The following is a 53,808-nucleotide window of genomic DNA, read 5'->3' as shown; positions in this document are numbered from 1 at the left end:
GGCTGCGGGCGCCGGCGCGGCGGCCTGCGGCGCGGCGGCCGGCATGGCCATCTGCACCGGCGCGGCGATCACCTGCGGCGGCGCCTTGACGATGCGGACCTTGCCCTCGCCTTCGGTGACTTCGAGTTCGGAAATACCCGATTCGGCCACGAGGTCGATCAACGTCTTGAGTTTGCGCAAATCCATGAAGGAAGCTCCTTGATTCGGTGTCGACGCGGGGCAACGCCCCGCGAGGGAAGATAGGGGATGAAAGGACTACCCGCCGGCGAGGCGCCGCAGGGCAAAATCGAGTGCGTAGACGTAGCCGCGCCAGCCCAGGCCGCAGATCACGCCTTGCGCAATGTCGGAAAGGTACGAGTGATGCCGGAAGGCTTCGCGCGCATGAACGTTCGAGAGATGAACCTCGACGAACGGGATGCCGACGCCGGACAGCGCGTCGCGGATGGCCACACTGGTATGGGTGTAGGCCGCCGGGTTGATGACGATGAAGTCGATCGACTCACCGCGCGCCGCCTGAATCCGGTCAACCAGGGCACCTTCGTGATTACTCTGGAATGTCGCCACCTGCGCACCGGCCGCCTGGGCGTGAGCCTCCAGGGCCTGGTCGATGTCCACCAGCGTCGTGCGACCGTACACCTCCGGCTCGCGAGTGCCGAGCAGGTTCAGGTTGGGGCCGTGGAGCACGAGAATGCGGTGAGGCATTGGCGAATCAAATTTCCCGAAATTGGGCGCAATTAAACGCCAGTTGGTCGATTTTGTCCAGTGGGGCGAAAAACGGCCCGCGCCGGCCGGCTTCGGCAGGGGTTCCCGCAATGTCAGGCTTCGAGGGCGCCCGTTGGCCGTGCGCGGCTATGCAGATCGACGGGGTCAGATCAGCGGCCGGAGCGCCGTGCGCACCTCGTCCGGCGTGATTCGGCCGAGCTTCTCGTAGTGCAGACGGCCCTGAGCGTCCACCACGACCGTGAAGGGCAGCGCGCCGGCCTTGTTGCCCAGCGCGCGCGCCAGATCGGTGCCTGCGTAGCCGGCCACCAGCAGTGGGTAGTCGACCTTCACCTTCTGCTCGAAAGCGATCATGTTCTGCGCCGAATCGATGCCAATCCCCACAAATTGCACGTTTTTGCTGCCGTATTCCGTGGAAAGGGCCTGCAGGTCCGGCATTTCCTCCACGCACGGGCCGCACCACGGCGCCCAAAAGTTGACCACGAGCGTCTTGCCTCGCCACTGCGAGACGGCCTGTTCATTACCGCGCAGGTCCGGCAGGCGAGTCGCCAGCAACTGCGCGACGGCGGCGTCGGTCGCCCCGCTCGACTGCTGGCTTCGATGGCCGAACCAGAACCCCGCGCCCAACCCCACGAGCGCGAGGAGCAACAGAATCACAATGCGTTTTGCCATGATGGTAAAGACGGTAAAGACGGTAAAGACGGTAAAGACGGTAAAGGGCGGGTGAAAGCGTCCGAAAAGTACGATAAACGAAAAACAGCCCCCCAATGGCGGAGAAAGGAGGGCGATCCAAGCCGATCCAAGCCGATTCAAACTAATTCAGACCGATCTACACCGATCTCGCTTCGATCCGCCGACACCTCAGCCGCTATGGGCAGCCTGCCTGGCCTCGGTCTCCGCGATGAGGGTACGCAATCCTTCCGCGTCCGTGCGCACGGCCCGTCCGTTGCCGTCGGTCGCCTTGAGCGCGCCGCGCATGTCGTCGAGCGAATACAGCGACAGATGCACGCCGACCGGCTCACCCCGCTGACCCCGTATGCGCCACAGAAAGCTCAGGGTCTCGACCATGCCCCGGCCGTTGAAGTGGCGGGTCTCGGAGACTTCGTAGTCAATGCCCCGATTAAGCAGATCGATGGCCACTTCCTTCGGGTTGTCGCAAAAAGCCTGCAGATAGACGTCCGATAGCGCCGTGGCGGTGCCATTGTATACAGCGCCGGTGATATAAGGCCGGTAGCGGGCGAGTTCCGTCATGACCGCGAGCGCGACTTCGCGCAGGTGGGCTAGTTCTGCCGGTTGCGTATCAGAAAGGAATGTTTGCACGTATTCGCGCACTTCCGCCTCGATCTGATCGTTATCCGGCAGCAATTCGCCCGCAATGCGGTTCTCGCCAGTGACCTGCCTGGCCGCCTTGCGCTTGGCCATGGCGTAGTCCGCGCCCTCCTCGGCGATGAGGCGGGCCGCGGCCAGGGCGATTTCTTCGCGCAGGCGCTGGGCGTCGTTCCAGGATTTGCGTGTCATGCCGTCGATGATACCCGAAAGGCGTTGCCCGCCTCGCCGCAGGTACAATGGAGCCCTTGACTTTGCACTACCCCGATTCCGGTACGGGTTCGCCCCGTCCCTCACCGCGCTCCCCATCCATGCATATTCATATTCTTGGCATCTGCGGCACGTTCATGGGCGGTCTGGCGGTTCTGGCGCGTCAGGCCGGCCACACCGTCACGGGTTGCGATGCCAATGTCTATCCGCCGATGAGCACCCAGCTCGAGGCGCAGGGCATTCGCCTGATCGAGGGTTTCGACGCCGATCAGGTCTCGCTCAAGCCCGACCTGTTCGTCATCGGCAACGTCGTGTCGCGCGGCAATGCGCTGATGGAAGAGATCCTGAACCGCAATCTGCCGTACACGTCGGGCCCGCAATGGCTCGGCGAGCACGTGCTCTCCAGGAAGTGGGTCCTCGCGGTCGCCGGCACGCACGGCAAGACGACCACGACCTCGATGCTGGCGTGGATCCTGGAGGACGCCGGTTATCACCCCGGCTTTCTCGTCGGCGGCGTGCCGATGAACTTCGGCATCTCGGCGCGGCTTACCGACAGCGACTTCTTCGTGATCGAGGCCGACGAGTACGACACGGCGTTCTTCGACAAGCGCTCGAAGTTCGTCCACTACCACCCGCGCACGGCCATCCTGAACAATCTCGAATTCGATCATGCCGACATCTTTCCGGATCTCGGCGCGATCGAGACCCAGTTTCACCATCTGGTGCGTACCGTGCCGGGGCAGGGCCGTCTCGTCGTCAACGGGCGCGAAGGCGCGTTGGAGCGGGTGCTGGGGCGCGGCTGCTGGAGCGAAGTGGAACGCTTCGGCGTAGAAGACGGCTGGCATGTCGCGCACGCCAACGATTCGCTCGCCGGCGGGCAGGAGTCGTTCTGGGTCCACCACGGTCCGGCGGCCGCGGGAGAGGTGAAGTGGTCGCTGCAGGGCGAACACAACCGGATGAATGCGCTCGCGGCCATCGCCGCCGCCCGCCATGTCGGCGTACCGGCGGAGCAGGCGGCCGCGTCGTTGGGCAAATTCCAGAACGTCAAGCGACGCATGGAAGTGCGCGGCGTGGCGAACGGCGTGACCGTGTATGACGATTTTGCCCATCACCCGACGGCCATCCAGACCACACTGGCCGGCCTGCGGCGCCGCGCGGGCAATGCCCGCATTCTGGCCGTGCTCGAACCCCGCTCGAACACGATGAAGCTCGGCGTGATGAAGGCGCAATTGCCCGCCAGCCTCGCTGATGCCGACCTCGTCTTCGGCTACGGCGCCCCGTCCGGCAAGGACGCGCTGGGCTGGAACCTTGCCGACGCGCTGGCCCCACTCGGCGCGCGCGCGCAGGCGTTTAGCGAGATCGACGGCCTTGTGCGCGCGGTCAGTGCCGCGGCGCAGCCAGGCGACCAGATCGTGGTGATGAGCAACGGCGGATTCGGCGGCATTCATCAGAAGCTGCTCGATGCGCTCGCCGCGCATGCCTGATGGGCTTTCGTCGACGCGGGCGGGCGTGAGCGCGCCCGAGACGGGCCGAACGCCTCGACACGCCCGGACACGCCTCGAACCCCTCGCACAACATCGGCGCGGCAATCGCGCGATCCCCGTGGCCGGCGTATGCGCCGGTTGCCCCAGATTCTCCGGAGGCTCACATGATTCTCTATTTGCACGGCTTCCGTTCGTCGCCGCGTTCCTTCAAGGCCCAGTTGATGGCGGCCCGCATGCATCGATTGGGCCTTGGTCATCAGTGGGCCTGTCCGCAACTGCCGCCCTCGCCGCTGGCGGCGGTAGTCGACGCGCAACGTCTGCTCACGGGCGTGAGCGCCGACGAGCTCACCATCGTCGGCAGCTCGTTGGGCGGCTATTACGCAACGTATCTGGCCGAAAAGCTCGGCTGCCGCGCGGTGTTGCTCAATCCGGCCACGCGGCCTTACGACGATCTGGGCAAATGGCTTGGCGAGCAGCCCATGTGGCACGGTGGCGGCTCGATCGTGGTCGAGCCGAGGCATCTCGACGAGTTGCGCATGATCGACGTGGCCCAGATCTCGCGTCCCGAACGCTACTACCTTGTGGCGGCGACCGGCGACCAGACGCTCGACTACCGTGACATGGTGGCCAAGTTTGTCGGCGCCAAGCTCACGCTGATCGAGGGGAGCGACCACGGGATTTCCGATTTCGCGAACTACATGGACGACGTGTTGCGCTTCGCCGGCATCGACGTGCCGCCCGCGCCAGGCGCTGCCGCAGCGTTCGCCGGCGAATGAGGCGTTTGCCCGTTCTGCCTTAAACCGCCGCACATTGGCGGGCTACAATATCGCCTATTGCGATCGATGGCTGTTTCATGAACATTTTTTTTGAGGAATCCGGCGGCTTCAAGGCTGGCACGGTGTTGTCGCAGCAGGGTGAGTCGTATCAGGTGGAACTGCCTGGCGGGCGCCGCAGCAAGATCAAGGGACGCGACGTGCTGCTGCGCTTCGAGTCGCCCACGCCCGCCGAACTGATCGCGCAGGCACAGGCCGCAGCCCAGGAAATCGACATGAGTTTCCTGTGGGAATGCGCGCCCGCCGAAGAGTTTCCGTTTCCGGTGCTCGCTGCCGAATACTTCGGCGAGGGCGCGAGCGCGGCGCAACAGGCGGGCCTGGCGCTGGCCTTGCAGGCCTCCCCGATCTATTTCCGTCGCAAAGGCCGCGGCCAATATCAGCGTGCGCCGCAGGAGCAGTTGCAGGCGGCGCTCGCCGGGCTGGCGCGCAAGCAGCAGCAGGCCGAACTCCAGGCGAGCTACGCCGACCAGCTGATCGCGGGCACGCTGCCGGAGGCCCTGCGCGGCAAGGAACTGGCGCTGCTGTTTCGCCCCGACAAGAACGCCATCGAGTGGAAGGCGCTCGACGCCGCCGCCATCGCGATGGGCAAGACGCACGCCGAGGTGATGCTCGCCTGCGGCGGCATCGCGTCGCCGCGCGCCTATCACGAGGCGGCGTTCCTCTACGAGCACTTCCCGCGCGGGACCGGTTTCCCGGACGTGGGGCCGCCGCCGCTGCCGGCCGACGAGCTGCCGCTGGCCGAAGTGCAGGCATTCTCGATCGACGATTCGACGACCACTGAAATCGACGACGCGCTGTCGGTACAACGGCTGCCCGACGGCCTCATGCGCGTGGGCATCCACATCGCGGCGCCGGGCCTCGGCATCACGCGCGGCGACCCCATCGACGAGATTGCGCGCGCGCGGTTGTCAACCGTCTACGCGCCGGGCGAGAAGATCACGATGTTGCCCGACGCGGTGGTCGAGGCGTACACCCTCGCCGAAGGCGGGGCGCGGCCCGCGCTGTCGCTCTATGTGGTCGTCAAGACGGACACCTACGAGATCGTCGCGACCGAAACGCGCGCCGAACGCGTGCCGATTTCCGCGAACCTGCGCCACAACGAACTCGATGCGGTCATCACGGCCGAGACGCTTGCCGACGGCAGCGGCGACTATCCGCACAAGGAAGAACTGCGGCTGCTGTGGCCGTTCGCCCAGTCGCTGTACGACAAGCGCCAGGCGGCGCGCGTGGGCTACGGCCTGCGTCCGGAGGTCCAGAACAAGACGGACTTCAACTTCTACGTCGACGGCGAGCACGTCACGATCAAGCAGCGCATGCGCGGCGCGCCGCTCGATCTGATCGTGGCCGAAATGGCCATTCTCGCGAACAGTCGGTGGGGACGCCTGCTTGCCGAATGCGGCGTGCCGGGCATCTATCGCGCCCAGCGCGCTTACGGCGTCAATCGCACGCGCATGCAGACCTCGCCCGCGCCCCACGAAGGCCTGGGCGTGGAGCAGTACGCGTGGAGCACGTCACCGCTGCGCCGTTACGTGGACCTGGTGAACCAGTGGCAGCTGCTCGCCTGTGTGCGGCATGGCGTGACGGCGAAGCTCGCCGCGCCATTCAAGCCCAAGGATGCCGACCTCTACGCCACGGTCTCGAGCTTCGAGGCGGCCTATGCCGCGTATGCGGAGCATCAGAGCCGCATGGAGCGTTACTGGTGTTTGCGCTGGCTGCTCCAGGAGAACCGTTCGCAGGTGCAGGCCAGCGTGCTAAAGGGCGACACCGTGCGTCTGAACGAGATTCCGCTCACGTTGATCGTGCCGGGCCTCGGCTTGCACGCGCGCGGCACGCAGATCATGCTCGATATCCTGTCGCTCGATGTCGTCACGTTGAGCATTTCCGTGCGCGTCGCGCAGGTGCTCGGCGCAGGCCAGAGCGCGCTTGCCGACGACGATGACGAAGGCGACGGCGGCGAGGGAGAAGGCGGCGAGGGCAGTGACGGCGCCGATGGGACGGATGGAGCCGAAGGTGCCGAGGGCGCCGACGGAGCGGGCCAGAGCGGCGAGGATGACGGCGGCCATGCCGAGGGCCGCAGCGGGGCTGACGGTGGCCGCAATGCCGTCCCCGCATCTCATGCATCCGACGCCGATGCTGCGAACGCATCCCCGCTGGCGGTCGCTCTGATGGCTGCGCAGGCGCGCGACGCCTCGGCCGGCGCGGCGTGCTGAAACCCGCATTGGCCTCCGGTACGACGGCCGCGGCGCGACGCCGCGGCTGGCGGTTCATGCGCGAGCATCCGCTCGCGACCGGGCTGCTACTTTCGGCCGTCGTTCATCTGCTCGCGCTGGCCGTGCATTTTGTCGCGCCCGACCGCTTCCGTCTGCACAGCGCGGACACGCCGCTCGAAGTCGTGCTCGTCAACGCCAAGTCCGCCCGGGCCCCCGACAAGCCCACGGCGCTCGCGCAGGCCAATCTCATCGGTGGCGGCGAGCACGATGGTGAACGCGCCACGTCGCCATTGCCGTCGCGCGAGGTGCAGCGAGACGGTGCGCCGATCGCGCAGATGCAGCGCAACGTCAGCGATCTCGAGGCGATGCAGGAGAAGCTGCTCGCGCAGTTGCGCAGCCAGTACGCAGCCGCGCCGCAAGCGCAGCGCAACCGTACCGATGTCGCGCAGCGCGGACACGGCGCGGATGACGAGAACGTCGATCAGCAAATCGCGCGATTGCAGGCCGAAATCGACAAGCAGTTGCGCGCCTATCAGACCCGTCCGAAACGTGGTCAGGTCACGGCCAACACCCGCGAAGTCGCGTATGCCCGGTACTTCGACACCCTGCGCCATCGCGTCGAGCGCTACGGCACCGAGCATTTCCCGCAGGTGGGCAACGAGCGCCTTTACGGCGAGCTCATCGTCACGCTCAACGTCAATCAGCGCGGCGGCCTCGGGTATCACAAGGACGGCTGGAACGTTGCCGGCGTGGAGGTGACGCGCAGCTCCGGCAACCGGGACCTCGATCGCCGCGCGGTGGCCATCGTGCAGGCGAGTGCGCCGTTCGGGGACTTCTCCCCCGAAATGAAGCAGCGCTACGACATCCTCGAAATCGTCACGCGCATGACTTTCACGCGGCAGGGCGTGCAGGCCGAGACGCTCGCTTCGCCGACGTCGGGCGCCGCGCTCACGACATCGCCGCGATAGCGCTCGATCCGGGGCGTTGACGCCCGTTGGCCAGCGATGCGCGGCGCCCGGGCAAGGGCTGGCCGGTAAGTCTTTCCAAAAATTTCTATAATTACGGGGTTTTCCCGAACTGGAAAGTCTTCGCCATGAAATGGATCGTCCTGGCGATCATTGCCGCGTGCGCGCTGTATGTCCATCTGCGCGGCAAGGTTCGTCACAAATTTTTTCGCCAGCTGTCCGACCACTCGACGTTTCTGTCGCCGCTGAACGTTTTCATGTATGCGTTCTCGCGTGTGCCGACGACGCCGTATCTGAAGACGGAAAATTTCCCCGAACTCGAGCCGTTGCGGCAGAACTGGGAGGCGATCCGCACCGAAGCCGTGGCGCTGCTCGAGGCGAGTCGCATCAAGGCGTCCGACAAATACAACGATGTCGGCTTCAACTCGTTCTTCAAGAGCGGCTGGAAGCGTTTCTACCTGAAGTGGTATGACGACGCGCATCCGTCCGCTTACGAGCTGTGCCCGGTGACGACCGAACTCGTGAGCAAGATCCCGACGATCAAGGCCGCAATGTTCGCCGAATTGCCGCACGGCAGCCGCCTCGTGCGCCACCGCGATCCGTTCGCCGGATCGCTTCGCTATCACCTCGGCCTGGTGACGCCGAACGACGATCGCTGCTACATCGACGTCGACGGTCAGCGATACAGTTGGCGCGACGGCGAAGGCGTGGTGTTCGACGAGACGTACATCCACTACGCGGAAAACCAGAGCGGCCAGAACCGCATCATTCTGTTCTGCGACGTCGAGCGGCCGATGAAGTATCGCTGGACGCAGGCGGTGAACCATTGGGTCGGCCGTCACCTCGTGGGAGCGGCCGCCTCGCCGAACGATGCCGGCGATCGCACCGGTGGACTGAACAAGGCGTTCAAGTATATTTATTCGATCCGCATCGTCGGCAAACGCCTCAAGGCGTGGAACCGCTACGTATACTATGCGGTGAAGTGGGCGTTGTTCGGCGGCATTGCGCTGTGGATCTTCTGGTGATCGACGCCCGGGAAATACCGGCCCGGCGCGCGGGCGCCCCGAAGCGCTGCCGTCGACGCCGGACGATTTGAGACACATCCGAACGCGGCGCCTGAGCGAAAGCCAGGCGCCGCGTCTTTGACGACGATGACAAACCAAACGCCTGTCGGGAAATCGCCCGCCGATCGCTATGCCGTAATCGGCCATCCGGTCGAGCATAGCCAGTCGCCGTTCATCCATGCCGAGTTTGCGCGCGAGACGGGGCAGCATCTGACCTACGAACGACTGCTCGCACCGCTCGACGCGTTCGCCGCCACGGTGCGCGACTTCATCGCCCATGGCGCACGGGGCGCGAATGTCACCGTGCCGTTCAAGCTCGAGGCGCATGCGCTGGCCGATCGCCTGACCGAGCGTGCGCAGGCCGCCGGCGCCGTCAATACCCTGGTGTTCGACGCGCAGGGCGTGACCGGCGACAACACCGACGGTGTCGGTCTCGTGCGCGACATCGAGGGGCCGCTGGGCGTATCGCTGAGCGGTCGCCGCGTGCTGCTGCTGGGCGCGGGCGGCGCTTCACGCGGCGCGATGCTCCCCTTGATCGAGGCGCGCCCGGCGGCGCTCTTCGTCGCCAACCGCACGGCAGCGCGTGCCGACGAACTGGTCGCGCGCTTTCGCGATGCAGCGGCGCGCCAGGGCGTCTCGCTCGCGGGAGGGGGATGGGAGGCGGTGCCGGCGGAGTTCGACGTCGTCATCAACGCCACGGCGGGCAGTTTGCAGGGCGACGTGCCGCCGCTGCCGGCAGGCGTCTACGCCGCGGGGGCGCTCGCTTACGACATGATGTACGGCGCGCAGCCGACGGTCTTCATGACGCACGCCCTGTCGGCCGGCGCGGCGCGCACCGCGGACGGGCTCGGCATGCTGGTGGAGCAGGCCGCCGAAGCGTTTGCCCTGTGGCGCGGCGTGCGGCCGTCCACCGGCGCCGTGCGCGCAGCCCTGCGTGCGCGGCTTACCGGCAAAGGCTGACGCACGGCGATGGCTGCGACGCGCCGCGTTTCCCGTGCCGGCCAGACCTCGCGCACGTCTCGCAAACGCCGCTGGGGGCCGTGGCATTGGACCGCCTACGTGCTGACGCTGCTGGTCGTGGGCGTGCTCGCGACCCAGCTCTACTACTTCCTCCAGATCGGTTGGTGGGTGCGCTTCAATCCGGACTCCACGGCGTTCATGCGCGCCGCGCAAGCGCGCCTGCGCGAGTCGGACCCGGGGGCGGTGCTCAGGCACGAATGGGTGCCTTACGATCAGATTTCGCGCAACCTCAAACGCGCGATCATCGCCAGCGAGGACGCGAACTTCGTCAATCACGACGGCTACGAGATCGACGCGATGCTCGGCGCGTGGGAGAAGAATCAGAAGAGAGGGCGCATCGTCGCGGGCGGCTCCACCATCTCGCAACAACTCGCCAAGAACCTCTTTCTCTCCAGCGAGAAGAGCTATCTGCGCAAGGCCGAGGAGTTGAGCATTACCTGGATGCTCGAATTCTGGATGGACAAGCAGCGGATCTTCGAGATCTATCTGAACTCGGTCGAATGGGGCGAGGGGGTCTTTGGCGCGCAAGCTGCAGCGCGCTATTACTACGGCATTCCCGCCTCGAAGCTCTCGCCGTGGCAGGCGGCGCGTCTGGCGGTGATGCTGCCGCGTCCGCGCTACTTCGATACGCACCGCAATTCGCCCTATCTGTCGCAACGCGCGGGTGTCATCGCGCGGCGCATGGGTGCGGCCGAATTGCCGCAATAGCCGACGGGGCTGCGCATGGTGCGCGTGGCTCGCATGAGCGCGGGGACGTTCAGTGGCGCTGGGAAACGTCTGGCGCCGGCTGCGATGGCACGTGGACGACGGTGCGCGTGGGGTACGGCAACGAGCAGCCCACGCCTTCGACGGTTTCCTTCACGCTGCGCTGCAAGTCCCAGTACAGGCTCCAGTAGTTCTCCAGCAGCGACCACACGCGCACGTTCACGATCACGGCGCTGTCGCTCACCTGCTTGACCATGACTTCCGGCGCCGGCTTGTCGAGCACGCGCTTGTCGCCGCCGACGTGCGCGCGCAAGGCGTCCATGGCGGCGTCGAGATCGTCGTCGAGCGACACGCCCACGGTAATTTCCATGCGACGCGTGGCATTGCGGCTGAAGTTCGTGATCGGCTGGCCCCAGATCTGGTTGTTCGGCACGCAAACGTAGATGCCGTCGGCGTTGGTCAGCGTGGTCGTGAACAGGCCGATCTCTTCCACGGTGCCCGCCACCGACGAACCGGCCGTGATGTAGTCGCCGTTGCGAAAAGGACGCAGCACCAGCAGCATCGTGCCGGCCGCGATGTTCTGCAGCGTGCCCTGCAGCGCGAGGCCGATGGCCAGCCCGGCAGCACCCAATACGGCGATGATGCTGGCCGTTTGCACGCCGAACTGCGCGAGTACCGCAATGACCGTGATGCCGCGCACGGCCCACAGCACGACCGACTCGATCAGCGGCTTGAGCGTGGCATCGAAGTGCGGCGAGCGGCCGAGCGCCCCGCGCACCATGCGCGCCAGACGCGACGCGATCCAGAAACCGATCAACAGAATCAGCACGGCTTGCACGAACGAGAGCCCGTAGTGCACGGCATTGGCGGCGAGGAATCCCATCGCGGCGTCGAAGGACGCGAGCGGGGTCGTCACTTCTGTCATTTGAATGTCTCCCAGGGGATGGACGCCTGACGGCGGCGATAACAGAGTTGACGCAAAGCGCGTAGATTGGTTCTGCGCAACTTGCCACCGCTCGCCATCGCCCGCCATCGCCCGCCACCGCTCGCCGTCGCTCGCCGTCGATGCGCCCGAATCCGTCGAAATTGGCCATGCTCCTGCGTGACGCCAGCGTCGGTCCCACGTGAATGTCGGGCTGCCGCCGACAAACGGCGAAATGCGGCGCGGCGCGCGCCCCGTGGCGATACGATATGCCGCCATTGGCGTCACTGTGGCGCGGCTGCTACACTTGGCGTCGCCGCGTAGCTGGGAGAACCTCGTTTGATCAATGCCTTCGTCATCCATCATGGCCGCCTGCAACAGGTGACTTGCGACCAACCCAGCGACCTGACCAGCGTGTCACCGGTCTGGGTCGATTTGCACAGCGAATCGGAGGAAGAGCGACGTTGGGTCGAGGAGGCCTACGGGGTCAAACTGCCGTCGCGCGACGAAGTGACCGACATCGAGGCCTCGGCGCGCTATTACGAAGACGATAGCGGCGTGTTGCACATCCGCACGGATTTTCTGCTCGACGACGAGGAACAATCGCGCAACGTGCCGGTTGCGTTCGTGGTGCTCAAGGATCTGCTGATCTCCATTCACGACGAAGACCTGCCGGTGTTCCGCCTGGTGCGCATGCGCGCGCGTATCCGTCCGGGCTCGGTGCGCGATGCGATGGACGTGCTGCTCGATCTTTACTCGACCGATGCCGAATATTCGGCCGACGCGCTCGAGGGCGTCTACGCGGCGCTGGAGGAAGTGAGCAAGCGCGTGCTCGGCAAGAACCTCACCGACGCGGACGCCGCCAAGGCGCTCGAGAGCATTGCGGCGGAGGAGGACCTGAACGGGCGCATCCGGCGCAACGTGATGGACACGCGTCGCGCCGTGTCGTTTCTCATGCGCGCGCGCATGCTCAAGGACGAGCAGTATCAGGAAGGCAAGCAGATCCTGCGCGACATCGAGTCGCTGGACAACCACACGGCGTACCTGTTCGACAAGATCAACTTCCTGATGGACGCGACCATCGGCTTCATCAACATCAACCAGAACAAGATCATCAAGATATTCTCGGTGGCAGCCGTGGCGTTTCTGCCGCCGACGCTCATCGCGAGCATTTACGGCATGAACTTCCAGATGATGCCGGAGTTGCGCTGGGAGGCGGGCTATCCGTTCGCGATCGGGCTGATGATTCTCTCGGCCATCGCGCCGTTCCTGTATTTCCGGCATCGCGGCTGGCTCGACTGAGCGCGACGCGGCGGCTTGTTCCCGGCAGGTGTTGTCGGCGGCTGTCGGAGGGCCGCGGGGACATCGGCGCGGCATGCGCGCCGCGCCGGCGGGGCGGGCCCGCCGAGCAGGTAAAATGGCGGCCTTGCGGGATTGCACCCGCCCGAATCACGCCGCGTCGGACCACCGCCGCGCAACCCGCTGGAACACCGTCATGACATTCATCGAAGCTCTCAACGCCGCCTGGGCACACAACAACTCGCTGCTCTGCGTGGGTCTCGATCCCGAGCCGTCGCGCATTCCCGCCCATCTGCAAGGCCAGCCGGATGCGATCTTCGAGTTCTGCCGCCAGATCGTCGACGCGACCGCGCCGTATGCATGCGCGTTCAAGCCGCAGATCGCGTACTTCGCGGCACATCGCGCCGAAGCGCAGCTCGAGCGCCTGATTGCGCATATCCACGCCGACCACCCGGGGCTGCCGGTGATTCTGGACGCCAAGCGCGGCGACATCGGCAGCACGGCCGAACAATATGCGAGGGAGGCGTTCGAGCGCTATCGCGCCGACGCCGTAACGGTGAACCCGTACATGGGCTTCGATTCGCTGGAGCCGTATCTGGCCTATCCCGACAAGGGCGTGATCGTGCTGTGCCGCACGTCGAATCCCGGCGGCAGCGATCTGCAGTTTCTCGATGTCGACGGCAAGCCGCTGTACCAGACGGTCGCGCGTCTCGCCTCCGGGCCCTGGAACACCAACGGCCAGATCGGTCTCGTGGTCGGTGCGACGTTCCCCGCGGAAATTGCCGCGGTGCGCGGTATCGTCGGCGACATGCCGCTGCTGATTCCGGGCGTGGGCGCCCAGGGCGGCGACGTCGAAGCGACGGTGAAGGCCGGGCGCACCGGCAACGGCACGGGCATGATGATCAACTCGTCGCGCGCCATCATTTATGCCGGCCGCGACGAGCGGTTTGCCGCGGCCGCCGCCGCGGCGGCGCAGAACACGCGGGATAGCATCAACGCTTATCGTTGAGGCGCGGTCCCGAGACGCCGCCGCCCGTTTCGCTGGGCCGGCGCCTTGCCGACCGCTCGCCAAACCGCTCGCCGACCGCTTGCACCGACTCGCGGCGCAGCGCTTCGTCGCCTCTCAGCTTTCCGCTTTGTCCAGCAGTTCGAGAATGCCCCGCAGCGCGTGCTGCGCGGCCTGGCTGCGCACCTGTGTGCGATCGCCCTTGAAGTGCTTCGTCTCGACGATCGTGCTCAGGCGATTGCTCCATGCGAAGCACACCATTCCCACCGGCTTGTCGGCAGTCCCGCCGCCCGGCCCGGCCACGCCCGTGATCGACACCGAAATCTGCGCACGGCTGTTGAGCAGCGCCCCCTCGGCCATGGCGCGCGCGACAGGCTCGCTTACCGCGCCATGCCTGTCGATCAGCTCCGGCGGCACGCCGATCATTTCCGTCTTGGCTTGATTCGAGTACGTCACGAAGCCGCGCTCGAACCAGTTGCTGCTGCCCGAAATATCCGTGATCGCGGCGGCGACCAGGCCGCCGGTGCACGACTCGGCGCTTGCAAGCATTAACCGCTCGTCGCGCAGACGATTGCCGACCTTCACCGCGAGTTGGGCAAGGAGATTTTGTTCGGAGACCACGGGACGACGCCTTGAAAAAGATCAGATGGAGCGCCACAGCGCGATCACGAGCAACGTGCAGAACGCCGCGACGAGATCATCGAGCATGATGCCCAGCCCGCCCTTGACGGTACGGTCGAAGTAGCGGACCGGCGGCGGCTTTACGGCGTCGAAGAAGCGGAACAGCACGAACGCCACCAATTGACCGACGAAGCTCGCTGGCGTAATCAACAGCAGCACGATCCAGAAGGCGACGATCTCGTCCCAGACCACCGCACTGGGGTCTTGCGTACCGAGCTTGCGCGCGGTGTAGCCGCACATCCAGATGCCGCCGACGATGGATGCCGCGATCAGCACACCCCAGCCGGTGACGGTCAGATACAGGTTGAGCACCAGATAGGACGCCCAGCCGAAAAACGTGCCCACGGTGCCCGGGGCGAATGACGACAGACCCGTGCCGAAGCCGAGGGAAAACAGATGTGCGGGGTGCGACAGCAGGAATCGCGAGGTCGGCCGGCGCGGGCCGCTGCCTGGATTGACGGCGGCCGGTTGATCAGTGCTCATTGGAAATGGTCGAAACTTTTGAAATCGGCAGCGACGCTCGCGCCGGTATTGTCATGAAGTTGCAGTCTCTGCTGGCGGGCGTCGGGAACCGATATTGTACCGATACGCGTGATGCGCAGGCCGAGTTCATCGCCGATCGCCTCGATACGGGCGCGTTGCCCGCTGTCCGCGCAGAAGCACAGTTGGTAGTCGTCGCCTCCCGCCAGCGTGCAAAGTCGCTGGATCGCCGGCGCTTGCTTCGCGAGCAACGCCGAGCGCGGCAGGGCGTCGACATTCACTCGCGCGCTCACGTCGGAGCGCGCCAGAATGTGTCCGAGATCGCCCAGCAATCCATCCGAGATGTCGAGCGCGGCGCGCGCCACGCCGCGCAGCGCTAGGCCCAGCGTGACTTGCGGCTCCGGAAGGTCCATCGCGCGTCGCGCCCGTGCAAGATCGTCGTGCGCGAGTGACCATTCGCCTCGCATCGCGCCGAGTGCGAGCCGCGCATCGCCGAGATCGCCGGAAACCCAGATGTCGTCGCCGGGCCGCGCCGCGTCGCGCCGCAGCGCATGCTCGGCGGGCACGCTGCCGAAGACCGTCACGCAAAGGTTGCGCGGGCCGCGCGTGGTGTCGCCGCCAACGAGCGGGCACGCGTGGCGATCGGCCAACGCTGCCAGTCCTTCGGCGAATGGAGCGAGCCACGCCGGATCACTCTCGGGCAGCGCCAGCGCCAGCGTGAACCCGATCGGCTTTGCGCCCATTGCCGCCAGATCCGACAGATTGACGGCAAGCGTCTTGTGGCCCAGCGCACGCGGGTCGGCATCGGGAAAGAAATGCCGTCCTTCCACGAGCATGTCGGTGGAAATTGCGAGCTGCTCGCCGGCGCTCGGCCGCAACAGCGCACAGTCGTCGCCGATGCCGAGCGCCACGTGCTCGCCCGGCCGCGTGGCATGGGCGAAGAAGCGATCGATCAACGAGAACTCGGAGAGCGGCGAAGACGACGCGGAAGGAGACGCAGAAGGCGGCACGCAAGACATGATCATGAGCGACGGCTCGGTCGCCGGCCCGGGCGCATCGATGCACGAAACTGGTGCAACGTTGGGGCCGCCGCCGGCATGGGATGAAAGGGCTGCAGTGTCGTGCAGCGTGAAGCCCTATTCTAAGAGCCGGCAGCGCTTTGCCCAAGCGAGACGCCGCGGCGCACGGCGAAATCGGACGACGGATTAGCGGGCGCTCGGACAACACCTGAGTCGTGGACGGCCACCCGTCCGAAAAATGGCTCGATGGTGCGTTGCAGCGTTGAATTTGCGAGGCTTTTTGGCGACTATCGGCACGCAGCGGGTGCAGCCCTTATCCGTTTTTTGCATAAATGGCGTGAATAAATGGGGCTACAATTCGCACTGAAATTTTGACAATTCTGTTCGCCAAGAGCTTTCCTACATGCCCACGCCGATCGATCCGAAACTGCGCGAAGCTGCGCTCGAATATCACGAATTCCCCACGCCAGGCAAAATCGCCATCGCGCCGACGAAGCAGTTGCTCAACCAGCGCGATCTGGCGTTGGCGTATTCGCCGGGCGTCGCGGCCGCATGCGAGGAGATCGTCGTCGATCCGCTCAACGCGTCGCGCTACACGGCGCGCGGCAATCTGGTGGGCGTGATTTCGAACGGCACGGCGGTGCTGGGCCTCGGCGACATCGGTCCGCTCGCCTCGAAGCCGGTGATGGAAGGCAAGGGCGTGCTCTTCAAGAAATTCGCCAATATCGACGTGTTCGATATCGAGATCGACGAGAAAGACCCGGAGAAACTGGTCGACATCATCGCGGCGCTCGAGCCGACCTTCGGCGCGATCAACCTTGAAGACATCAAGGCGCCCGAGTGCTTCATCGTCGAGCGCAAGCTGCGCGAGCGCATGAAGATTCCGGTCTTCCATGACGATCAGCACGGCACGGCCATCGTGGTCGCCGCAGCGCTCATCAACGGTCTGAAGGTCGTGGGCAAGGATCTGCGCTCGGTGAAGCTGGTGGCGTCCGGCGCCGGCGCGGCAGCGCTCGCCTGTCTGGACCTGCTGGTGGACATGGGGCTGCCCATCGAGAACATCTGGGTGACGGACCTCGCCGGCGTAGTGTACGAAGGCCGCACCGAATTGATGGACCCGGAGAAAATCCGCTTCGCGCAAAAGACCGAAGCACGCGGCCTCGCCGAAGTGATCGGCGGCGCCGACATCTTCCTTGGTCTGTCGGCGGCCGGCGTGCTCAAGCCCGAAATGGTCAAGGCCATGGCCGACAAGCCGCTGATTTTCGCGCTGGCCAATCCGAATCCGGAAATCACGCCGGAACTGGCGAAGGAAGTCCGTCCCGATTGCGTGATGGCGACCGGCCGCACCGACTATCCGAATCAGGTCAACAACGTCCTGTGCTTTCCGTTCATTTTCCGTGGCGCGATTGACGTCGGCGCCACGACCATCACGCGCTCGATGGAAATCGCCGCCGTCAATGCACTGGCGGAGTTGGCGCGTCAGGAACAGAGCGACATCGTTGCATCGGCGTATGGCATCAAGAATCTGTCGTTCGGCCCGGAATACCTGATTCCGAAGCCGTTCGATCCGCGTCTGCTGGTCAAGGTCGCGACGGCGGTGGCCGAAGCCGCGATGGCCGCCGGCGTGGCCACGCGTCCACTTGCGGACGTCGACGCCTACTCGCAGTCGCTGCAGCAGTTCGTGTATCACAGTGGCAGCTTGATGAAGCCGCTGTTCTCGGTCGCACGCAGCGTGCCCGCCGACAAGAAACGCATTGCGTTTGCCGAGGGTGAGGAGGAGCGCGTGCTGCGCGCGGTGCAAGTGCTGGTGGACGAGCGCGTTGCCACGCCGATTCTGGTCGGCCGCCCCGCCGTCATCGAACACCGCATTCAGCAGTACGGCCTGCGTCTCACGCCGGGCGTCGACTTCACCATCGTCAACCCCGAACACGACGAGCGCTACCGTGATTACTGGGAGACGTATCACCAATTGACCAATCGCAAGGGCGTGACGGCGTCGTATGCGCGCGTGGAAATGCGCCGCCGCACGACGCTGATCGCCGCGATGCTGGTGCGCAAGGGCGAGGCGGACGGCCTGATATGCGGCACGGTCTCCACGCCGGGGCGCCACCTGCACTTCATCGATCGCGTGATCGGCAAGCGCCCGGGCGGCCACGTCTATGGTGCGATGAACGCACTGATCCTGCCGAACCGCCAGATATTCCTCGTCGATACGCACATCAACCAGGATCCCAGCGCGGAAGATCTGGCCGAGATCACCTTGATGGCAGCCGAGGAAATTCGCCGTTTCGGCATTCAGCCGAAGGTGGCGCTGCTCTCGCACTCGAATTTCGGCACGAGCGATGCGAATTGCGCACGCAAGATGCGTGAAACGCTGGCGATTCTGCAGGAGCGTGCGCCCGAACTGGAGGTCGACGGGGAAATGCACGGCGACTGCGCGCTCGATCCGGAACTGCGCGCGCGCATCATGCCGGATTCGACGCTCACCGGTGCGGCCAACCTGCTGGTAATGCCGAACATCGATGCCGCGAATATCGCCTACAACCTGCTCAAGACGGCGGCAGGCAACAACGTTGCGATTGGCCCCATCCTGCTCGGCGCGGCCAAGCCCGTGCATATCCTGACCGAGTCGGCCACGGTGCGCCGGATCATCAACATGGCGGCGCTCGTGGTGGCCGATGCGGCAGCGCAACAAGGGCTCGTCTGAGCGGGTAGCCTCCAGCGGCGGTTCGCCGCCATTCTGTGCCCGTTCATGGCATGACACTGCGGCAAAACATTGCGGCCGCGCGTTACGACAAAACGCCGCCTGGCATGGGCGGCGTTTTGTCGTTCCGGCCACGCGCATTTTGGCGCCGTATATGCCAATGTGGGTGCTTACTTTTGATAAAAACCTTGTGTTTCCAGGGATTTGCCGAGTGGTTTGGTTGCAAAATGTAAGCCGACATTGATTCTCTCGAGCAATAGCGATAACCTTACGGCTTCACCCACCAGAACGGGCCCGCAGCGCAAGATCGCCGGGCAGGCAGGCTAGCTATGACCATGGCACGTTGGCTTCACCGGGGCATCGTGGCACTGACGGCGGCGAGCGGTGTCATTCTGGCGGGCAATGTCATGGCGCGCGAAACTGCGCCGTTCGTCGCAGATTCAACGGCAACGGTTGCCGTTGCCGAATTGCCCCGCGAAGCGCAGCGGACGCTGACGCTGATTGCCCAGGGCGGGCCGTTCCCGTATGCCAAGGATGGCATCGTGTTCGGGAACTACGAAAAGCGCCTGCCCAAAATGCCGCGCGGCTATTACCATGAATACACGGTGCCGACTCCCGGTGCCCGCAACAGGGGCGCCAGGCGCATCGTCTGTGGCGGCGATCAACGCGTGGTCGATCCGTGTTACTACACCCAAGATCACTACAACAGCTTTAGACGCATAAGGGAATGACAGCAGTATGAGTGAGCCGGTTTTCGCACAGGAACGCGGGAAAGATCTTATGGCAGATCCATTCGGTGCGGGCGAGGGCAACTTGTTCAAGCAGGTGCTGGGCCTGCATGCTGTAGCGCGGGCTGGCCGCCGCCATGCCCTATCGGAAGAGGGAGATATGAGTCTTTTCAAGACCGTCAGGCCGAATATCGTGCAGTCGATCCGCGCATTCCGCGTGCCGGAGTTGGCCGCAGAGGCCGAGCGACTCGGGCAGCATTTCCTGTACGCCAATTGTTCGCAGGCGCAGAGCAAGGCCGAGGTGCTGGAGACGATCGCGACATCGTTCCTTTTCCCCAAGCATTTCGGGAAGAACTACGATGCATTGCACGACTGCCTGACCGATCTGGTCAGTCACTGCGGCCCTCAGCCGGGCTTCGTCGTGGTGCTCGAGGGATTGCCCGTGGTGACGAAGTTCGACAAGGATGGCCGCGAGACACTGTTGGATGTGTTTCGCGACGCTGCGGAATTCTGGGCTGAGCGCCGCGTCTCGTTCCGCGTCTTTTATTCATTCGCGTAAGGCGAGGTATGGGCGCACGACACCCGGCGCCCTTTCGCCTTTGATCGACGTAGTTTGACAGTGGTTGGCGGGAGAAGGCCGCGGACGCCGCATTGGTCGCATTGGTGGCATTCGGCGCATTCGCCGCGCTCACTTGGGTGCGCGCCCCTTCGGTCCGTCCCAATCAGTCCGTTCACTTCGGGCCGTCCACTTCGACTTATCCGCTGCGGGGCTTGGCTCGGCATTCCGTTACCAAGAAAAAGGTCCGCCAAGCGGACCTTTTTCCGTTTCAGGGCCGGGGTGGACGGACTTATGCGCTGGGCCGTCCGCCGAGGAAGTGCTGAGCGAGGCTCGCGAGATCGAACTGTCCCTGCGGCATGTCACCATTCGGTGTGAGGTGGTTGACGACTTCCGGCAGGAGCGACGACAACTGCTGCGCAGCCTCTTCCTGACTGACGCCGGCCGTGTTCGCCAGTTGCTGCAATTGGCCGCCCGGGCCCAGCGCCTGCGCCACCTGATCGGCCGAGACCGCCTGATTCGCGCCCGTACCGACCCAGGAGCGGACCGCGTCTCCCAAGCCCCCGCTCTCCAGCACTTGCGTCAGGCCGCCAAGACCACCGAGGGCGCCGATCAAGTCGCCGGGCGAGGTCGCCGGCGCGCCCGCACCCGCCTGCGGGGTCTGCGCGCCGCCGAGCAAGCCGCCCAGAAGGCTGCCGAGGCCGCCGGCGCCACCGCCAGCCGCGCCGCCACCCAGCATTGCGCCGAGTGCGCCGCCCAACGAGCCGAGCAGTCCGCCACCTTCGCCGTCCTGCCCCTGAGGGCTGCCCGAACGGCTGGCGATCATCGCCAGCAAGCCCATCAGCAGCAACATTTTCGTATTGCCACCGCCGCTGTTCTCGCCTGCCGGGTTGCCGACGGCGCCGCCGAGAATGGAATCGAGGATACCCATGACGATTACTCCTTTAGGCTTGTGAAGCCGTTTTCTTGAATCATCCGTGCTTACCAACCACCCCAGCGCGCGGCCAATGCAGCGAGTACCGCCATGCCGGCCGTTTCCGTCCGCAAGATACGCTCGCCCAGACGGATGGCCGTAAACCCGGCCTCCCGAGCGAAGGCCTCTTCCTGAGGCGCCAGCCCGCCCTCCGGGCCGAAGAGCAGAACGCCCGGCTGCGACGGCGCTTGCGGCGGCAGCGTATCGAAGCCGCCGTCTGCTCTAGGTGACAATAGCACACGCCATGCGTAACTCGTAATCGCATCCCGGTCGCGCAACCAGGTGGCGATGGGGCGGATCGGCAGGATGCGCGGGACACGATTTCGGCCGCATTGTTCGCACGCGGCCTGTGCCAACGCCTGCCAATGGGCCACGCGTTTCGCCGCTCTCTCGCCTTCGAGCCGGATGACCGACCGCTCCGTGGCAAGCGGTTGAATGTCGGCGACACCCAGTTCGATCGCCTTCTCGATGAGCCAGTCCATCTTGTCGCCGCCTGCGATTGCCTGCGCCAGCGTGATCCGATAAGGCGTTTCCGCCTCGCGCGGATCATGCTCGCCAAGCTGCGCCGCGGCGTGGCGTTTGTCCAGGCTCACGAGCACGGCGGGAAACTCCCCGCCCGCGCCGTTGAAGAGCGTGAGCGTGTCGCCCGCTTTCAGGCGCAGGACCTGTATGTGCCGGACGACGGCTTCGGGAAGATCGAGTAGCGCGCCCGCGTGCAGCGGCGCGTCGATGAAAAAACGTGGCATGGAAGCTTGGGAACGCTGAGCGAAAACAGTAACCGGGTCGGTGCCGGGAACAGAAGCATACCGCAGCGCGCCGCGCGAGATGCGCCGCTCACGCGCTCGCGGGCGTTCGAAAGCGCGCGGGCGTCGGTCCGCTACCGCGAGGTCGTCGGGCGTGCAAAGCCCCACCGATAGCCGTCAATGTCTTCCAACTGACAGAACCGGTCTCCCCAGAATTGATCGCTTGGCGGCATGACGCCTTTTGCACCGGCTGCCGTCGCGCGCGCGTAGAGCGCGTCGACATCCTCCGTGTAGACGTAAAAGCTCTGGGGGGCTTCCACGCCGGAGGAGCGCGGCGAGCGTGCCGTACTGCCGAACGCTCCCTCGGGAGCAAACATGAGGATCAACTGGCCTTGATAATACATTTCGACGTGCATGACGGCACCGTCGTCGTCCACCATGTCGTGGACGGTGAAGCCGAAGGCCTGTTCGTAGAACGCTGCCGCCGCTTTGGCGTCGCGCACGGTCAGGTACGGTGTCAACCACGGCACATGGGAGGGGCGGGGATCGGACATGGCTCGGCTCCGGTGGGTCCGTCAGCCCGGCGAGCCGGTCGGGCGGCTCTCAACGTCCTGCGGCGGGCGGACGTTCGCAGGCCGACGGTCATGACTTGTCCTCAATATACAAGGAACGCGTGAACGCTTCATCCGCCACGTGTCATCGTGCCTCATCGTGTGGTCTCCGGCGCGTTCCCCGTGCGCGCTTCGCCGAGAATGTCGGCCAGTTCGGGCGCGATGTCGAACAGCGCGGCGTGCCGGTGAGGGGCGTAGTGGCGTAAGTAGCGTAGATGGTGTGACTCGCGCGCGACCGGCCCGGGCGCGGACGGGGCGGTGTGGGGGGCGGCGTGGAGGGCAGTGCGCACGTCGAAGGCGTCGCTCGCGTATGCCAGCGCCCATTGCGTGCCGTAGAGCGGCACGTAGGCGGTGGCCGGGCGGACATGCCGAAACACGCCGCGAAGCGCGCCGAGTACGCGCCGCACCTGATCGCGCTGGAACCACGGCGAGCCCAGTTGCAGCGCAACGCCACCACCCGGCCCGAGCAGTTGGCGAATCCTGGCGAAGAACGGCGCCTCGTGCAGCGCGGCGGCGTTGCCGTCGGCCTCCGTGAGGTCGAAGACGACGGCGTCGAAGCGCTCTTTGCGGCAAAGCGCTGCGTCGACCAGATCGCGCGCGTCGCCGATCACGAGCGTGGTGCGCGGATCGTCGAACGCCCCGTCGGCCATGGCCGGCAGGTATTGCAGGATCGTGGCGGGGACTTGCGCATCGAGCTCGGCGACCACGACTTCGCGCACGCCGGGGTGACGCAGCGCCTCGCGGGCCGAGCCGCCGTCGCCGCCGCCCAGGATCAGCACGCGTTGCACCGCGCCGTGTGCGAGCAGCAGCGGATGCACCATGAGTTCGTGGCAGATGTGGGCGTCGGCGAGCGACGCCATGAAGCGGCCGTCGAGCCGATAGGCGCGCCCGAGCGGGCCGAGCGCCGGGAGATCGACGACTTCGATGCGCTGATGAGGCGTCGTCGTGGCGAAGACCGTGCGTCCGGCGAACGCATAGCTGGCCCAAGGTCCGAGCGGGGCGCTCAAAGGCTGCACCCCGCCCGATGGGGAGGTGCCGCAATCTTCGGGAGTGACGTCGCGTTTGGTCGGCATCGGCAAGGCAACTTCCTCTAATTTGTGGCGAACGAGCCACTTCTTCGCATGATTCCACGTTCTCGCCGGTTGGGGAAGTTCGGCGCAATCGACACGGGCGAGTGCCGCATCTGGTAAAATCTTGGTCTTTTCCTGCATTTGAATTTCGCGCGGCAGCTCGCGGCAACGGGGCACGCCCGCTCTTCCGGCTGGTCACCATGACGAACTCCTCTCCTGCAACGGCTGCGCTGATGGCCTCCGCCATTCGCGTCCTCTCCATGGACGCGGTCCAACAGGCCAACTCCGGCCACCCTGGTGCGCCGATGGGCATGGCCGATATCGCGGTCGCGCTCTGGGGCCGTCACCTCAAGCACAACCCCGTCAATCCGCACTGGTACGATCGTGATCGCTTCGTGCTCTCGAACGGTCACGGCTCGATGCTCATCTACTCGCTGCTGCATCTGACGGGCTACGATCTGCCGATCGAAGAACTCAAGCACTTCCGCCAATTGCACAGCAAGACGCCGGGGCACCCCGAAGTGGGTATCACGCCGGGCGTCGAGACGACCACGGGCCCGTTGGGCCAGGGCATCACCAACGCCGTGGGCTTCGCGCTCGCCGAAGCATTGCTTGCCAAGGAATTCAACCGTCCCGGCAACGACATCGTCGATCACTACACGTATGTGTTTCTGGGCGATGGCTGCCTGATGGAAGGCATCTCGCACGAGGCCTGCTCGCTCGCGGGCACGCTGCGTCTGAACAAGCTCATCGCGCTGTACGACGACAACGGCATCTCGATCGACGGTGACGTGGAGCACTGGTTCGCCGACGACACGCCGAAGCGCTTCGAAGCCTACGGTTGGAACGTGATCCGCGGCGTTGACGGCCATGACGTCGACGCCGTCGACGCGGCGATCGCGAAGGCCAAGACGTCCGACCGCCCGACGCTGATCTGCTGCAAGACGCTGATCGGCAAGGGGGCGCCGAACAAGCAGGGCGGCCACGACGTGCACGGCGCGCCGCTCGGCGCCGAGGAAATTGCCGCGACGCGCGCCGCGCTGGGCTGGAACCTGCCGCCGTTCGAGGTGCCGGCCGAGGCGTATGCCGCGTGGGATGCGAAGGCAGCGGGCCAGCAGGCTGAGGCCGCGTGGAGCGAGCGTTTCGCCGCGTACCGCAGCCAGTTCCCGGCCGAAGCGGCCGAGTTCGAGCGCCGCATGAAGGGCGAGCTGCCCGGCAACTTCAAAACGGCGGCGGCGGCGCTGATCGCCAAGACCCACGAGAAGGCCGAGACGGTGGCCACGCGCAAGGCGTCGCAACTGGCCATCGAGGGTCTTGCTGCCGTGCTGCCCGAGTTCCTCGGCGGTTCGGCCGACCTGACCGGCTCGAACCTCACGAACTGGAAGGCCAGCAAGGCGGTGCGCGCGAACGCCGAGGGCGTGCAGTTCGGCAACCACATCAACTACGGCGTGCGCGAGTTCGGCATGAGCGCCGTCATGAACGGCATCGCGCTGCATGGCGGCTACATCCCGTTCGGCGGCACGTTCCTGACGTTCTCCGACTACAGCCGTAACGCACTGCGCATGGCGGCGCTGATGAAGCTGCGCTCCATCTTCGTATTCACGCACGACTCGATCGGCCTGGGCGAAGACGGTCCGACGCACCAGTCGGTCGAGCATGTGTCGAGCCTGCGTCTGATCCCGCAGATGGATGTGTGGCGTCCGTGCGATACGACGGAGACGGCGGCGGCCTGGGTTGCGGCGCTCGAGCGTCACGACGGTCCGTCGAGCCTCGTGTTGAGCCGTCAGAACCTGCCGTTCGTCTCGCGCGACGAGGCGCAGATCGCCGACATTCGCCGCGGTGGTTACGTGCTGCGCGACGTTGCGAATCCGCAGATCGTGCTGATTGCGACCGGCTCCGAAATCGATCTGGCCCTCAAGGGCGCGCAGGCGCTCGCAGCCGAGGGCATTGCCGCGCGTGTCGTGTCCATGCCGTCGACCAACGTGTTCGATCGCCAGGACAAGGCCTATCGCGAGAGCGTGCTGCCGCGCGGCGTGCCGCGAGTTGCGATCGAGGCCGGTGTGACGGCGTTCTGGCACAAGTACGTCGGCCTGGAGGGCGGCGTGGTCGGCATCGATACCTTCGGCGAGTCGGCTCCGGCCGGCGTGCTGTTCAAACACTTCGGCTTCACCGTCGACCACGTGGTCGCGACGGTCAAGTCCGTGCTTGGCTGATTTCGTTAGACCTTACGGAGAAACCCCCATGACCATTCGCGTCGCTATCAACGGCTATGGCCGTATCGGCCGCAACGTTCTGCGTGCCCACTACGAAGGTGGCAAGAAGCACGACATCGAAATCGTCGCCATCAACGACCTCGGCAATGCGCAGACGAACGCTCACCTGACGCAATACGACACGGCGCACGGCAAGTTCCCGGGCACGGTGTCGGTCGACGGCGATTACATGATCGTCAACGGCGACAAGATTCGCGTGCTGGCCAACCGCAACCCGGCCGAACTGCCGTGGGGCGAACTGGGCGTGGACGTCGTGCTCGAGTGCACGGGCTTCTTCACGTCGAAGGAAAAGGCCAGCGCTCACCTGAAGGGCGGCGCCAAGAAGGTGATCATCTCGGCGCCGGGCGGCAAGGACGTGGACGCCACGGTCGTGTTCGGCGTGAACGAAGGCGTGCTCAAGTCGACCGACACGGTCATCTCGAACGCCTCGTGCACCACGAACTGCCTGGCACCGCTGGTCAAGCCGCTGCACGAGAAGATCGGCCTGGAAACGGGTCTGATGACGACCGTTCACGCCTACACGAACGACCAGGTGCTGACGGACGTCTATCACGAAGATCTGCGTCGCGCCCGTTCGGCCACGATGAGCATGATTCCGACCAAGACGGGCGCGGCTTCGGCGGTCGGTCTGGTGCTGCCGGAACTGAACGGCAAGCTCGACGGCTACGCCATTCGCGTTCCGACGATCAACGTGTCGATCGTCGATCTGTCGTTCGTCGCCAAGCGCGACACGACGGTGGACGAAGTCAACGCGATCCTGAAGGAAGCTGCCGAGGGCCCGCTCAAGGCGATCGCGACGTACAACACGGCGCCGCTGGTGTCGGTCGACTTCAACCACAACCCGGCATCGTCGAATTTCGACGGCACGCTGACCAAGGTGTCGGGGCGTCTGGTGAAGGTGAGCTCGTGGTATGACAACGAGTGGGGCTTCTCGAACCGCATGCTCGACACGACCGTCGCGCTGATGTCGGCCAAGTAAGCACCACGGCGGACGCCAGGCCGCAGGAACGAAAAAGCCGCTGTCGTGAGACAGCGGCTTTTTGTTTGGTCTTCCGCGACGAACGTAGCGTTGCCGGTTAGCGTCGAGCGTTCGCCGAACGCGTGTGGCGAAACCCGACGAGAACACCCAGGAGGGCGCCGAGAATCAGCCCGCCGGCGCCAAAGAACGACTTGCGCGGGAAGGCGGGCGTCTGCTCGACCTGAACGTCGCTGATGATCCGCGTGTTGTATGACTGATCCGGTGCCAGCATCTGGGCTGCGCGGAAGCGGCTTTCGTTCAGGGAGGCGCGCTCCGTCCGGCTGCTTTGCAGTGCGCTCAACGCCATCACCGAGTCCGAGTTCTTGGAATTCGCCAATGCCTTGCTGAGCGCTTGCTGCGCCTGGGTATTGGCTTCGATGGCGGCGTCGATGACACTGAGTTGCTGCTTGGGGAGTGCGCGGGCGCGCTCGAGAATCGCGGCGTGTTCGACCTGGCTGAGATGCGATGCCGCGTTCAGTGCCTGTTCCGCCTGTTCCGGCGACGTTCCTCGCGCCGTGATTTCGAAGTAAGCCGTTCCCTGGACCGTGCGGGCCTTGAGCGCCTTCCATACAACGCTCTTGCGCAATTCATCCACATTGCCACGCAACGGGGGCAGCACCTCGGCCGCGACCTTATCCCGGAAAGCGTTCAACTGGATCCGACCGACCGTCTGTTGCAGCGATTCGATCAGCGGCCCGTCAGGGCCCACAACCGGTGAACCCGCCGCGCGCCCGACCTGCAACGTTACTTTGCCTTCCCACTGTTTCTGGAGCGCGAAGGTGATGGCTACGCCAAGCACCGCGCCGAGCACGGCAAGCGAGATGATGATCTTCAGATGCCTTTGAAGAAACGCGAGGATATCGGCCAACGATACTTCGTAGGCATCCATCTGTACGGCGTCAGGCGATTTTTCGCTAGTCATAGGAGGGGTTGAGCCTCAATACAATCGTGCCGAGGACGGCCGTCCCCCGCTAACATACCCAGTTTGCGGACAGCATTGTAGACGAGTGAGGGCGCTTCGAGTTCCGGAAGTTGTCAGCAGGGCGGGAATTGTCCGTAATGCCCCCCGAACAGGAGGCATTACGCAAAAACGTTTTTTAATTTTTCTGCCGATGCGGGCACGGATCCTTGGTGCAACTGCCGTACATCGCAAGCGAGTGTTCCTGGAGCGCGAAGCCGCGTTCCTTGGCGATCAGCTTCTGACGGCGCTCGATCTCGGCATCGAAGAACTCCTCGACGCGGCCGCAGTCCAGGCAGACCAGATGGTCGTGATGATGGCCTTCGTTCAGTTCGAAAACGGCCTTGCCGGACTCAAAGTTGCTGCGCGACAATAGCCCGGCCTGCTCGAACTGGGTCAACACACGGTAGACCGTGGCCAGACCGATATCGAGCTTTTCATCGAGCAGATGCCGGTAAACATCTTCAGCAGTCAGATGGCGCACCTCGCTGTTCTGGAAAATCTCCAGAATCTTGAGGCGCGGAAGCGTGGCTTTCAGTCCGATATTTTTCAAATCGGCGGGATTCGGCATCGCTCTACGTCCCTAGAGTACAATACAGCCCCAATAATAATGCCTTTTTGCCTTGCCCGGGCGCAAACCGGGGCAAACGGGACGGTTTCTGCCGTCAACAGGGGCGATGTGGCGGCGCGCTGGGCGTGCCGGATCAAGTTCGATTTTTTTGAAAGCGAGTCAGATTTGCGTCGTTATCTCTCCCTTCCGCTTCCCGTCTACGCGGCCGCAGCCCTGCTGGCGCTGGCCGGTTGCTCCACTTACGACAGCGTGACCGACAAGGTGATCGGCGTGGTCACGCCGTACCGCATCAACATCGTGCAGGGTAACTTCGTCTCGAAGGAAGCTTACGACCAGCTTCAGGCCGGCATGACGCGCGACCAGGTGCGTCAGCTGCTCGGCACGCCGCTGCTCACGGACCTGTTCCACGCCAATCGCTGGGACTACGTCTTCTACTTCAAGCGCGGCAATGCGTCGGTGGTGCAGGAGCGCCATCTGAAGGTCTATTTCGATGGGGACTCGCTGGTCCGCTGGGAGGGCGGCGAAAACCTGCCGACGGAATACCAGTTGGTCCAGGAAATCGACGGCCAGAAGGGCAAAGCCGTGAAGACCGAAGCCCCGGCGCCGTCGACCGCCAGTGCGGCGGCCGCCGAGGCTGCCGCACCGTCGCCCGACGCCGCAGCGGCGGCGCCTACGGCCGCCGTGCCGGCCAATACGGGCGTCGCGACGGTTTCCACGGACGCAGCAGCCGCGAACGCCGGCGCCGCTTCGAGCGCCCCGAGCACGCCGAGCACCCAGGCCGCCTCGCAAGCACAGGCGGCTTCGCCGGCTGCCAGCGGCGGTTCCTCCGGCAGCGGCGCCCCGTCCACCGCCACGGCCACCGGCACCGGGATCGTCCCGTCGCCGCGCGTGACTTCGGGCGGCGGTCTGTTCTCGATGCCGAAGTAAGCCGTTGGAAGACGACCAAAGACTCACCATGATGAAGATCGCGATTGCAGGCGCCTCCGGCCGCATGGGCCGGATGCTGATCGAAACCGTGCTGGCCGCCGATGACGCCGAACTGGTCGGCGCGCTCGACCGTGAAGGCAGTCCGGCGCTTGGCGTCGATGCGGGCGCCTTCCTCGGCCGTGACACCGGCGTGAAAATCACCGCGGATCTGGACGCCGCCCTCGCCAACGCCGAATACCTGATCGACTTCACTCGCCCGGAGGGCACGCTCGCCCACCTGGCCGCCGCCGAAAAGCACGGCGTGAAGATGATCATCGGCACGACCGGGCTGTCGGACGATGACAAGGCGCGTCTGACCAAGGGCGCCGAACGTGTGGCGATCGTGTTCGCGCCGAACATGAGCGTGGGGGTGAACGCCACCTTCAAACTGCTCGAGGTCGCCGCGAAGATTCTGAATACCGGCTACGACATCGAAATCATCGAGGCCCATCACCGTCACAAGGTCGATGCGCCGTCGGGCACCGCCCTGCGCATGGGCGAGGTGGTGGCCGAAGCCCTGGGCCGCGATCTGAAGGAATGTGCCGTGTACGGCCGCGAGGGCGTGACTGGCGAGCGCGACCCGTCGACGATCGGCTTCGCGACCGTGCGCGGCGGCGATATCGTCGGCGACCACACGGTGCTGTTCGCCGGCATCGGCGAGCGCATCGAAATCACCCACAAGTCGTCGAGCCGTCTGTCTTACGCGCAAGGCTCGCTGCGCGCGGCGCGTTTCCTCGCGCACCACAAGACCGGTCTGTTCGACATGCAGGACGTGCTGGGCCTGCGCTGATCGCCCGAGGTGCCGCAGGCCGCGCCAGTGCAGCGCCTCGGCACCCGCAACCGCTGTCTTCTGGCGGCGTGCACGGCCGCCGTCGATGCCCACGGTTCGGCGCCGATCGCGCCTCGTCAGACGCAAGGTCAAATCCCGCTGCCGCCACGCCGAATCCGCCCCCGGCGGCGTTATAATCATCGTTTTCCCCGGATCTGCCCCGAAACTCCACGCGTGGCGCACGTTTTGCCGCACGCGTCGGGGCCGAAACCGAGCCGAATCCTATTCGCCGACCCATCATGCAAGAAAAATACGTTCCCGCCGACGTCGAAGCCTCCGCCCAGTCACACTGGCAGGCGATCGACGCCTACAAGACCACCGAGCGCGCGGACAAACAGAAATTCTATTGCGTCTCGATGCTGCCGTATCCGTCGGGCAAGCTGCATATGGGGCACGTGCGCAATTACACCATCAATGACGTGATGTACCGCCAGATGCGCATGCGCGGCTACAACGTGCTCATGCCGATGGGCTGGGACGCATTCGGCATGCCGGCGGAGAACGCCGCCATGGCCAACGGCGTGCCGCCGGCCAAGTGGACTTACGACAACATCGAGTACATGAAGAAGCAGATGCAGGCCATGGGCCTGGCGATCGACTGGTCGCGCGAAGTCGCCACCTGCAAGCCGGAGTACTACCGCTGGAACCAGTGGCTGTTCCTGAAGATGCTGGAAAAGGGCGTCGTCTATCTGAAGACGGGCACGGTGAACTGGGATCCGGTCGATCAGACCGTGCTCGCGAACGAGCAGGTGATCGACGGTCGCGGCTGGCGTTCGGGCGCATTGGTCGAAAAGCGCGAAATCCCGATGTACTACATGCGCATTACCGATTACGCCGACGAACTGCTCGGCGACCTGGACGAACTCGGCTGGCCCGAGCGCGTCAAGGTGATGCAGCAGAACTGGATCGGCAAGAGCTTCGGCGTGAACTTCGGCTTCCCATACGAACTGGACGGCGAGCAGAGGCTGCTGCGCGTGTTCACCACGCGTGCCGACACGATCATGGGCGTGACCTTCTGTGCGATCGCTGCCGAGCATCCGCTCGCCACGCGGCTTGCGGCCGACCGCCCGGATCTGCAGGCCTTCATCGCCGAATGCAAGCAAGGGGGCGTGGCCGAGGCCGACATCGCCACGATGGAAAAGAAGGGCATGCCCACGGGCTTTTTCGTCACGCATCCACTCACCGGCGACAAGGTCGAGGTGTGGATCGGCAACTACGTGCTGATGGGATACGGCGAAGGCGCCGTGATGGGCGTGCCGGCCCACGACGAGCGTGACTTTGCGTTCGCCCGCAAGTACGGCCTGCCGATCCGGCAGGTCGTGGCCGTGCCGGGCGAGACGTATTCCACCGACGCCTGGCAGGCGTGGTATGGCGACAAGGAAGCGGGCACGCTGATCAATAGCGGCAAGTACGACGGGCTGAACTTCTCGGCCGCCGTCGATGCCATTGCGGCCGACCTCAAGGCGCAGGGCGTCGGTGACAAGCAAGTCACGTTCCGCCTTCGCGACTGGGGCATTTCGCGCCAGCGCTACTGGGGCACCCCCATCCCGATCATCCACTGCGAATCGTGCGGCGCCGTGCCTGTGCCGGAGAAGGACCTGCCGGTGGTGCTGCCCGAAGATCTCGTGCCGGACGGCACCGGCAACCCGCTCGCGAAGTCGGAGGCGTTCCTCAAGTGCGACTGCCCGAAGTGCGGCAAGCCGGCGCGCCGTGAGACGGACACGATGGACACGTTCGTGGATTCGTCGTGGTACTTCTCGCGCTATGCCTGTCCGGACGCCGACAAGATGGTCGACGAGCGCACCGACTACTGGATGCCGATGGACCAATACATCGGCGGCATCGAACACGCGATCCTGCACCTGCTGTACTCGCGGTTCTGGACGAAGGTCATGCGTGACCTGGGCCTGGTGAGCTTCAAGGAGCCTGCGCAGAACCTGCTCACGCAGGGCATGGTGCTCAACGAGACGTATTTCCGTGAGGATGCCTCGGGCAAGAAGACCTGGTTCAACCCGCTCGATGTGCAGGTGCAGTTCGACGACAAGGGACGCCCGGTCGCCGCCACCGCGAAGGCCGACGGCGCGCGCGTCGCGCTCGGCGGCATCGAGAAGATGTCGAAGTCGAAGAACAACGGCGTGGATCCGCAGTCGCTGATCGATCAGTACGGCGCCGATACCGCCCGCCTGTTCGTGATGTTCGCCGCCCCGCCCGAGCAACAGCTCGAGTGGTCGGGCGCGGGCGTGGAAGGGGCGAGCCGCTTCCTGCGCCGTCTGTGGGGCTTCGGTCAGTCGCATGCGGCGTTGCTGCGTCAGGCGCACGCCGCCATCGACGCGGCAAGCCCGGCGGCCCAGGCGCTGCGCCGCGAGATTCACAGTGTGCTCAAACAGGCCAATTACGATTACCAGCGCGTGCAGTACAACACGGTGGTCTCGGCGGCGATGAAGATGCTCAACGCCATCGAGGGCGACAAGGGCGCGGCCGGGGCCGGCGCGCTGCGCGAGTGCTACGGCATTCTGCTGCGCGTGCTGTACCCGGTCGTGCCGCACATCACGCACGCGCTGTGGGTGGAGCTCGGCTACGCCTCGCAGATGGGCGACCTGCTCGACGCCGCATGGCCGCAGGTCGACGAGGCCGCCCTCGTGCAGGACGAGATCGAACTCGTGCTGCAGGTGGCCGGCAAAGTGCGCGGCGCGGTCCGCGTGGCGAAGGACGCCTCGCGCGAGGCTATCGAGCAGGCGGCGCTCGCGCACGAAATGACGGCGAAGTTCGGCGAGGGCAAACCGGTGAAGAAGGTCATCGTCGTGCCGGGCCGTCTGGTGAACGTGGTGGTCTGAAGCGGCGCCGTCCGTCGGCGGCCGATGAATGGGTAACGTTTGGAAGAGGGCACATCACGTGCAAATGACATCCGGGCAACGAGGCGTCGGCATGGCGCGCAGGATCTTCGGCTGGGTTGCGCTGTTGGGCTGCGCCCTGGCGCTGTCCGCCTGCGGCTTCCAGTTGCGAGGCGCCAGCGAGTATGCGTTCAAGCGGCTGTACATCTCGGGCGGCGGCCAGATGGCCACCGACATCTCGCGTTATATCCGCTATGGCAGCAAGGGGACGATCGTGGTCACCGAGCCGAAGGACGCGGACGCGCGTCTCGAGATCGTGAATGCCTCGTCTGCGCGCACGGCGGTGAGCCTCGATGCGAATGGACAGGCGCGCGAGTACGAGATGCGCAACACTTATACGTTCCAACTCGTCACGCCCGACGGCACGCCGATCATTCCCTTGAGCACCATCCGTCTCACCCGCAACCTGCCGTACAGCGACAACGAGTCGAGTGCACGCGATGCGGAAGCCGCGCTGCTCAGCCGCGACATGCAGAAGGACGCCGTCGACCAGATCATTCGCCGCATGGAGGCTGTGAAGGCCATGCCGGAGAAGAAGCCGGACCTGTAAGCACGCTCATGCAACTGCGTCCCGACGCGCTTGACGCGCACCTCGCCAAGACCCTCTCGCCGATCTACACGATCTACGGCGATGAGAGCCTGCTCGTGCAGGAGGCGGTCGATCGCGTGCGTGCGGCGGCGCGCGCGGGCGGTTTTACCGAGCGCGACGTGCTCAGCGTCGAGCGCAGTTTCGACTGGGGTGCGCTTGCCAACGCAGGGCAGTCGATGTCGCTGTTCGGTGACCGCAAGCTCATCGAGCTGCGCATTCCGGGCGGCAAGCCGGGCAAGGACGGCGGGGCGGCGCTCAAGGCGCATGCCGAGGCGGCCTGCGGCGACGTGCTCACCATCATCACCCTGCCGCGCCTCGATGCCACGGCGACCAAATCCGATTGGTTCGCCGCGCTCGATCGGGCGGGCGTGACCGTCAAGGTCGATCCGGTCGATCGCAACCGCCTGCCTGACTGGATCGCGCAACGTCTCGCGGCGCAAGGACAGCGCGTCGAAGCGGGCGAGCCGGGACGCCGCGTGTTGCAGTTCATTGCCGAGCGCGTGGAAGGCAACCTGCTCGCCGCGCATCAGGAAATCCAGAAGCTCGGCCTGTTGTATCCGGAGGGTGTTCTCACGTTCGACCAGGTGCAGGACGCCGTGCTCAACGTGGCGCGTTACGACGTCTTCAAGCTCAGCGAAGCGGTGTTGGCCGGCGACGCCCCGCGTCTCGTGCGCATGCTCGACGGCTTGCGCGGCGAGGGCGAAGCCGCCCCGCTCGTCCTGTGGGCGTTGACCGAAGAGGTCCGCACACTGGCCAAGATCACGCGCGGGATGGCTGCCGGCAAGCCGCTGCCAATGCTTCTGCGCGAATACCGCGTGTGGGGGCCGCGCGAGCGCCTGATGGAGCAGGCCGCGAACCGCGTCACGCCGACGCGGCTCGCACAGGCGTTGCAACTCGCCGCGCGGCTGGACCGGCAGGTCAAGGGACTGCGCGCCGATGGGCTGCCTGGCGACCCGTGGGACGGCATGCTGCAGCTCGCGCTACTGCTCGTAGGCGAGCGACCGCCGGTGGCGCGCTCCGCACGTGCAGCTCACCCAGTGCACGCGTAGAACGCGCCCACCCCGCCAATGCCGGCTCGACACCTCCCGAGGTGCGGGAGCGGCGCCAGCAAAGCTACCGCAATTGACGGACAATCTGGCGCATGACCGGCGAGACTTCGTGCAGCGTCTTTCCAGGAACCGCGGAAGGCGCCGCCATCGACAGCCAACAGCACGCCGCGCGAGTACCGAGCGATTCGCCGGCAAAAGAGACGGCCACACCGACGATATGGATATCAAAGCCTACATGCAGTCACTGGGCCAGCGCGCCCGTGACGCCTCGCGCGCGATGGCGCGTGCCGACACTGCAGCCAAGAACCGGGCCCTGTTGGCCATCGCCGACGCGATCGAGCGCGACGGCGCGAAGTTGCAGGAAGTGAATCGCCGCGACCTCGAGCGTGCTCGCACCAACGGTCAGGATGCGGCCTTCATTGACCGCCTGACCCTATCCGACAAGGCGTTGCGCACGATGGTCGAGGGCCTGCGCCAGATCGCGGGGCTGTCCGACCCCATCGGCGAGATCAGCAACGTGCGCGTGCAGCCGAGCGGTATTCAGGTCGGCCAGATGCGGGTGCCGCTGGGCGTGATCGGCATCATTTACGAATCGCGTCCGAACGTGACCATCGACGCCGCGGCGTTGTGCCTGAAATCCGGCAACGCGACCATTCTGCGCGGCGGCTCGGAGGCGATCGAAAGCAACACGGCGCTGGCCGCGCTCATTGCCGAAGCCCTGGCCGCTAGCGGGCTGCCGGGCGACGCCGTGCAGGTCGTGAACACGCCGGATCGCGCGGCGGTCGGCGAACTCATCACGATGACCGAGTATGTCGACGTGATCGTGCCGCGCGGCGGCAAGAGCCTGATCGCACGCCTGATGCAGGACGCCCGCGTGCCGATGATCAAGCACCTCGACGGTATCTGCCACGTCTACGTCGACGGCCGTGCCGATCCCGCGAAGGCGCTGGCGATCTGCGAAAACGCCAAGACCCACCGCTACGGCACGTGCAACACGATGGAGACGCTGCTCGTCGATCGGCAGGCCATCGACCAGCTGCCAGCCATTGCGCGCATGCTCCAGGGCAAGCAGGTGGAGTTGCGCGGCTGCGAGCGCACGGTGGCGGCGCTGGCCGAGGCTGGCGTGACCGGCGTCGCAGCGGCGACCGAAGAGGACTGGTCGACCGAATATCTGGCGCCTGTGCTGGCGATCAAGATCGTCGACGGTCTGGCCGCTGCCATCGAACACATCAACCGCTACGGGTCGCACCACACCGATGCGATCGTCAGCGAGGACTACAGCGCGGCGATGCGATTCCTGCGCGAAGTGGATTCGGCCAGCGTGATGATCAACGCGAGCACGCGCTTTGCGGACGGCTTCGAGTTCGGTCTGGGCGCCGAGATCGGCATTTCGAACGACAAGCTGCACGCACGCGGCCCGGTCGGCCTCGAGGGGCTGACGAGCCTGAAGTACGTCGTGTTCGGACACGGCGAAGTTCGCAAGTAAGCAGGACGTCATGAAGCATCGACTGCTCGGCCCGGCCGATTTTCTGAAGATGCCCTGGAAGAACGGCCAGGGCGTGACCACGGAGCTGGCGGTCGCGCGCCGCGCGGGCGAGGACGGCTTCGATTGGCGTATCAGCACGGCGACCGTGGCGGCGCCCGGGCCGTTCTCCGAATTCCCGGGCATCGACCGTTCGCTTGCGGTCATTCGCGGCGGTACGCTTGCGCTCGAAGTGGAAGGGCGCCCGGGCGTCACGCTCGGCACGCACACGCCGCCCTACGCCTTCGGCGGCGAGCTTGCGGTAAGCAGTACGCCGGCCCTGGACGTCGACGGCGTGCCCATCGACGACTTCAACGTCATGACGCGGCGCGACCGTTGGCAGCACACGCTGACGCAGCACCGCCTCGAGGGGCAATCGTTGTCCTGGGCCTTGCCGGCGCAAACCGAGGCCGTCGCGTTTCTCTACTGCGGGGATGGCGGGGTGGACGTGCAGTTCGGCGACGGCCATCGCGTGATGGTGCCGGCCGGCCACGGGCTGCGTATCGATCCCCAAGGCGTGCCGGTGTCGTGCGAATTGCGGGCCGGGACCGACGCGGCAGACGTTTTCCTTACGACGCTGACGCGTCGCTAAGGTTGTCACGGCGAAGGCGGCGCGTCCGGCGCCGCCTTGCCAGCGCTCAGTGGCGCTCAGTGGCGGAAGTGACGCGTGCCGGTCATCAGCATGGCGACGTTGCGCTCGTCGGCGGCGGCAATGACTTCGTCGTCGCGCATCGAGCCGCCCGGGTGAATCACGCAGGTCGCGCCGGCGTCGACCACCACGTCGAGACCGTCACGGAACGGGAAGAAGGCGTCCGACGCGACGGCGGAGCCATTCAGCGACAGGCCGGCGTTCTGCGCCTTGATGCTGGCGATGCGGGCGGAGTCGACGCGGCTCATCTGGCCCGCGCCCACGCCCAGCGTCATGCCGCCGGCGCAGAACACGATGGCGTTCGACTTCACGTACTTCGCCACGCGCCACGCGAACAGCAGATCTTCCATTTCCTTCGGCGTCGGATGGCGCTTGGTCACCACGCGCAGCTCATGCGGCGCCACGTTCTTCGCATCCGGCGACTGGACGAGCAGGCCGCCGCCCACGCGCTTGAAGTCGTACTGGTTCACGCCGTCGCCCAGCGGCACTTCGAGCAGACGCACGTTCTGCTTGGCGGCGAACACCTGCCTGGCGCCATCCGTGAACGACGGGGCGAGCAGCACCTCCACGAATTGCTTGGCAACGGCTTGTGCCGCGGCTTCGTCGACTTCGCGGTTGAACGCGATGATGCCGCCGAAGGCCGACGTCGGATCCGTCTGGAATGCCTTCGCGTAGGCTTCGGCCGGCGAGGCGGCCACGGCCACGCCGCACGGGTTCGCGTGCTTGATGATCACGCAGGCCGGCGCGTCGAACGTCTTCACGCACTCCCAGGCAGCGTCGGCATCCGCAATGTTGTTGTACGACAGTTCCTTGCCCTGGAGCTGACGATAGTTCGCGAGCGAGCCGGCCGGCGCGGTGATGTCGCGATAGAACGCGGCGCTCTGGTGCGGGTTTTCGCCGTAACGCATGTCCTGCACCTTCGTGTAGGCGAGGTTCAGCGTGGCCGGGTAGGTCGCGCGCTCGTCGTGGCGCAGCGATTCGCCCAGGCTCGTGAGGTAGTTCGTGATCGCGCCGTCGTACTGCGCGGTGTGCGCAAACACCTTCGTGGCGAGGCGGAAGTTCGTGGCGTAGCCGACCGTGTTGTTGTTCGCCTTCATCTCTTCGAGCACGACGGCGTAGTCGGCCGGATCGACGATGACCGTCACGTCGCGATGGTTCTTCGCGGCCGAGCGCAGCATCGTGGGGCCGCCGATGTCGATGTTCTCGATGGCGTCTTCCAGCGAGCAGTCGTCCCGGGCGATCGTCTGCACGAACGGATAGAGGTTCACGACCAGCAGGTCGATGGTCGGGATGCCGTGCTTGTCGAGCGCGGCCATGTGCTCGGGCAGGTCGCGGCGGGCAAGGATGCCGCCGTGCACTTTCGGATGCAGCGTCTTCACGCGCCCGTCGAGCATTTCCGGAAAGCCGGTGTAATCGGCCACTTCGGTCACCTTCAGGCCGGCGTCGGCCAGCAGCTTGGCGGTGCCGCCGGTGGAGAGGATCGACACGCCCTGCGCAGCGAGCGACTTCGCGAAGTCGACGATGCCGGTCTTGTCGGAGACGGAAATGAGAGCTTGCTTAATCATGACGGACGGTAGTGAAACGGCAAAAACGGAGCGGTTGGCGAAGGGGCGGGCGTGATCCGGAAGACGCCATGGTGACGAGATCCCGACTGCGGCGCGCCCCGCGACGGGGCTGACGGGCGACGGCGCGCGGATTGCGCGGGCCGCCCGTTCTCGCGCAACGGCTAGAGCAGACCGTGCTGCTGCAACTTCTTGCGCAGCGTATTGCGGTTGATCCCCAGATATTCAGCGGCGAGCGACTGGTTGCCGTCGGCCTTGCCGAGCACGAACTCGAGCAGCGGTTTTTCAACGACCGAAACGACCATGTCGTAGACATCGTGTGGCCGTGCGCCGTCCAGATCGCGGAAATACGAATCCAGACTGTCGCGCACGCATTGTTCTATGTTTGTTTTGCTCATGCGGCTAATAGCTCCCTCGGCGATTCTTGTTCATAGCAGAGGCGGTCCGAGTGCGCCTTCTGCTGTTCGAAAAACTCGTTGACCGCGGCCAACTGTTCCTGCGTGGTGTCGAGCGTATTCATGCGCTGGCGGAACGCGGCTGCCCCCGGCAGGCCGCGCGAATACCATGCGATATGCTTGCGCGCGGTGCGCACACCCGTGTACTCCCCGTAGAACTCGTAATGGTCCTCCAGGTGTTCGTTCATGATCTGCTGGATCTCGTCGACGCGCGGCGGCAGCGCGATCTCGCCCGTGGCGAGAAACAACTCGATGTCGCGAAACAGCCAGGGCCGGCCCTGCGCGGCGCGCCCGATCATGATCGCGTCAGCGCCGGTCACGTCCAGCACGTGCTTCGCCTTGTGCGCCGACGTGATGTCGCCGTTGGCCACCACCGGAATCCGGACGGCAGCCTTGACGGCGGCGATGGTCTCGTACTCGGCGTCGCCGTGATACAGGTCGGCGCGCGTGCGGCCGTGCACGGTGAGCATGCTGATGCCGCAGTCTTCGGCAATGCGCGCGACCGTCAACGCGTTCCTGTGTTCGCGGTCCCAGCCGGTGCGGATCTTGAGCGTGACGGGCACCACGTCGCCCACGGCACCCACCACGGCCGACACGATGCGGGCGACGAGGGGTTCGTTCTGCAGCAGGGCGGAGCCCGCGGCGACGTTGCAGACCTTCTTGGCCGGGCAGCCCATGTTGATGTCGATGATCTGAGCGCCGCGCTCGACGTTGTAGCGGGCGGCCTCGGCCATCATGACCGGATCGGCGCCGGCAATCTGCACGGCGATCGGGGCGACCTCGCCGGCGTGGTTCGCACGGCGCATCGTCTTCTCGCTTTTCCAGAGTTGCGCGTTCGACGCCACCATCTCCGAGACGGCATAGCCCGCGCCGAGTCGTTTGCACAACTGGCGGAACGGCCGATCCGTCACGCCCGCCATGGGAGCGACGAACAGGTTGTTGCGAAGTTCGTGAGGGCCAATACGCACGATGAAGGGAAAAGCCGGGAAAAAGTTTGTATTTTACTGCGAAAACCTGCCCCCGTCGCCTAAAAAATGAGCAAAAAACGCTCGGGAGCGAGAGGGGGAAACGGAGCGATGGTGCGGGAGGCGGGGAGCGGCTTCGGAGAGTGCTTGCGGGGCGGGCGAGGGGATCTGGGGAATCCGAGGCGCCCGGAAAAACCGCGGGGCCGTGACAGCACGGCGTCGTAACCGGGACTTCGGAACTCAGTGGAATTCAGTGCAGCTCAGCCGCGCTGGCCGAACATCATTTGCCGGGCGAAGGCGGTCTTGAGCGGCGGCACGAGGTCCAGGCCGGCCAGCGCCACGCCGCGCAGGAGCGCGACGGGTGTGGCGTCGATGCCGAAAACGCGGGGCAGGAGGTCCGTGATGCGGATCGTGAGGCCGCGATCGGCGCGGCGCCGGCGGGCAAAGGCGGCGAGGGCGGCAGGGCCGGGAACACCCGCGGCGCGCGTGGGTGCGGTCGCATCGATCGCGGTGCGCGCGGCAGATGGTGCCATCGCCCGTGCGTGCCGCACGAGCGTGTCGGCCAAATCGAACGCGTCGCGCAGGCCCAGGTTGAGGCCCTGCCCTGCCACGGGGTGAAGCGTCTGCGCGGCGTTGCCGATGGCGCAGACGCGGCCGTCCACGATGTTGCCGAGGGCGTTCAGGCCGAGCGGGAAGCTCGCGCGGGCGCTGATCGATGTGAAGCGTCCCATGCGATCGCCGAAGGCGGCGTGCAACTCGTCGAGGAGTGCAACGTCGCCGAGCTCGCGACGGCGCCTGGCTTGCGCGTGCGTGCAGCACCAGACCAGCGCGTAACCGTGCTCCTGCGGCAAAAGCGCGAGCGGACCCTCGGGCGTGAAGCGTTCCCACGCCCAGCCGGGGCGCGGGCGCTCGCAGGTGACGAATGCCACGAGCGCCGTCTGACCGTAGTCGCGTGCGCGCAGCCGGGTCGCCTGACTCTCGAAGAGGCCGCCCTCGGCATTGATGGCCAGTGCAGCTTGCAGCGTCTGGGCGTGATCGTCCGAGGACGTGCCGAGCGTGAGCGTGACGCCATGCGCATCCTGACGAAGGGCGATGGCGCGATACGGGCGGAAATGATGCAGGCCGGCAGGGGAGTCCGGGACCGATGCCGGCGCCGAAGGCGTGTGCTCGAAACGGGTCGTGACCCGGGCCATCGCGGCATCCAGCGCGCGCATGAGCGCGCCGTAGCGCACGACGTAACCGAGCGCCGGGACCCCGTGCTCGGCGACGTCGATCTCCGTGCTGCCGAAGCGGCGCGCCTGCGAGACGTGAATGTGGCGGATCGGCGTGCTCTCGAGCCCGTTCGCCTGCGGCCATGCGCCGGCACGCGCCAGGATCTCGCGGCTGCCGTGCGAGAGCGCCAGCGTGCGCGGGTCGTCGTATCCCGTTTGCGGGCCGCGCGCGTCCACCAGCGCGACGCGCAATTGCGGCGCGCGCTGCGCGAGCAGCAGCGCCAGGGTCGTGCCGACCGGCCCCGCGCCGACGATCGCCAGATCGAAACGGCGGCCGGGCGCGAGCGGCGCGGCGGGGGCCGCGCCGGCCTCGTCGACGCGAGGCGCAATGGAAGCGTCGGGGGGCTGCGTGCCGATCATCCGCGCATCAATGCTTCGATTTCGTCGGCATCCACCGGCACGCCGCGCGTGAGCAACGTGCAGCCCGCCGCGGTGACGACCGCGTCGTCCTCGATACGGATGCCGATGTTCCAGTAGCGTTCGTCGATGTCCGGCGCGGGGCGCACGTAAATGCCCGGCTCGATCGTCGTGACCATGTTCGCGGCCAGCGTGCGCCACGGACGCTCGCCGTTCGGGCCGTCTTCGCGGTACTCGCCGGCGTCGTGCACGTCCATGCCGATCCAGTGGCCGGTGCGGTGCATGTAGAAGCGGCTGTAAGCCTTGGCGGCAATCACGTCGTCGAGCGTGCCGACGGCGTCGCGCTTGAGCAGCCCCGTGTCGAGCATGCCCTGCGCCAGCACGCGCACCGCGGCTTCGTGCGGCGCGTCGAACGGCACGCCCGCGCGCGTCGCCTCGATGGCGGCCTGCTGCGAGGCGAGCACGATGTCGTAGAGTTCGCGCTGTGCCGGTGTGAACCTGCCGTTGACCGGGAAGGTGCGGGTGATGTCCGACGCGTACCCGTCGAGCTCGCAGGCCGCATCGATCAGACACAGGTCGCCGTCGCGCAGCTGCGCATCGCCCGCGCGGTAGTGCAGCACCGTCGCGTTAGCGCCGGTGGCGACGATCGAACCGTAGGCGGGAAACTGCGAACCGTTGCGACGGAACTCGTACAGCAGCTCCGCTTCGAGATGGTATTCGCGCAGGCCCGGGCGCGACGCCTTCATCGCACGTATGTGGGCGTCGGCCGAAATCTTGCCGGCGCGCGCCATGATGTCGAGCTCGCTTTGATCCTTCACGAGACGCATCTCGTCGAGGATCCTGCGAACGTCGTGCGCGGCCGACGGGGCCGACACGCCCGAGCGGCTCTGCGCGCGAACGGCATTGAGCCAGTGGCGCACCTGACGGTCCTGCTGGGCCGATGCCCCGAGCGCGTAGTACAGCGCCGGAGCGTCGGCGAGCAGTTGCGGCATGCGCGTATCGATCTCGTCGATGGGATAGGCGGCGTCGAAGCCGAACGCCTCGCGCGCGGCGTCCGGGCCGAAGCGATAGCCGTCCCAGATTTCGCGCTCCTCGTTCTTCGCGCGGCAGAACAGGATCGAGTGGCCCGTGCGGCTGTCGAGCACGACGACCGCTTCGGGCTCCGTGAACCCGGACAGGTAATAGAAATAGCTGTCGTGGCGATACGGATAGTCGCTGTCCCGGTTGCGCGGCACTTCCGGCGCCGTCGGGACGATGGCCACGCCACCGCCGGCCTTGCGCATCTGTTCGATGACCCGCTCTCGGCGGGCGCGGTACGGGGATTCGGACATCGCGGGCTCCATTTCTGTCGATTCGGTCGATTTCGAGTGCATTGAAGCGATTTTACTGCCGGGCGCGCCCTGATGCGCGGCTGCGCCCGCTTGCCAGGACGGCGGCGTTCAGCGCCTCGAGTTGCGCCGGTGTGCCAACGTTCTCCCAGGCGCCGTCGAAACGCTCGCCGCTCGCGCGCCCCTCGGCGATCGCGCGGCGATAGACCGGCGTGAGCGCCATGCGCGTGCCCGCGGCAATGCCGTCGAACAGACGCAGGTCGTACAGCGCGATGTTGCCGAACGTGAGTGCCGTGCTGCCCGCCGGCGCCGCGTCGGGCAGGTGCAGTCGCCCCGCGGCGTCGAGCGCGAAGTCGCCCGCCGGATGAAACGGCGGGTTCGGCACCATCACCAGATGCATGCCGGGCGACGGCTGCGCGGCCAGGCGCTCGGCGTGTGCGCGCAGCGCGCCGTAGTCGAATGCCGTGAAGATGTCGCCCGAGACGGCGAGGAAGACGTTGCCCGCCCCTTCGAGCAGCGGGCGCGCCTGGACGATGCCGCCCGCGGTCTCGAGCGCCTCGCCTTCGGCCGAGTAGGCGAGCCGCACGCCAAAGGCGGCGCCGTCGCCGAGCGCGGCTTCGATCTGAGCACCGAGCCAGGCGTGATTGATGACGATATCCGTGAAGCCGGCGCGCGCGAGCGCTTCGATCTGCCAGACCACGATAGGCTTGCCGGCGACGAGCAGCAGCGGCTTGGGGGTGAGGTCCGTGAGCGGACGCATGCGCTCGCCGCGTCCGGCCGCGAAGATCATCGCCTTCATGGCGCTCATGCGGCGCGCCTCAGAACGTATAGCCGACACTGGCCTGCTCGCCGGTCAGCGTGTCGAGCAACTGCGCGAGAGGGCGCAGCGGCGTGTAGCGGTCGGCGACCTTGCGCGCGTAGCGCAAGAAGCGCGGCGTGTCGGCCAGGTAGCGCGGCTTGCCGTCGCGGTAGTTGATGCGCGCGAAGATGCCCAGCACCTTCAGGTGGCGCTGCAGCCCCATCCATTCGGCCCGGCGATAGAACTCGCCGAAGTCCGCGTCGACCGGCAGACCGGCCTTGCGCGCGCGTTCCCAGTAGTACACGAGCCAGTCGAGCTCGCGCTCTTCGTCCCAGCTCAGGAACGCGTCGCGCACGAGCGAGATGGCGTCGTAGGTGAGCGGCCCGTAGACGGCGTCCTGAAAGTCCAGAATGCCCGGTCCCGGCGTGCCGGGCAGGCCCGGCATGAGGTTGCGCGGCATGTAGTCGCGGTGTACGAACACCTTCGGCTGCGCCAGCGCGTTGTCGATCAGCAACTGGTTGATGCGCTCGAGCGTGGCGCGCTGCTGCGCCGTGAGTTCGGTCTTCAGGTGCTTGCCCACGTACCAGTCCGGGAACAGGTCGAGCTCGCGCCTGAGCAGCGCCGCGTCGTAGGGCGGCAGCACGTCCGGGCGGGAACTCTTCTGCCAGACGACCAGCGCGTCGATGGCCTCGCGCATCAGCGTGCGGGCGTTGTCGTCATTGAGCACGTCGAGATAAGTGCGGTTACCGAGGTCGGTGAGCAGCAAAAAGCCTTGTGCGAGATCCTCGGCCAGCACCCTGGGGGCTTGCAGGCCCGCTTCGTCAAGCAATTGCGCGACGTGGACGAACGGGCGGCAATCTTCCTGGGGCGGCGGGGCGTCCATCACGATCAGGGTCGGATGTGCCGGGTCGCGGCTGCCGATGCGGAAGTAGCGCCGGAAGCTCGCGTCGCTCGAGGCCGGCGCCCACTGCGCAAGGTCGAGCGAGAACGGTTCGGCCACGCCGGCTAGCCAGTTGCCGAGGGCCTGAAGACGGGGATCGGTGGTGCCGGAGAGCGAGTGGGAAGCGCCGGAAACGCTCGCGCGAGCGGAGGGGTGTGCGGTCATGATGAGGGCCGTAAACGTCTTGCCATATAATACCCGATCATGTTTTCTCGACGCCCCGTTTCTCGACCTCGATCGACCGTCCCGAATGTCCCGGCAATGCCGTGCGGACACGCGGGATTGGCTGCCCGCAAGCGGCGCCTCGATTGTCTCGCTGTTTGCGTACATGCCGCATAAACGAGTCCATACGAATGATGTTTCATCGCTGCGGCGCCTGGTGCGCGCGCGGCGCAAGCCGCTGGCGTTGCTGCTCTCCGTGCCCGGAGTGTGGTGCTCGATCGCCGGCGCGCAGGAAGCCCCGCCGCCCGATATTGCCAAGAGCGACGGCCTCGTGCTGCGCACGGTCCCCGCGCTCGTCGACAACCCGCTCGGTGCGGGAGAAGACGTGCCGATGTACGTGCGCGGCATGCATCTCACTGGCCGGACCAATGTCGACGCGACGGTCGACGGCGATGCGGAGGCGCGCAAGTACCGCTCGTTCGTGAAGGGCGATCGCCTGACCTACGATCAGGACACGGACGAAGTCGTGGCGCACGGCAATGCCCGCCTGTCGCAGGCCGGCAATCTGTTCATCGGGCCCGAGGCCCATATGTATACAGGCGCCGGCGACGGCTACATGCTGACGCCGACCTACAGGCTCGTGTCGGGCGGCGGCGGCAAGTCGGAGCGCGGCGACATCGAGGCGAACAACCTCGTGACGCTGCAGCGCGGCACCTATTCGGCCTGCGCCTGCACCGAGGACGGCAAGACGCCGGCGTGGTACATCAAGGCGTCGGAGTTCGAATTCGACCAGGAACAGCAGGAAGGCACGGCCTATAACGGCATTCTGTTCTTCCAGGGCGTGCCGATTTTCGCGAGCCCCTACCTGTCGTTTCCGACGTCGAACGAGCGCCGCTCCGGCTTTCTGGCACCCACGTTCACGCAGTCGAGCCGCACCGGCTTCGAGCTGGCGACGCCGTACTACTTCAACATCGCGCCCAACCGCGATCTGACGCTCACGCCGCGCGTCATGACCAAGCGCGGCGTCATGCTCAACGGCGATTTCCGGTACCTCGAGCCGACCTACGCCGGGCTGTTTCACATCGAATACCTGCCGAAGGACCGCGTGACGGGGGACGCCCGCTACACGTTCACCTGGCAGCACAGCCAGTCGCTCGGCTATGGCGTGAACGCCTACGTCAACTTCACCAAGGTGTCGGATGACACCTATCCGGACGATTTTGGCGCCGGCACCAACTTCCAGACCGGCGTGCAGCGCGTGTACAACCGCGAAGCCGGCCTGACGTGGGCATACGGCAACTGGTCCTTCCTCGCCCGCGTGCTGAAGTATCAGACGCTCGCGCCGAGCACGCCCCAATACGAATCGGTGCCGGAACTGGCCGCGACCTACAGCAAGTCGGACTTCCACGGCTTCGACTTCACCATGCCGATCCGGTACAACCGCTTCCAGATCGCTTCATGGACTGGCCAGCCCAATGGCGAGCGTCTGTATGCGCAGCCGACGTTGAGCTACCCGATTCTGACGCCGGGCTACTTCGTCGTGCCGAAGGTGATCTTCAATGCGGCGTCGTACAACGTCGACTATCCGAACGGATCGACCATGCAGTCGTCGATCACGCGTACCGTGCCGACGGTCAGTCTCGATACCGGCCTGACGTTCGAGCGGCCGGTCAACCTGTTCGGGTCGGCCATGAAGCAAACGCTGGAACCGCGCCTGTTCTACGTCTACACGCCGTATCGCGATCAGAGTTCGATTCCGATTTTCGACAGCGCGGTCTCCGACTTCAACCTCGCCGAAATCTTCAGCGAGAACTCGTTCATCGGCGTAGACCGCATTCAGGACGCCAACCGCGTCACGATGGCGCTGACTTCACGCCTGATCGATGCCGAGTCGGGGATCGAGCGCGCGCGCATCTGGTACGCGCAGCGCTACAACATTCAGCAGTCGCGCGTGACGATGCCGGGCGGCACGCCGGAAAACCCCGGCGTGTCGGACTTCCTGGTCGGCGGCTCCGCATTGCTCTACAGCAACATCACGTTCAGCACGGCGGTGCAGTACAGTCCGGACACCTCCCAGTTCAAGCGCTCGGACGTCGGCGTGACGTGGCGCCCGGGCGAGCGTCGCGTGTTCAATCTGTATTACCGCTATCTGCGCAATCCGCCGGCGGTCGTGGGCCAGACCTCGCTTACGACCAGCCCGATCAACCAGATCGAACTTTCGGGCCAATGGCCGATCACACCTCGCCTCGGGGTCGTTGGCCGCCTGAACTACAGCATCACCGACAAGACGTTCATCGATGCCCTGGCGGGTTTCGAGTATGATGCCGACTGCTGGGCCTTCCGGATCGGGCTCCAGCGCTACGCGACCAACGCCACCACGACGACGTCGCGCGTCTTCGCGCAGTTGGAGCTCAAGGGCTTGACCAAGTCGGGCAACAGCGCCACGGAAGCCTTCAAGGTAGGCGTGCCGGGCTACCAGCCACCGCCGACGAACCAGATTCCTTCTCGATTCAGCAACTATGAATGACATGTTTGTGAAGCGTGCCTCGCTGCTGGCGGGCCTGTGTCTTGCCGCCGGGGTGGCGGTAGCTCAGCCGGCGCCGGTGAGCGCCCGGGCGGCCGGGGCGCCCGCGTCGTCCACGCGTTCGATCGATTCCATCGTCGCCGTGGTCAACGACAGCGTGATCACCCGCAAGGAGCTCGACGCACGCATCGAGGAGGCCAAGCACCAGCTCACGCTTGCCAAGCGCCCAATCCCGGACGCCGACATGCTGCAACGCCAGGTGCTCGAACAGATGATCGTCACGCAGGTGCAGCTCCAGCGCGCGAAGGAAGACGGTATCGTCGTGAAGGATGCCGACGTCGAGCAGGCGCTGCAGCGCATCGCCGCCGACAACCGCCTGAGCGTCGATCAATACAAGGCGCGTTTGCAGCAGGCCGGCGTGCCCTGGGATGCATTCCGCAAGGAAGTGCGTGAACAGATCATTCTGGCGCGTCTGCGCGATCGCGAAGTCGACAGCCAGATTCAGGTGAGCGAGTCGGAAATCAATACGTTCCTCGCCGCGCAGCGCGGTGCTACGGCAACGCCGTCGGAGACCGAATACCGCATCAGCGAAATTCTCGTGAAGTTTCCCGACGGCGCCACGCCGGAGCAGATCGACGCCGCCCAGAAGAAGGCGAGCGAGGCGCTGGAAAAGGCGAAGGCGGGTGGCGACTTCGCGGCGCTGGCCAAGCAATATTCGGATGCTGCCGACGCCGCCAACGGTGGCGACATGGGCTACCGCATCCCCGAGCGTATTCCCGACCTCTATCTGAACCAGGTCCAGAAGCTCCAACCGGGCACGCTCGTGCCGCAGGTGCTGCGCAGCAACAACGGCTTTCATGTCATCAAACTCGTCGAGACGCGCAAGCAGGGCGGCGATCAGGGCATGACCGTGCCGCAGATCCACGCCCGTCACATCCTGATTCGCGTGGGAGACGGCGTCTCGGAAGCGCAGGCGCGTCAGAAGCTCGCCGACTTCAAGGCGCAGATCGAGGCCGGCAAGGCCGACTTCGCCGATCTGGCCAGGAAGAATTCGGTGGACGGCTCGGCCGCACAGGGCGGGGACCTCGGCTGGATTTCGCCGGGCGAGACCGTGCCGGCGTTCGAGCGTGCGATGTCCGAGCTCAAGGACGGCCAGATCAGCGATCCGGTGCGCTCGGAGTATGGCTATCACCTGATTCAGGTGCTGGGCCATCGCGAGTCGCAGGTCTCGGGCGATCAGGAACGCAATCTCGCGATGCAGGAACTGCGCGGCCGCAAGGCGGAGCAGCAGTATCGCGACTGGTTGCAGCAACTGCGCGACAGCGCTTATGTCGACTATCGTCTTAACACCGCGCAGCAGTAAGCGCCGCGTGAGACGTTTCGCCATCCGTTTATCTTTTCAGGCATGACTTCCGACCGGCCCTTCGTCCTCGCCATCACCACGGGTGAACCGGCGGGCGTTGGGCCGGAGCTTACAGTGCAGGCGCTCGCGAAATGTCTGGCGTCGCCGCCGGAGCTCGCCGCCAACGCCCTCGCCCGTTGCCGGTTCGCCGTGCTCGGCGACGCCACGCTGCTCGCCGCGCGCGCGCAAGCGGTGGGCCTCGGCGACGCATGGCGCGATTTGCTGGCTGACGGCCGGGTACGCGTCGTGCACCATTCGCTGGCGGTCCCGGCGCAGCCCGGGCAGCTCCAGGCCGCCAACGGGCGCTACGTGCTCGCCCTGCTCGACGACGCCATCGACGGCGCACTCGCCGGGACATACGACGCGATCGTCACGGCGCCGTTGCAAAAGAGCACGATCAACGACTGCGGCGTGGCCTTTACCGGGCACACCGAATATCTCGCCGAGCGCACCGGCACGCCGCGTGTCGTGATGATGCTCGCCGGCGGCGGTCTGCGCGTGGCGCTCGCCACCACGCACCTGCCGCTCGCGCAGGTGCCCGGCGCGATTCGCCGTGACGAACTGCTCGAGACGCTCGTCATCCTGAATCACGACCTGATGCGCCACTTCGGCGTGACGCGTCCGCGCATTCTGGTGACCGGGCTGAACCCGCATGCGGGCGAGTCGGGCTATCTCGGCCGCGAGGAGATCGATGTCATCACGCCGGCGCTGCAAGACGCCTGTGCGGCGGGCATCGACGCGCGCGGGCCCTATCCGGCCGATACGCTGTTCCAGCCGCGGCATCTCGAAGGCGCCGACGCCGTACTCGCGATGTATCACGACCAGGGTTTGCCGGTGCTCAAATATGCGAGCTTTGGCGCGGGCGTGAACATCACGCTCGGTCTGCCGATCATCCGCACGTCGGTCGACCATGGCACGGCGCTCGACCTCGCCGGCACGGGCAAGGCCGAGAGCGGCAGCCTGCTCGAGGCGCTGCGCACCGCCGCGGCCATGGCCGCCAACGCCGCCACCCATGCGCAATCGATCGCCGACGCCGCGACTGCGACCACGCGCGCACCGCGTTCCTGAGGAATTTCACATGAGTAGTGCAACGAAGCGCACGGGCGTCCAACAGGGCCACGTGGCCCGCAAACGTTTCGGCCAGAATTTTCTCGTCGACATGGGCGTGATCGATGCGATCGTGAGCGCCATCTCGCCGCGCGCCGACGACCTGATGGTCGAAATCGGCCCGGGTCTGGGGGCGCTGACGACGCCGCTCACCGAGTGGATTTCGCACCTGCACGTGGTCGAGCTCGACCGCGATCTGGTCGCGCGTCTCACGCGCAGGTTCGGCGAGCGCGTGAGCGTGCACGCGGGCGACGCCCTCGACTTCGATTTCGGCTCGCTGGTCCCCGATGCGCGCCGCGACGAAGCCCCGCTGCGCATCGTCGGCAACCTGCCCTACAACATCTCCAGCCCGCTGCTGTTCCATCTGATGCGCTACGCGACGCTCGTGCGCGACCAGCACTTCATGCTGCAGAACGAAGTGGTCGAGCGCATGGTGGCGCCAGCCGGTTCGAGCAACTACAGCCGCCTGTCCGTCATGTTGCAGTACCGCTACTGGATGGACAAGGTGCTGGACGTGCCGCCCGACGCCTTCAATCCGCCGCCGAAGGTCGACTCGGCCGTGGTGCGCATGATTCCGCGCGCCGTGGCCGATTTGCCCGAGGTGGATCTGGATGTGTTCGAAGCGGTCGTGGCGCAGGCGTTTTCCCAACGTCGCAAGATGCTGCGCAATACGCTGCACAGCTATCGCGACCGGATCGATTTCGACGCGCTCGGCTTCGACCTCACGCGTCGCGCCGAAGATGTGCCGGTCGACGAATACGTGAATCTGTCGCGCGCAATCAGCGGCGCCGGTTCACAAGGCTGATACCCACGAATACCAGCACGACGGCGCAACCGAAGCGCCAGCCGACCGATTCGCGGAGAATCAGCACGCCGAACGTCACGCCGAAAAGCGGACTCAGAAACGAGAACGAGGCCAGACGCGCGGCGCTGTAACGGGTGAGCAGCCAGAACCAGATCAGATAGCTGGCGAACGCCACACCAATGGACTGGTAGACGAGGCTGATCCAGATCGTGGGTGTCATCGGCCCGATCTGCACGTTCCCCGTCGCGAGCGCCAGCGCGCACAACAGGACCGCCGAGACCGCAAGCTGGTAGAGCAGTGTCTTCGACGCGGCGGCCGTGGCCAGACGCGAGGCGCGTACGACAACGGTCGTCATCCCCCACAATGCGCCGGCGAGGATGCCCAGCAGGTCACCGGGCCACGTCTTCGCCAGGTCCGTATTGCTGCCGTCCGAGAATGCCACCACGATGCCGCAAAATGCGAGCGCCATGCCAAGCCATTGCATGGGACGCAGCCGCTCGCTGGGCACGGTCCAGTGCAGGCCGATGGCGGTGAAACAGGGGGCCGAATACAGAAAGACGGCCATGCGCGAGGCGGTCGTGTGCGTGAGGCCGACGAAGATGCACAGGAATTCCAGCGAGAACAGCGCGCCGGCGAGCAGACCGGCACCGAGGGTGCCGTCGCCGCTGATCAGGCGCTGCCGCCGCCATAGCATCCAGGCGCCGACGAGCACGGTGGCGACGACAGAGCGAAGGCCCGCTTGCAAGACGGCAGGCACGACGGGCACCGCCAGTTTGACGGCGACCTGCTGGCCGCCCCAGATCATGCACAAGCCCAACATGATGGCCAGTGCAGTGGCGTCGACCGGACGCGGGGAGGTTTTCATGAGATTGATTCGGATAGCGACGTATCGCGCACGCGCTGCGCAGTGTCGGCCATTGTCACCGATCCTGACACCGTACGCATCATACTGGTGCAGTCAGTGCGGGTAATGGCGCTGCCAGCGTGCGTTCATTGTTGCCATTGTTCCGTAATACGGCACAATCTCTCCCCGAATCGCTGATTTATTCCGCGATCGTGCGCCGATACAATGCTCCGCGAGGGGGCGGTCGCCCTTCGATCGTGCCCGTCATCACCAGCATCAACGCGTATGTACAAGAAAGGCTCTGCCGTCGAATTGCAATTTTCCCCGTCGCGGCTCAATGACGGCGCGGGCGATCCGTTCTGGATCGACCTGACCCGCGACGAAGCGCAGGCGCTTCTCGAATCCCTGCAATCGCATCTGGCCCGCTCCGCGGCCGACACCCCGGGCACCGAGTCGCCGATGATCTTCACATTGCTCGATCCGGGCGCCGTGCAAGGATCGGACGCGCAAGCGCGGACGAAGCATGTTGAGGGGAACGAGGCCGGCGAAGCGGCGACGGCGTCCGATGCCGCAGGTGCCCAGGCCGCAGCGGCGTCGCGTCAATGGGTCTGCGTCATTTGCGGGTGGATCTACGACGAAGCCACCGGCTATCCCGAAGACGGCATTGCGCCGGGCACGCGCTGGGAAGATGTTCCGACCGACTGGCGCTGCCCGCTATGCGATGTCGGCAAGGAAGATTTCGCGATGGTAGAGTTCTGACACTGCCAAGTATGTGATGCATTCCGATAAACGCCGGTCGATTGGGAGGATGCAATGGTGGACGCCAGAGATGACGAAACGCCCGACAACCCGCGAGATCCCGCGAGCGCCGAACGACGGCGCTTCTTGCTGGCGACCGGCGTCGCAACTGCATCGGGGGCATTGACGGGCACCGTCGCCCATGCGGCCCCGAGTGGCGACAATCCGCCCTCCGGCCGCAATTCCGCTTCTGCCCCCGCTTCCGCATTCGATTCGACCCCGGCTGCCCCCATCCCGGCCCAACTTCCCGCTGGCTACAACATCCTCCTGATCGTGACGGATCAGGAGCGCCACTTCGATGGCGGCTATCCGTTTCCGGTGCCGGGCAGAGAGCGTCTCATGCGTGAGGGCGTCACGTTCCTGCATCACGAGAACAATACGAACGTGTGTACTTCGTCGCGCTCGGTGATGTACACCGGCTTGCATATGCCGCAGACGGGCATGTTCGACAATCTCGGGCTGCCCTTCACACAGGGTCTGAGTCTCGACCCGAAGCTGGGCACGCTTGGCTCGATGATGCACGCCGCGGGCTACTACGCCGCCTACAAGGGCAAGTGGCACCTCAACGACAAGATCGATGCGGTGGCGCATCCGGAGGATCTCGGGCTCCAGCCGAGGCCGGAACTCCATCGCATCATGGAGCAATACGGTTTTCGGGACTATCACGGCGTGGGCGACGTGATCGGCCTGTCGCAAGGCGGTTACCTGTACGACGCCGTGACGACGGGCGAGAGCGTCAACTGGTTGCGCAGCACCGCCGAGCAACTCCGGAGTGCGGGCAAGCCGTGGTTTCTTGCGGTGAATCTCGTCAATCCGCACGACGTGATGTTCCTCGACACGGATCAGCCCGGCGCGCCGGTGCAATGGACCGGACAGGACAATGACGGCGGTGTGGGCATGGCGCCGGCGCAGCCGCCACAACATGCGTTGTATCGGGCCACATGGCCGGATGTCCCCCTTCCTGCGAGCCGTCACCAATCGTTTTCCGAGCCGGGTAGGCCCCCGGCGCATCTGGAATACCAACGGGCGCGCGCGGCGCTCGTCGGTCAGTTTCCGGACGAAGACCGTCGCTGGCGCAAACTCCAGGATTACTACTTCAATTGCATTCGCGATTGCGACACCCATGTCGCGCGATTGCTTAGCGAACTGGACGCACTCGGTATCGCCGGGCGGACCATCGTCGTCTTCACGGCCGATCACGGCGAGCTTGGCGGGCATCATCAGATGCATGGCAAAGGATCGTCGGTGTATCGCGAACAGATGCATGTGCCATTCGTTATCCGTCACCCCGCGTACCCGGGCGGGAAGACATGTTCCGCGATGACGTGCCACCTCGATCTGGCGCCGACATTGCTCGGTCTGACGGGGGCGCCCGAAGGGCTGCGTCGCCAGATCCTGGGCGAGCGCAAGGGCAAGGATGCGTCGCCGCTACTGGCGGCGCCGGATCGCGCTTCCGTGCACGCGGTGCGCGAGTCGAGCCTTTACTGCTACAGCATGATGCTGTACGCCGATGCGGACTACATCGGCCAGGTGCAGGCGATCCAGCGCGCGCGGGGCTTGTCGGCGCAGGAGAAGGCGAAGCGCACGGCGGCGCTGCACATCGATCTGAACAAGCGCTCCGCGATTCGCGCGATCAACGACGGGCGCTACAAGTTCGCCCGCTATTTTTCGCTGCGCCATCACCACGTGCCACGCACGCTCGACGAGTTGACTGCGATGAACGATCTCGAATTGTTCGATCTTCAGGCCGATCCCCATGAGATGAACAATCTGGCGCGCGATCTGACGGCACACCGGGACATCGTCATGTCGATGAACGAAAAGCTCAATCGTCTCATCGCGCAG

Annotated in this window: 49 protein-coding genes (1 of these 49 cut by a window edge); 27 read left to right on the top strand and 22 right to left on the bottom strand. The window is 65.6% G+C overall.

The window, feature by feature from the left end:
* From PNO31109_RS06770 to PNO31109_RS06755, 4 genes are all read right to left on the bottom strand, one after another.
* Positions 1-186, bottom strand: a 186-nt coding sequence (locus tag PNO31109_RS06770; RefSeq protein ID WP_503124985.1) for a DUF8684 domain-containing protein, incomplete at its 3' end; no start/stop codon positions are given.
* 69 nt (positions 187-255) lie between these two features.
* Positions 256-702 (bottom strand): type II 3-dehydroquinate dehydratase, encoded by a 447-nt coding sequence (gene aroQ, locus PNO31109_RS06765; RefSeq protein WP_150554819.1) that lies wholly within the window; start codon positions 700-702, stop codon positions 256-258.
* Positions 703-867: 165 nt separating this feature from the next.
* Positions 868-1,392: a TlpA family protein disulfide reductase gene (locus PNO31109_RS06760; protein ID WP_150554818.1), complete on the bottom strand. Its 525-nt coding sequence runs from the start codon at positions 1,390-1,392 to the stop codon at positions 868-870.
* A gap of 189 nt (positions 1,393-1,581) precedes the next feature.
* Positions 1,582-2,238 (bottom strand): UDP-N-acetylmuramate--alanine ligase, encoded by a 657-nt coding sequence (locus PNO31109_RS06755; RefSeq protein WP_150554862.1) that lies wholly within the window; start codon positions 2,236-2,238, stop codon positions 1,582-1,584.
* A 119-nt stretch (positions 2,239-2,357) separates the two neighbouring features.
* Here PNO31109_RS06755 and mpl point away from each other — a divergent pair, with 119 nt between their 5' ends.
* The 7 genes from mpl to mtgA all read left to right on the top strand — a co-directional run bounded on the left by mpl (position 2,358) and on the right by mtgA (position 10,540).
* The gene (gene mpl / locus PNO31109_RS06750; protein ID WP_150554817.1) at positions 2,358-3,740 is read left to right on the top strand and encodes a UDP-N-acetylmuramate:L-alanyl-gamma-D-glutamyl-meso-diaminopimelate ligase; all 1,383 of its coding nucleotides are present in this window, start codon (positions 2,358-2,360) and stop codon (positions 3,738-3,740) included.
* Positions 3,741-3,904: 164 nt separating this feature from the next.
* Complete coding sequence (locus PNO31109_RS06745) at positions 3,905-4,516, top strand: YqiA/YcfP family alpha/beta fold hydrolase (RefSeq protein ID WP_150554816.1); 612 nt, start codon at positions 3,905-3,907, stop codon at positions 4,514-4,516.
* Between the two features lie 77 nt (positions 4,517-4,593).
* A complete protein-coding gene (locus PNO31109_RS06740; protein ID WP_150554815.1) occupies positions 4,594-6,783 on the top strand; it encodes a ribonuclease catalytic domain-containing protein in 2,190 nt (729 codons plus the stop codon).
* 8 nt (positions 6,784-6,791) lie between these two features.
* Positions 6,792-7,751: an energy transducer TonB family protein gene (locus PNO31109_RS06735; protein WP_241013674.1), complete on the top strand. Its 960-nt coding sequence runs from the start codon at positions 6,792-6,794 to the stop codon at positions 7,749-7,751.
* 125 nt (positions 7,752-7,876) lie between these two features.
* Positions 7,877-8,773: a lipid A hydroxylase LpxO gene (gene lpxO / locus PNO31109_RS06730; RefSeq protein ID WP_150554814.1), complete on the top strand. Its 897-nt coding sequence runs from the start codon at positions 7,877-7,879 to the stop codon at positions 8,771-8,773.
* Between the two features lie 126 nt (positions 8,774-8,899).
* Positions 8,900-9,772, top strand: a complete 873-nt coding sequence (gene aroE, locus PNO31109_RS06725) for a shikimate dehydrogenase (protein WP_150554813.1) — start codon at positions 8,900-8,902, stop codon at positions 9,770-9,772.
* A gap of 9 nt (positions 9,773-9,781) precedes the next feature.
* A complete protein-coding gene (mtgA, locus tag PNO31109_RS06720) occupies positions 9,782-10,540 on the top strand; it encodes a monofunctional biosynthetic peptidoglycan transglycosylase (protein ID WP_150554812.1) in 759 nt (252 codons plus the stop codon).
* Positions 10,541-10,589: 49 nt separating this feature from the next.
* On the opposite strand, the gene PNO31109_RS06715 is transcribed toward mtgA, so the two are convergent.
* Positions 10,590-11,462 (bottom strand): mechanosensitive ion channel family protein, encoded by an 873-nt coding sequence (locus tag PNO31109_RS06715; protein WP_150554811.1) that lies wholly within the window; start codon positions 11,460-11,462, stop codon positions 10,590-10,592.
* Between the two features lie 336 nt (positions 11,463-11,798).
* On the opposite strand from PNO31109_RS06715, the gene corA reads away from it, so the two are divergent.
* Entirely contained in the window at positions 11,799-12,761 is a 963-nt protein-coding gene (gene corA, locus PNO31109_RS06710) for a magnesium/cobalt transporter CorA (RefSeq protein WP_150554810.1), read from the top strand.
* Positions 12,762-12,954: 193 nt separating this feature from the next.
* Entirely contained in the window at positions 12,955-13,767 is an 813-nt protein-coding gene (gene pyrF / locus PNO31109_RS06705; RefSeq protein WP_150554809.1) for an orotidine-5'-phosphate decarboxylase, read from the top strand.
* Between the two features lie 114 nt (positions 13,768-13,881).
* Here pyrF and PNO31109_RS06700 read toward each other — a convergent pair whose 3' ends face one another.
* Genes PNO31109_RS06700 through thiL form a run of 3 tightly spaced genes read right to left on the bottom strand, consistent with a single transcriptional unit; the run spans position 13,882 to position 15,950 of the window.
* Complete coding sequence (locus PNO31109_RS06700; protein ID WP_150554808.1) at positions 13,882-14,385, bottom strand: CinA family protein; 504 nt, start codon at positions 14,383-14,385, stop codon at positions 13,882-13,884.
* Positions 14,386-14,406: 21 nt separating this feature from the next.
* Positions 14,407-14,928: a phosphatidylglycerophosphatase A family protein gene (locus tag PNO31109_RS06695; RefSeq protein WP_150554807.1), complete on the bottom strand. Its 522-nt coding sequence runs from the start codon at positions 14,926-14,928 to the stop codon at positions 14,407-14,409.
* Positions 14,925-15,950: a thiamine-phosphate kinase gene (thiL, locus tag PNO31109_RS06690; protein WP_241015818.1), complete on the bottom strand. Its 1,026-nt coding sequence runs from the start codon at positions 15,948-15,950 to the stop codon at positions 14,925-14,927. The genes PNO31109_RS06695 and thiL overlap by 4 nt, the downstream gene beginning before the upstream one ends.
* A 397-nt stretch (positions 15,951-16,347) precedes the next feature.
* Between thiL and PNO31109_RS06685 the strand changes: the two genes are divergently transcribed.
* From PNO31109_RS06685 to PNO31109_RS06675, 3 genes are all read left to right on the top strand, one after another.
* Entirely contained in the window at positions 16,348-18,651 is a 2,304-nt protein-coding gene (locus PNO31109_RS06685; protein ID WP_150554806.1) for an NADP-dependent malic enzyme, read from the top strand.
* Positions 18,652-18,977: 326 nt separating this feature from the next.
* A complete protein-coding gene (locus PNO31109_RS06680) occupies positions 18,978-19,379 on the top strand; it encodes a guanyl-specific ribonuclease (RefSeq protein WP_370749883.1) in 402 nt (133 codons plus the stop codon).
* 49 nt (positions 19,380-19,428) lie between these two features.
* On the top strand, positions 19,429-19,935 hold the full coding sequence (locus PNO31109_RS06675) for a barstar family protein (protein WP_370749881.1): 507 nt from the start codon (positions 19,429-19,431) through the stop codon (positions 19,933-19,935).
* Positions 19,936-20,224: 289 nt separating this feature from the next.
* Here PNO31109_RS06675 and PNO31109_RS06670 read toward each other — a convergent pair whose 3' ends face one another.
* The 4 genes from PNO31109_RS06670 to PNO31109_RS06655 form a co-directional block, all read right to left on the bottom strand.
* Positions 20,225-20,863 carry a YidB family protein gene (locus tag PNO31109_RS06670; RefSeq protein ID WP_150554804.1) on the bottom strand — a complete coding sequence of 213 codons (639 nt, stop codon included), beginning with the start codon at positions 20,861-20,863 and terminating at the stop codon, positions 20,225-20,227.
* A 50-nt stretch (positions 20,864-20,913) separates the two neighbouring features.
* On the bottom strand, positions 20,914-21,651 hold the full coding sequence (locus PNO31109_RS06665; protein WP_150554859.1) for a 16S rRNA (uracil(1498)-N(3))-methyltransferase: 738 nt from the start codon (positions 21,649-21,651) through the stop codon (positions 20,914-20,916).
* Between the two features lie 131 nt (positions 21,652-21,782).
* Positions 21,783-22,202 carry a VOC family protein gene (locus PNO31109_RS06660; RefSeq protein ID WP_150554803.1) on the bottom strand — a complete coding sequence of 140 codons (420 nt, stop codon included), beginning with the start codon at positions 22,200-22,202 and terminating at the stop codon, positions 21,783-21,785.
* 152 nt (positions 22,203-22,354) lie between these two features.
* The gene (locus PNO31109_RS06655) at positions 22,355-23,332 is read right to left on the bottom strand and encodes a spermine/spermidine synthase domain-containing protein (protein ID WP_174966301.1); all 978 of its coding nucleotides are present in this window, start codon (positions 23,330-23,332) and stop codon (positions 22,355-22,357) included.
* 197 nt (positions 23,333-23,529) lie between these two features.
* Here PNO31109_RS06655 and tkt point away from each other — a divergent pair, with 197 nt between their 5' ends.
* Both tkt and gap read left to right on the top strand, forming a co-directional pair.
* On the top strand, positions 23,530-25,542 hold the full coding sequence (gene tkt, locus PNO31109_RS06650) for a transketolase (protein WP_150554801.1): 2,013 nt from the start codon (positions 23,530-23,532) through the stop codon (positions 25,540-25,542).
* 28 nt (positions 25,543-25,570) lie between these two features.
* Positions 25,571-26,581 carry a type I glyceraldehyde-3-phosphate dehydrogenase gene (gene gap, locus PNO31109_RS06645; RefSeq protein ID WP_150554800.1) on the top strand — a complete coding sequence of 337 codons (1,011 nt, stop codon included), beginning with the start codon at positions 25,571-25,573 and terminating at the stop codon, positions 26,579-26,581.
* A 97-nt stretch (positions 26,582-26,678) separates the two neighbouring features.
* Here gap and PNO31109_RS06640 read toward each other — a convergent pair whose 3' ends face one another.
* The gene (locus PNO31109_RS06640) at positions 26,679-27,509 is read right to left on the bottom strand and encodes a Wzz/FepE/Etk N-terminal domain-containing protein (protein ID WP_174966300.1); all 831 of its coding nucleotides are present in this window, start codon (positions 27,507-27,509) and stop codon (positions 26,679-26,681) included.
* Between the two features lie 208 nt (positions 27,510-27,717).
* Entirely contained in the window at positions 27,718-28,149 is a 432-nt protein-coding gene (gene fur / locus PNO31109_RS06635; protein WP_150554798.1) for a ferric iron uptake transcriptional regulator, read from the bottom strand.
* Positions 28,150-28,314: 165 nt separating this feature from the next.
* Here fur and PNO31109_RS06630 point away from each other — a divergent pair, with 165 nt between their 5' ends.
* The 7 genes from PNO31109_RS06630 (at position 28,315) to PNO31109_RS06600 (ending at position 36,587) form a co-directional block, all read left to right on the top strand.
* The gene (locus PNO31109_RS06630; protein WP_241013675.1) at positions 28,315-29,076 is read left to right on the top strand and encodes an outer membrane protein assembly factor BamE; all 762 of its coding nucleotides are present in this window, start codon (positions 28,315-28,317) and stop codon (positions 29,074-29,076) included.
* A 31-nt stretch (positions 29,077-29,107) separates the two neighbouring features.
* Positions 29,108-29,905 (top strand): 4-hydroxy-tetrahydrodipicolinate reductase, encoded by a 798-nt coding sequence (dapB, locus tag PNO31109_RS06625; RefSeq protein WP_150554858.1) that lies wholly within the window; start codon positions 29,108-29,110, stop codon positions 29,903-29,905.
* 278 nt (positions 29,906-30,183) lie between these two features.
* Entirely contained in the window at positions 30,184-32,778 is a 2,595-nt protein-coding gene (leuS, locus tag PNO31109_RS06620) for a leucine--tRNA ligase (RefSeq protein ID WP_150554796.1), read from the top strand.
* Positions 32,779-32,869: 91 nt separating this feature from the next.
* Entirely contained in the window at positions 32,870-33,385 is a 516-nt protein-coding gene (locus tag PNO31109_RS06615; RefSeq protein ID WP_174966299.1) for an LPS-assembly lipoprotein LptE, read from the top strand.
* A gap of 8 nt (positions 33,386-33,393) precedes the next feature.
* Positions 33,394-34,473 carry a DNA polymerase III subunit delta gene (gene holA, locus PNO31109_RS06610; protein ID WP_150554794.1) on the top strand — a complete coding sequence of 360 codons (1,080 nt, stop codon included), beginning with the start codon at positions 33,394-33,396 and terminating at the stop codon, positions 34,471-34,473.
* A 217-nt stretch (positions 34,474-34,690) separates the two neighbouring features.
* Positions 34,691-35,959, top strand: coding sequence for a glutamate-5-semialdehyde dehydrogenase (locus PNO31109_RS06605; RefSeq protein WP_150554793.1), 1,269 nt, complete (start codon positions 34,691-34,693; stop codon positions 35,957-35,959).
* A 10-nt stretch (positions 35,960-35,969) separates the two neighbouring features.
* Positions 35,970-36,587: a HutD/Ves family protein gene (locus tag PNO31109_RS06600; RefSeq protein ID WP_150554792.1), complete on the top strand. Its 618-nt coding sequence runs from the start codon at positions 35,970-35,972 to the stop codon at positions 36,585-36,587.
* 56 nt (positions 36,588-36,643) lie between these two features.
* Here the strand turns inward: PNO31109_RS06600 and purH are convergent, their stop codons facing one another.
* The 7 genes from purH to PNO31109_RS06565 form a co-directional block, all read right to left on the bottom strand.
* The gene (gene purH, locus PNO31109_RS06595; protein WP_150554791.1) at positions 36,644-38,209 is read right to left on the bottom strand and encodes a bifunctional phosphoribosylaminoimidazolecarboxamide formyltransferase/IMP cyclohydrolase; all 1,566 of its coding nucleotides are present in this window, start codon (positions 38,207-38,209) and stop codon (positions 36,644-36,646) included.
* Positions 38,210-38,370: 161 nt separating this feature from the next.
* On the bottom strand, positions 38,371-38,604 hold the full coding sequence (locus tag PNO31109_RS06590; RefSeq protein WP_010803993.1) for a Fis family transcriptional regulator: 234 nt from the start codon (positions 38,602-38,604) through the stop codon (positions 38,371-38,373).
* Entirely contained in the window at positions 38,601-39,629 is a 1,029-nt protein-coding gene (dusB, locus tag PNO31109_RS06585; RefSeq protein ID WP_370749877.1) for a tRNA dihydrouridine synthase DusB, read from the bottom strand. Before dusB ends, PNO31109_RS06590 begins: the two co-directional genes overlap by 4 nt.
* A gap of 257 nt (positions 39,630-39,886) precedes the next feature.
* Positions 39,887-41,257, bottom strand: a complete 1,371-nt coding sequence (locus PNO31109_RS06580) for a UbiH/UbiF/VisC/COQ6 family ubiquinone biosynthesis hydroxylase (protein WP_150554789.1) — start codon at positions 41,255-41,257, stop codon at positions 39,887-39,889.
* Entirely contained in the window at positions 41,254-42,585 is a 1,332-nt protein-coding gene (locus PNO31109_RS06575; RefSeq protein ID WP_150554788.1) for an aminopeptidase P N-terminal domain-containing protein, read from the bottom strand. Before PNO31109_RS06575 ends, PNO31109_RS06580 begins: the two co-directional genes overlap by 4 nt.
* Positions 42,586-42,637: 52 nt before the next feature.
* Positions 42,638-43,381 carry an N-acetylmuramate alpha-1-phosphate uridylyltransferase MurU gene (gene murU / locus PNO31109_RS06570; protein ID WP_150554857.1) on the bottom strand — a complete coding sequence of 248 codons (744 nt, stop codon included), beginning with the start codon at positions 43,379-43,381 and terminating at the stop codon, positions 42,638-42,640.
* 19 nt (positions 43,382-43,400) lie between these two features.
* Positions 43,401-44,486: an aminoglycoside phosphotransferase family protein gene (locus PNO31109_RS06565; protein WP_150554787.1), complete on the bottom strand. Its 1,086-nt coding sequence runs from the start codon at positions 44,484-44,486 to the stop codon at positions 43,401-43,403.
* A gap of 163 nt (positions 44,487-44,649) precedes the next feature.
* Here PNO31109_RS06565 and PNO31109_RS06560 point away from each other — a divergent pair, with 163 nt between their 5' ends.
* From PNO31109_RS06560 to rsmA, 4 genes are read left to right on the top strand one after another with little or no spacing between them, the layout of a single operon-like run.
* On the top strand, positions 44,650-47,010 hold the full coding sequence (locus tag PNO31109_RS06560) for an LPS-assembly protein LptD (RefSeq protein ID WP_174966298.1): 2,361 nt from the start codon (positions 44,650-44,652) through the stop codon (positions 47,008-47,010).
* Positions 47,003-48,370, top strand: coding sequence for a peptidylprolyl isomerase (locus PNO31109_RS06555; protein ID WP_150554785.1), 1,368 nt, complete (start codon positions 47,003-47,005; stop codon positions 48,368-48,370). Before PNO31109_RS06560 ends, PNO31109_RS06555 begins: the two co-directional genes overlap by 8 nt.
* A 42-nt stretch (positions 48,371-48,412) precedes the next feature.
* Positions 48,413-49,477, top strand: coding sequence for a 4-hydroxythreonine-4-phosphate dehydrogenase PdxA (gene pdxA, locus PNO31109_RS06550; protein ID WP_150554784.1), 1,065 nt, complete (start codon positions 48,413-48,415; stop codon positions 49,475-49,477).
* A 10-nt stretch (positions 49,478-49,487) separates the two neighbouring features.
* Positions 49,488-50,321 (top strand): 16S rRNA (adenine(1518)-N(6)/adenine(1519)-N(6))-dimethyltransferase RsmA, encoded by an 834-nt coding sequence (gene rsmA / locus PNO31109_RS06545; RefSeq protein WP_150554783.1) that lies wholly within the window; start codon positions 49,488-49,490, stop codon positions 50,319-50,321.
* Here rsmA and PNO31109_RS06540 read toward each other — a convergent pair.
* Positions 50,296-51,186 (bottom strand): DMT family transporter, encoded by an 891-nt coding sequence (locus PNO31109_RS06540; protein ID WP_150554782.1) that lies wholly within the window; start codon positions 51,184-51,186, stop codon positions 50,296-50,298. The two genes, rsmA and PNO31109_RS06540, sit on opposite strands and share 26 nt — an antisense overlap.
* A gap of 264 nt (positions 51,187-51,450) precedes the next feature.
* Here PNO31109_RS06540 and PNO31109_RS06535 point away from each other — a divergent pair, with 264 nt between their 5' ends.
* A complete protein-coding gene (locus PNO31109_RS06535; RefSeq protein ID WP_150554856.1) occupies positions 51,451-51,924 on the top strand; it encodes a rubredoxin in 474 nt (157 codons plus the stop codon).
* 54 nt (positions 51,925-51,978) lie between these two features.
* A protein-coding gene (locus tag PNO31109_RS06530) for a sulfatase family protein (protein WP_150554781.1) crosses the window boundary here: on the top strand, positions 51,979-53,808 show its 5' portion. It continues 78 nt past the right edge of the window; 1,830 of the gene's 1,908 nt are visible here — the first part of the coding sequence; its start codon is at positions 51,979-51,981; its stop codon lies off the right edge, out of view.

Origin of the sequence: Pandoraea nosoerga (assembly GCF_902459585.1) — a bacterium.
Taxonomy (GTDB): Bacteria; Pseudomonadota; Gammaproteobacteria; order Burkholderiales; family Burkholderiaceae; genus Pandoraea; species Pandoraea nosoerga.
The sequence above is the reverse complement of the archived record's forward strand: the minus strand, read 5'-3'. Positions and strand labels throughout refer to the sequence as shown.

Excerpts from the sequence above, each read along its gene's own strand:
- PNO31109_RS06600 (WP_150554792.1), top strand. The coding sequence starts at position 35,970 with ATGAAGCATCGACTGCTCGGCCCGGCCGATTTTCTGAAGATGCCCTGG.
- PNO31109_RS06615 (WP_174966299.1), top strand. The coding sequence starts at position 32,870 with ATGGCGCGCAGGATCTTCGGCTGGGTTGCGCTGTTGGGCTGCGCCCTG.
- aroE (WP_150554813.1), top strand. The coding sequence starts at position 8,900 with ATGACAAACCAAACGCCTGTCGGGAAATCGCCCGCCGATCGCTATGCC.
- dapB (WP_150554858.1), top strand. The coding sequence starts at position 29,108 with ATGAAGATCGCGATTGCAGGCGCCTCCGGCCGCATGGGCCGGATGCTG.
- PNO31109_RS06695 (WP_150554807.1), bottom strand. The coding sequence starts at position 14,928 with ATGAGCACTGATCAACCGGCCGCCGTCAATCCAGGCAGCGGCCCGCGC.
- holA (WP_150554794.1), top strand. The coding sequence starts at position 33,394 with ATGCAACTGCGTCCCGACGCGCTTGACGCGCACCTCGCCAAGACCCTC.
- gap (WP_150554800.1), top strand. The coding sequence starts at position 25,571 with ATGACCATTCGCGTCGCTATCAACGGCTATGGCCGTATCGGCCGCAAC.
- pyrF (WP_150554809.1), top strand. The coding sequence starts at position 12,955 with ATGACATTCATCGAAGCTCTCAACGCCGCCTGGGCACACAACAACTCG.
- PNO31109_RS06665 (WP_150554859.1), bottom strand. The coding sequence starts at position 21,651 with ATGCCACGTTTTTTCATCGACGCGCCGCTGCACGCGGGCGCGCTACTC.
- PNO31109_RS06540 (WP_150554782.1), bottom strand. The coding sequence starts at position 51,186 with ATGAAAACCTCCCCGCGTCCGGTCGACGCCACTGCACTGGCCATCATG.
- PNO31109_RS06685 (WP_150554806.1), top strand. The coding sequence starts at position 16,348 with ATGCCCACGCCGATCGATCCGAAACTGCGCGAAGCTGCGCTCGAATAT.
- leuS (WP_150554796.1), top strand. The coding sequence starts at position 30,184 with ATGCAAGAAAAATACGTTCCCGCCGACGTCGAAGCCTCCGCCCAGTCA.
- mpl (WP_150554817.1), top strand. The coding sequence starts at position 2,358 with ATGCATATTCATATTCTTGGCATCTGCGGCACGTTCATGGGCGGTCTG.
- PNO31109_RS06605 (WP_150554793.1), top strand. The coding sequence starts at position 34,691 with ATGGATATCAAAGCCTACATGCAGTCACTGGGCCAGCGCGCCCGTGAC.
- rsmA (WP_150554783.1), top strand. The coding sequence starts at position 49,488 with ATGAGTAGTGCAACGAAGCGCACGGGCGTCCAACAGGGCCACGTGGCC.
- PNO31109_RS06680 (WP_370749883.1), top strand. The coding sequence starts at position 18,978 with ATGACCATGGCACGTTGGCTTCACCGGGGCATCGTGGCACTGACGGCG.
- PNO31109_RS06740 (WP_150554815.1), top strand. The coding sequence starts at position 4,594 with ATGAACATTTTTTTTGAGGAATCCGGCGGCTTCAAGGCTGGCACGGTG.
- purH (WP_150554791.1), bottom strand. The coding sequence starts at position 38,209 with ATGATTAAGCAAGCTCTCATTTCCGTCTCCGACAAGACCGGCATCGTC.
- PNO31109_RS06565 (WP_150554787.1), bottom strand. The coding sequence starts at position 44,486 with ATGACCGCACACCCCTCCGCTCGCGCGAGCGTTTCCGGCGCTTCCCAC.
- PNO31109_RS06640 (WP_174966300.1), bottom strand. The coding sequence starts at position 27,509 with ATGGATGCCTACGAAGTATCGTTGGCCGATATCCTCGCGTTTCTTCAA.
- PNO31109_RS06675 (WP_370749881.1), top strand. The coding sequence starts at position 19,429 with ATGGCAGATCCATTCGGTGCGGGCGAGGGCAACTTGTTCAAGCAGGTG.
- PNO31109_RS06745 (WP_150554816.1), top strand. The coding sequence starts at position 3,905 with ATGATTCTCTATTTGCACGGCTTCCGTTCGTCGCCGCGTTCCTTCAAG.
- PNO31109_RS06715 (WP_150554811.1), bottom strand. The coding sequence starts at position 11,462 with ATGACAGAAGTGACGACCCCGCTCGCGTCCTTCGACGCCGCGATGGGA.
- fur (WP_150554798.1), bottom strand. The coding sequence starts at position 28,149 with ATGCCGAATCCCGCCGATTTGAAAAATATCGGACTGAAAGCCACGCTT.
- aroQ (WP_150554819.1), bottom strand. The coding sequence starts at position 702 with ATGCCTCACCGCATTCTCGTGCTCCACGGCCCCAACCTGAACCTGCTC.
- PNO31109_RS06560 (WP_174966298.1), top strand. The coding sequence starts at position 44,650 with ATGCCGCATAAACGAGTCCATACGAATGATGTTTCATCGCTGCGGCGC.
- PNO31109_RS06555 (WP_150554785.1), top strand. The coding sequence starts at position 47,003 with ATGAATGACATGTTTGTGAAGCGTGCCTCGCTGCTGGCGGGCCTGTGT.
- PNO31109_RS06660 (WP_150554803.1), bottom strand. The coding sequence starts at position 22,202 with ATGTCCGATCCCCGCCCCTCCCATGTGCCGTGGTTGACACCGTACCTG.
- PNO31109_RS06670 (WP_150554804.1), bottom strand. The coding sequence starts at position 20,863 with ATGGGTATCCTCGATTCCATTCTCGGCGGCGCCGTCGGCAACCCGGCA.
- PNO31109_RS06755 (WP_150554862.1), bottom strand. The coding sequence starts at position 2,238 with ATGACACGCAAATCCTGGAACGACGCCCAGCGCCTGCGCGAAGAAATC.
- lpxO (WP_150554814.1), top strand. The coding sequence starts at position 7,877 with ATGAAATGGATCGTCCTGGCGATCATTGCCGCGTGCGCGCTGTATGTC.
- mtgA (WP_150554812.1), top strand. The coding sequence starts at position 9,782 with ATGGCTGCGACGCGCCGCGTTTCCCGTGCCGGCCAGACCTCGCGCACG.
- PNO31109_RS06655 (WP_174966301.1), bottom strand. The coding sequence starts at position 23,332 with ATGCCGACCAAACGCGACGTCACTCCCGAAGATTGCGGCACCTCCCCA.
- PNO31109_RS06535 (WP_150554856.1), top strand. The coding sequence starts at position 51,451 with ATGTACAAGAAAGGCTCTGCCGTCGAATTGCAATTTTCCCCGTCGCGG.
- PNO31109_RS06760 (WP_150554818.1), bottom strand. The coding sequence starts at position 1,392 with ATGGCAAAACGCATTGTGATTCTGTTGCTCCTCGCGCTCGTGGGGTTG.
- tkt (WP_150554801.1), top strand. The coding sequence starts at position 23,530 with ATGACGAACTCCTCTCCTGCAACGGCTGCGCTGATGGCCTCCGCCATT.
- PNO31109_RS06575 (WP_150554788.1), bottom strand. The coding sequence starts at position 42,585 with ATGTCCGAATCCCCGTACCGCGCCCGCCGAGAGCGGGTCATCGAACAG.
- murU (WP_150554857.1), bottom strand. The coding sequence starts at position 43,381 with ATGAAGGCGATGATCTTCGCGGCCGGACGCGGCGAGCGCATGCGTCCG.
- PNO31109_RS06580 (WP_150554789.1), bottom strand. The coding sequence starts at position 41,257 with ATGATCGGCACGCAGCCCCCCGACGCTTCCATTGCGCCTCGCGTCGAC.
- PNO31109_RS06590 (WP_010803993.1), bottom strand. The coding sequence starts at position 38,604 with ATGAGCAAAACAAACATAGAACAATGCGTGCGCGACAGTCTGGATTCG.
- pdxA (WP_150554784.1), top strand. The coding sequence starts at position 48,413 with ATGACTTCCGACCGGCCCTTCGTCCTCGCCATCACCACGGGTGAACCG.
- thiL (WP_241015818.1), bottom strand. The coding sequence starts at position 15,950 with ATGATCATGTCTTGCGTGCCGCCTTCTGCGTCTCCTTCCGCGTCGTCT.